The sequence below is a fragment of the Staphylococcus simulans genome, assembly GCF_002902285.1.
In the GTDB taxonomy this organism is placed as follows: Bacteria; Bacillota; Bacilli; order Staphylococcales; family Staphylococcaceae; genus Staphylococcus; species Staphylococcus simulans.
On record NZ_PPRU01000018.1, the window covers coordinates 1 to 57,671 of the forward strand.

The 57,671-nt window shown below is 36.2% G+C and carries 58 protein-coding genes and 1 pseudogene (1 of these 59 running past the window's edge); 38 read left to right on the forward strand and 21 right to left on the reverse strand.

Features of this window, described 5'->3' with window-relative positions:
- The first annotated feature begins 130 nt into the window (after positions 1-130).
- On the forward strand, positions 131-1,762 hold the full coding sequence (locus tag CD112_RS04690) for a DNA-binding protein (RefSeq protein WP_231291633.1): 1,632 nt from the start codon (positions 131-133) through the stop codon (positions 1,760-1,762).
- A 21-nt stretch (positions 1,763-1,783) separates the two neighbouring features.
- Entirely contained in the window at positions 1,784-3,331 is a 1,548-nt protein-coding gene (locus CD112_RS04695) for a bifunctional metallophosphatase/5'-nucleotidase (protein ID WP_096754497.1), read from the forward strand.
- A gap of 207 nt (positions 3,332-3,538) precedes the next feature.
- Here CD112_RS04695 and thiD read toward each other — a convergent pair whose 3' ends face one another.
- Positions 3,539-4,369 (reverse strand): bifunctional hydroxymethylpyrimidine kinase/phosphomethylpyrimidine kinase, encoded by an 831-nt coding sequence (gene thiD, locus CD112_RS04700; protein ID WP_103363943.1) that lies wholly within the window; start codon positions 4,367-4,369, stop codon positions 3,539-3,541.
- 107 nt (positions 4,370-4,476) lie between these two features.
- Here thiD and CD112_RS04705 point away from each other — a divergent pair, with 107 nt between their 5' ends.
- From CD112_RS04705 to CD112_RS04725, 5 genes are all read left to right on the forward strand, one after another.
- Entirely contained in the window at positions 4,477-5,142 is a 666-nt protein-coding gene (locus CD112_RS04705) for a uracil-DNA glycosylase (protein ID WP_061054902.1), read from the forward strand.
- Positions 5,135-5,512, forward strand: a complete 378-nt coding sequence (locus tag CD112_RS04710; RefSeq protein WP_061054901.1) for a DUF5327 family protein — start codon at positions 5,135-5,137, stop codon at positions 5,510-5,512. The genes CD112_RS04705 and CD112_RS04710 overlap by 8 nt, the downstream gene beginning before the upstream one ends.
- Before the next feature lie 20 nt (positions 5,513-5,532).
- Complete coding sequence (locus CD112_RS04715) at positions 5,533-5,916, forward strand: DUF423 domain-containing protein (protein ID WP_002481372.1); 384 nt, start codon at positions 5,533-5,535, stop codon at positions 5,914-5,916.
- 65 nt (positions 5,917-5,981) lie between these two features.
- Positions 5,982-7,484, forward strand: coding sequence for an APC family permease (locus CD112_RS04720; protein ID WP_002481373.1), 1,503 nt, complete (start codon positions 5,982-5,984; stop codon positions 7,482-7,484).
- 195 nt (positions 7,485-7,679) lie between these two features.
- Positions 7,680-8,306 (forward strand): DedA family protein, encoded by a 627-nt coding sequence (locus tag CD112_RS04725; protein WP_023015475.1) that lies wholly within the window; start codon positions 7,680-7,682, stop codon positions 8,304-8,306.
- 592 nt (positions 8,307-8,898) lie between these two features.
- Here the strand turns inward: CD112_RS04725 and CD112_RS04730 are convergent.
- The 4 genes from CD112_RS04730 to hemQ form a co-directional block, all read right to left on the reverse strand.
- The gene (locus CD112_RS04730; protein ID WP_103363944.1) at positions 8,899-9,687 is read right to left on the reverse strand and encodes a hypothetical protein; all 789 of its coding nucleotides are present in this window, start codon (positions 9,685-9,687) and stop codon (positions 8,899-8,901) included.
- A gap of 205 nt (positions 9,688-9,892) precedes the next feature.
- Positions 9,893-10,354: a threonine/serine exporter family protein gene (locus CD112_RS04735; RefSeq protein ID WP_002481378.1), complete on the reverse strand. Its 462-nt coding sequence runs from the start codon at positions 10,352-10,354 to the stop codon at positions 9,893-9,895.
- Positions 10,355-10,369: 15 nt separating this feature from the next.
- On the reverse strand, positions 10,370-11,152 hold the full coding sequence (locus tag CD112_RS04740; protein ID WP_002481379.1) for a threonine/serine exporter family protein: 783 nt from the start codon (positions 11,150-11,152) through the stop codon (positions 10,370-10,372).
- Positions 11,153-11,961: 809 nt separating this feature from the next.
- Complete coding sequence (hemQ, locus tag CD112_RS04745; RefSeq protein ID WP_023015472.1) at positions 11,962-12,711, reverse strand: hydrogen peroxide-dependent heme synthase; 750 nt, start codon at positions 12,709-12,711, stop codon at positions 11,962-11,964.
- A gap of 168 nt (positions 12,712-12,879) precedes the next feature.
- On the opposite strand from hemQ, the gene pta reads away from it, so the two are divergent.
- The 6 genes from pta (at position 12,880) to CD112_RS04775 (ending at position 18,670) form a co-directional block, all read left to right on the forward strand.
- Positions 12,880-13,869, forward strand: a complete 990-nt coding sequence (gene pta / locus CD112_RS04750) for a phosphate acetyltransferase (protein WP_057510141.1) — start codon at positions 12,880-12,882, stop codon at positions 13,867-13,869.
- A complete protein-coding gene (locus tag CD112_RS04755) occupies positions 13,869-14,708 on the forward strand; it encodes a lipoate--protein ligase family protein (protein WP_002481382.1) in 840 nt (279 codons plus the stop codon). The genes pta and CD112_RS04755 overlap by 1 nt, the downstream gene beginning before the upstream one ends.
- Positions 14,709-15,168: 460 nt before the next feature.
- Positions 15,169-16,092: a mevalonate kinase gene (gene mvk / locus CD112_RS04760; RefSeq protein WP_002481383.1), complete on the forward strand. Its 924-nt coding sequence runs from the start codon at positions 15,169-15,171 to the stop codon at positions 16,090-16,092.
- Positions 16,093-16,097: 5 nt separating this feature from the next.
- Complete coding sequence (mvaD, locus tag CD112_RS04765) at positions 16,098-17,093, forward strand: diphosphomevalonate decarboxylase (RefSeq protein ID WP_061054899.1); 996 nt, start codon at positions 16,098-16,100, stop codon at positions 17,091-17,093.
- Positions 17,090-18,166, forward strand: a complete 1,077-nt coding sequence (locus tag CD112_RS04770; protein ID WP_023015468.1) for a phosphomevalonate kinase — start codon at positions 17,090-17,092, stop codon at positions 18,164-18,166. The genes mvaD and CD112_RS04770 overlap by 4 nt, the downstream gene beginning before the upstream one ends.
- Positions 18,167-18,328: 162 nt before the next feature.
- Positions 18,329-18,670 (forward strand): YuzB family protein, encoded by a 342-nt coding sequence (locus tag CD112_RS04775; protein WP_002481386.1) that lies wholly within the window; start codon positions 18,329-18,331, stop codon positions 18,668-18,670.
- Between the two features lie 151 nt (positions 18,671-18,821).
- Here the strand turns inward: CD112_RS04775 and CD112_RS04780 are convergent, their stop codons facing one another.
- Positions 18,822-19,055, reverse strand: a complete 234-nt coding sequence (locus tag CD112_RS04780) for a hypothetical protein (RefSeq protein ID WP_002481387.1) — start codon at positions 19,053-19,055, stop codon at positions 18,822-18,824.
- 424 nt (positions 19,056-19,479) lie between these two features.
- Between CD112_RS04780 and CD112_RS04785 the strand changes: the two genes are divergently transcribed.
- From CD112_RS04785 to CD112_RS04840, 12 genes are all read left to right on the forward strand, one after another.
- Complete coding sequence (locus tag CD112_RS04785; protein WP_060803731.1) at positions 19,480-19,956, forward strand: GNAT family N-acetyltransferase; 477 nt, start codon at positions 19,480-19,482, stop codon at positions 19,954-19,956.
- Between the two features lie 33 nt (positions 19,957-19,989).
- Positions 19,990-21,288 carry an HD domain-containing protein gene (locus CD112_RS04790; protein ID WP_057510145.1) on the forward strand — a complete coding sequence of 433 codons (1,299 nt, stop codon included), beginning with the start codon at positions 19,990-19,992 and terminating at the stop codon, positions 21,286-21,288.
- A 64-nt stretch (positions 21,289-21,352) separates the two neighbouring features.
- Complete coding sequence (locus tag CD112_RS04795; protein ID WP_096754501.1) at positions 21,353-21,880, forward strand: YwhD family protein; 528 nt, start codon at positions 21,353-21,355, stop codon at positions 21,878-21,880.
- Positions 21,881-22,036: 156 nt separating this feature from the next.
- Positions 22,037-23,221, forward strand: a complete 1,185-nt coding sequence (locus CD112_RS04800; protein WP_103363945.1) for an amidohydrolase — start codon at positions 22,037-22,039, stop codon at positions 23,219-23,221.
- 130 nt (positions 23,222-23,351) lie between these two features.
- The gene (locus CD112_RS04805; protein ID WP_002481392.1) at positions 23,352-23,768 is read left to right on the forward strand and encodes a YwiB family protein; all 417 of its coding nucleotides are present in this window, start codon (positions 23,352-23,354) and stop codon (positions 23,766-23,768) included.
- Complete coding sequence (gene argS, locus CD112_RS04810; protein WP_057510148.1) at positions 23,769-25,433, forward strand: arginine--tRNA ligase; 1,665 nt, start codon at positions 23,769-23,771, stop codon at positions 25,431-25,433. It abuts the gene before it with no gap.
- 136 nt (positions 25,434-25,569) lie between these two features.
- Positions 25,570-26,475 carry an ABC transporter substrate-binding protein gene (locus CD112_RS04815; protein WP_002481394.1) on the forward strand — a complete coding sequence of 302 codons (906 nt, stop codon included), beginning with the start codon at positions 25,570-25,572 and terminating at the stop codon, positions 26,473-26,475.
- A 1-nt stretch (position 26,476) separates the two neighbouring features.
- Positions 26,477-27,424 (forward strand): FecCD family ABC transporter permease, encoded by a 948-nt coding sequence (locus tag CD112_RS04820; RefSeq protein WP_061055257.1) that lies wholly within the window; start codon positions 26,477-26,479, stop codon positions 27,422-27,424.
- Between the two features lie 58 nt (positions 27,425-27,482).
- Complete coding sequence (locus CD112_RS04825) at positions 27,483-28,226, forward strand: HAD family hydrolase (protein WP_057510150.1); 744 nt, start codon at positions 27,483-27,485, stop codon at positions 28,224-28,226.
- The gene (locus CD112_RS04830) at positions 28,201-29,025 is read left to right on the forward strand and encodes an alpha/beta fold hydrolase (protein WP_061054896.1); all 825 of its coding nucleotides are present in this window, start codon (positions 28,201-28,203) and stop codon (positions 29,023-29,025) included. The genes CD112_RS04825 and CD112_RS04830 overlap by 26 nt, the downstream gene beginning before the upstream one ends.
- A 166-nt stretch (positions 29,026-29,191) precedes the next feature.
- Entirely contained in the window at positions 29,192-29,698 is a 507-nt protein-coding gene (locus tag CD112_RS04835; protein WP_002481398.1) for an SA0570 family protein, read from the forward strand.
- 117 nt (positions 29,699-29,815) lie between these two features.
- Positions 29,816-30,529, forward strand: a complete 714-nt coding sequence (locus CD112_RS04840; RefSeq protein WP_061054895.1) for a hypothetical protein — start codon at positions 29,816-29,818, stop codon at positions 30,527-30,529.
- Positions 30,530-30,667: 138 nt separating this feature from the next.
- Here the strand turns inward: CD112_RS04840 and sarA are convergent, their stop codons facing one another.
- Complete coding sequence (gene sarA, locus CD112_RS04845; protein WP_002481400.1) at positions 30,668-31,042, reverse strand: global transcriptional regulator SarA; 375 nt, start codon at positions 31,040-31,042, stop codon at positions 30,668-30,670.
- 326 nt (positions 31,043-31,368) lie between these two features.
- Positions 31,369-32,292 carry an efflux RND transporter periplasmic adaptor subunit gene (locus tag CD112_RS04850; protein WP_023015459.1) on the reverse strand — a complete coding sequence of 308 codons (924 nt, stop codon included), beginning with the start codon at positions 32,290-32,292 and terminating at the stop codon, positions 31,369-31,371.
- A gap of 322 nt (positions 32,293-32,614) precedes the next feature.
- Between CD112_RS04850 and CD112_RS04855 the strand changes: the two genes are divergently transcribed.
- The gene (locus CD112_RS04855; RefSeq protein WP_002481402.1) at positions 32,615-32,839 is read left to right on the forward strand and encodes a hypothetical protein; all 225 of its coding nucleotides are present in this window, start codon (positions 32,615-32,617) and stop codon (positions 32,837-32,839) included.
- A 52-nt stretch (positions 32,840-32,891) separates the two neighbouring features.
- Here the strand turns inward: CD112_RS04855 and CD112_RS04860 are convergent, their stop codons facing one another.
- On the reverse strand, positions 32,892-33,104 hold the full coding sequence (locus tag CD112_RS04860; RefSeq protein ID WP_002481403.1) for a DUF2922 domain-containing protein: 213 nt from the start codon (positions 33,102-33,104) through the stop codon (positions 32,892-32,894).
- 15 nt (positions 33,105-33,119) lie between these two features.
- A complete protein-coding gene (locus CD112_RS04865) occupies positions 33,120-33,323 on the reverse strand; it encodes a DUF1659 domain-containing protein (protein WP_002481404.1) in 204 nt (67 codons plus the stop codon).
- 305 nt (positions 33,324-33,628) lie between these two features.
- On the opposite strand from CD112_RS04865, the gene CD112_RS04870 reads away from it, so the two are divergent.
- Complete coding sequence (locus tag CD112_RS04870) at positions 33,629-35,677, forward strand: cation:proton antiporter (RefSeq protein ID WP_061054894.1); 2,049 nt, start codon at positions 33,629-33,631, stop codon at positions 35,675-35,677.
- 107 nt (positions 35,678-35,784) lie between these two features.
- Here CD112_RS04870 and lif read toward each other — a convergent pair whose 3' ends face one another.
- From lif to CD112_RS04890, 5 genes and pseudogenes are all read right to left on the reverse strand, one after another.
- Positions 35,785-37,026, reverse strand: a complete 1,242-nt coding sequence (gene lif, locus CD112_RS04875) for a lysostaphin resistance FemAB family serine transferase Lif (RefSeq protein ID WP_103363946.1) — start codon at positions 37,024-37,026, stop codon at positions 35,785-35,787.
- Between the two features lie 121 nt (positions 37,027-37,147).
- Positions 37,148-37,242 (reverse strand): annotated as a pseudogene (locus CD112_RS13575).
- A gap of 383 nt (positions 37,243-37,625) precedes the next feature.
- Positions 37,626-38,558: a manganese ABC transporter substrate-binding lipoprotein MntC gene (gene mntC, locus CD112_RS04880; protein WP_103363947.1), complete on the reverse strand. Its 933-nt coding sequence runs from the start codon at positions 38,556-38,558 to the stop codon at positions 37,626-37,628.
- Positions 38,555-39,391 carry a metal ABC transporter permease gene (locus tag CD112_RS04885; protein ID WP_002481408.1) on the reverse strand — a complete coding sequence of 279 codons (837 nt, stop codon included), beginning with the start codon at positions 39,389-39,391 and terminating at the stop codon, positions 38,555-38,557. Before CD112_RS04885 ends, mntC begins: the two co-directional genes overlap by 4 nt.
- A gap of 24 nt (positions 39,392-39,415) precedes the next feature.
- The gene (locus CD112_RS04890) at positions 39,416-40,129 is read right to left on the reverse strand and encodes a metal ABC transporter ATP-binding protein (RefSeq protein ID WP_023015455.1); all 714 of its coding nucleotides are present in this window, start codon (positions 40,127-40,129) and stop codon (positions 39,416-39,418) included.
- A 125-nt stretch (positions 40,130-40,254) separates the two neighbouring features.
- Here CD112_RS04890 and CD112_RS04895 point away from each other — a divergent pair, with 125 nt between their 5' ends.
- Together CD112_RS04895 and CD112_RS04900 are read left to right on the forward strand one after the other, a co-directional pair.
- Entirely contained in the window at positions 40,255-40,911 is a 657-nt protein-coding gene (locus tag CD112_RS04895; RefSeq protein WP_002481410.1) for a metal-dependent transcriptional regulator, read from the forward strand.
- A 156-nt stretch (positions 40,912-41,067) separates the two neighbouring features.
- The gene (locus CD112_RS04900; protein ID WP_023015454.1) at positions 41,068-41,772 is read left to right on the forward strand and encodes a phosphatase PAP2 family protein; all 705 of its coding nucleotides are present in this window, start codon (positions 41,068-41,070) and stop codon (positions 41,770-41,772) included.
- Between the two features lie 58 nt (positions 41,773-41,830).
- On the opposite strand, the gene CD112_RS04905 is transcribed toward CD112_RS04900, so the two are convergent.
- The 3 genes from CD112_RS04905 to CD112_RS04915 all read right to left on the reverse strand — a co-directional run bounded on the left by CD112_RS04905 (position 41,831) and on the right by CD112_RS04915 (position 43,753).
- The gene (locus CD112_RS04905; protein WP_002481412.1) at positions 41,831-42,322 is read right to left on the reverse strand and encodes a GNAT family N-acetyltransferase; all 492 of its coding nucleotides are present in this window, start codon (positions 42,320-42,322) and stop codon (positions 41,831-41,833) included.
- 10 nt (positions 42,323-42,332) lie between these two features.
- Entirely contained in the window at positions 42,333-43,085 is a 753-nt protein-coding gene (locus tag CD112_RS04910) for a M50 family metallopeptidase (RefSeq protein WP_061054891.1), read from the reverse strand.
- Positions 43,086-43,195: 110 nt separating this feature from the next.
- Positions 43,196-43,753, reverse strand: coding sequence for a sugar O-acetyltransferase (locus CD112_RS04915; protein ID WP_061054890.1), 558 nt, complete (start codon positions 43,751-43,753; stop codon positions 43,196-43,198).
- Between the two features lie 137 nt (positions 43,754-43,890).
- On the opposite strand from CD112_RS04915, the gene tarA reads away from it, so the two are divergent.
- From tarA to thrS, 4 genes are all read left to right on the forward strand, one after another.
- Entirely contained in the window at positions 43,891-44,646 is a 756-nt protein-coding gene (gene tarA / locus CD112_RS04920) for an N-acetylglucosaminyldiphosphoundecaprenol N-acetyl-beta-D-mannosaminyltransferase TarA (protein ID WP_061054889.1), read from the forward strand.
- 235 nt (positions 44,647-44,881) lie between these two features.
- Positions 44,882-46,078 (forward strand): MFS transporter, encoded by a 1,197-nt coding sequence (locus tag CD112_RS04925; protein ID WP_061054888.1) that lies wholly within the window; start codon positions 44,882-44,884, stop codon positions 46,076-46,078.
- 32 nt (positions 46,079-46,110) lie between these two features.
- The gene (locus CD112_RS04930) at positions 46,111-46,461 is read left to right on the forward strand and encodes a DUF2200 domain-containing protein (protein ID WP_023015450.1); all 351 of its coding nucleotides are present in this window, start codon (positions 46,111-46,113) and stop codon (positions 46,459-46,461) included.
- Positions 46,462-46,888: 427 nt separating this feature from the next.
- Positions 46,889-48,796, forward strand: a complete 1,908-nt coding sequence (gene thrS, locus CD112_RS04935; RefSeq protein WP_061054887.1) for a threonine--tRNA ligase — start codon at positions 46,889-46,891, stop codon at positions 48,794-48,796.
- Between the two features lie 928 nt (positions 48,797-49,724).
- Here the strand turns inward: thrS and CD112_RS04940 are convergent.
- A complete protein-coding gene (locus tag CD112_RS04940; protein ID WP_103363948.1) occupies positions 49,725-50,123 on the reverse strand; it encodes a Na-translocating system protein MpsC family protein in 399 nt (132 codons plus the stop codon).
- Positions 50,124-50,454: 331 nt separating this feature from the next.
- Positions 50,455-51,252 carry a teichoic acids export ABC transporter ATP-binding subunit TagH gene (tagH, locus tag CD112_RS04945; RefSeq protein WP_002481421.1) on the reverse strand — a complete coding sequence of 266 codons (798 nt, stop codon included), beginning with the start codon at positions 51,250-51,252 and terminating at the stop codon, positions 50,455-50,457.
- 288 nt (positions 51,253-51,540) lie between these two features.
- Between tagH and CD112_RS04950 the strand changes: the two genes are divergently transcribed.
- The 4 genes from CD112_RS04950 (at position 51,541) to tagD (ending at position 55,048) form a co-directional block, all read left to right on the forward strand.
- A complete protein-coding gene (locus CD112_RS04950; protein WP_023015447.1) occupies positions 51,541-52,344 on the forward strand; it encodes an ABC transporter permease in 804 nt (267 codons plus the stop codon).
- 74 nt (positions 52,345-52,418) lie between these two features.
- Complete coding sequence (tarB, locus tag CD112_RS04955; protein ID WP_061054886.1) at positions 52,419-53,510, forward strand: teichoic acid glycerol-phosphate primase TarB; 1,092 nt, start codon at positions 52,419-52,421, stop codon at positions 53,508-53,510.
- A complete protein-coding gene (locus tag CD112_RS04960; protein ID WP_103363949.1) occupies positions 53,507-54,565 on the forward strand; it encodes a glycosyltransferase family 2 protein in 1,059 nt (352 codons plus the stop codon). The genes tarB and CD112_RS04960 overlap by 4 nt, the downstream gene beginning before the upstream one ends.
- An 84-nt stretch (positions 54,566-54,649) precedes the next feature.
- Entirely contained in the window at positions 54,650-55,048 is a 399-nt protein-coding gene (tagD, locus tag CD112_RS04965; protein ID WP_061054885.1) for a glycerol-3-phosphate cytidylyltransferase, read from the forward strand.
- Positions 55,049-55,123: 75 nt separating this feature from the next.
- On the opposite strand, the gene pbp4 is transcribed toward tagD, so the two are convergent.
- Complete coding sequence (gene pbp4 / locus CD112_RS04970; protein WP_061054884.1) at positions 55,124-56,413, reverse strand: penicillin-binding protein PBP4; 1,290 nt, start codon at positions 56,411-56,413, stop codon at positions 55,124-55,126.
- A gap of 233 nt (positions 56,414-56,646) precedes the next feature.
- Between pbp4 and CD112_RS04975 the strand changes: the two genes are divergently transcribed.
- Positions 56,647-57,671, forward strand: partial view of an ABC transporter ATP-binding protein gene (locus tag CD112_RS04975; RefSeq protein ID WP_103363950.1) — the 5' portion only. It continues 706 nt past the right edge of the window; only the first 1,025 of its 1,731 coding nucleotides appear in the window; it begins with the start codon at positions 56,647-56,649; its stop codon lies beyond the right edge, outside the window.

A 57,671-nucleotide genomic window follows, 5' to 3' on the forward strand; every position in this document is an offset into this window, starting at 1 on the left:
TTGTAAATATGATACAATATATTAATTGTTAAGTTTAGGTAAATATTTAATATAATCAATTCTTTAGTTTAATATTGTTAAATCTAAATTTAGTTATTGTAAATTTTCGTTCATCTTATGTCTCTAAACTATGACAGGTTCTATAATAAAGACAGAATTTACATTTGGAGGTATTTTAAAAGTGAGAAAATTAAACAAATTTTTTGCAGCTTTAGCTATTTCTACAATTTCCATCACTACTGTTCCAATTGATACATACTCAAATGCTGCACAAGCAGCACCGGCTATCGGTACGAACCAAAAAGGAGAAGTAGTATTTGATAATTCACACGGACAAACTGCAGGAGCAGCAGACTGGACGATTGATGGCGGCTTCTCAGATTATGCAAACAGTATTGTGAAACAAGGGTATAAGGTGACAGAACTGCGCGGGGAATCTAATATCACACCACAAGCCTTAAAAGGTAAAAAGATATTGGTTATTCCAGAAGCAAACATTCCTTTTAAAACCTCAGAACAAAAAGCAATGACTGATTTCACACAACAAGGAGGCAGTATTCTATTTATTTCTGATCACTATAACGCCGATCGCAACTTAAACCGAATTGATTCATCAGAAGCGATGAATGGTTATCGCAGAGGCGCATATTCAGATATGACAAAAGGTATGACGGACGGGGAACGTAAATCTAAAGCGATGCAAGATGTTCAAAGTACAGACTGGTTAGCACAAACATTTGGCGTACGCTTTAGATATAACGCTTTAAATAATTTAACAACCTCTCATATGTTACAAGGGAAAGAAGGTTTAGGAATCACAGACAATGTCAAAAGTGTCACAATGCATGCAGGTTCTACACTTGCGATTACAAATCCTGATAAAGCTAAAGGAATTGTTTTCACACCTGAGGGTCTGACTGCTAAGCAGAAATGGGGACATGCGGTAGACGAAGGTGTTTATAATGGCGGCGGTCAAGCAGAGGGACCTTATATTGCGGTTTCAAAAGTCGGAAAAGGTAAAGCAGCCTTTATTGGAGATTCTTCATTAGTAGAAGATAGTTCTCCTAAATATAAACGTGAAGATAACGGTCAAGCTAAGAAGACATATGATGGGTTTAAAGAAGCAGACAACGCACAATTGCTTAAAAATCTTACGACATGGTTAGGTAAATCAGAAAATGCAGATTCAATTACAGGATTAGGTGTTTCAAAAGATAAAGCCACTGCACTAAAAGATTTCGAGCAACCTGAAAATTCTACAGAACCGCAACAAGAGCCTTGGAATACACCACCAAGCCATTATAAGTGGTATGACCGTTCTACTTTTGCGGCAGGCAGCTTTGGTGCAAAAGAAAATAAGGATGATACTGTAAAACCAGAACAACCAGAAGACAATCAAGAGCCGGATGGCAACACATCTAATACGAAATTAAACAGCAGCGGGGTGTCTTTCGAATTACCAAGTAATTTAGAGGCGGGCAGTACATTTTCAGTTAAAGTAACATTAAAGCATCAACCGAAAAATCAAACACTCTCTAATATACGTCTAGGTATTTATGCAGAAGGCGGTCAACAATTAGGTATATTTGGAGAAAATACAACGCCAGGTTACAGTACACCGCAACAAGTGAAAACAGATAGTCAAGGCAATGCTGTATTAACATTCGAAGGTAAAACAGCTTCTGATTTTAAAGGTGACGCAAATGTAAGGTTAAAACAAGGCGATACAACGATTAAGACACAACCTATTCAAATCAATTAACGTATTTCAGGAGGAATCACAGTGACACAGATAGCTTTTTACATCGTCAGTGATGTGCATGGATATATTTTCCCGACGAATTATCAAGAAAGACAACAACAATTGCCGCTGGGTTTATTACATGCGGAACAACTCATCAATCAGGATAAAGTCAATTACCCGCTTCACGTTCTCATTGACAACGGTGACTTCTTACAAGGTTCTCCGCTGGGTCATTATCTAGCCAAAGAACTTGGTTCAGCAAAACAATTAGCGTATATTTATAACCATTTCAAATTCGATGCAGGTGTGATCGGCAACCATGAATTCAACTTCGGTATGTCGTATTTAAACCAGACACTAGAGGCACTCAATTATCCTGTATTGTCTGCTAATATTTTAAAAGATGGCGAACCGTTCACAGGCCACGGTGTACGCTATATTGAACGCGGCGGGTTGATTATCGGAATCATCGGATTAACGACACAATATATTCCTCATTGGGAACAAGCAGCACATATTGAAGGTCTTACCTTCGAAAGCGCAGCAACCGCTTTAGAACGTTGGCTGCCAGAAGTGAAAGCACATGCGGATATTATTGCGGTTTGTTATCACGGTGGTTTTGAATGTGATTTAACAACAGGCGAACCGACGGAAGACCTGACAGGAGAAAACGAAGGTTATGCGATGTTGAAGCAGTTCCATCAAGATATTGACTTACTCATCACAGGACATCAACATCGTGAAATTGCGGAAACTGTTTATGATATCCCAGTCATCCAGCCCGGTGCGAAAGGTGAGAAGGTAGGAAGAATCATCTTAGACGTTGAAAGAGGCAAAATACAAAATGCGGAAGTCAGTCTGCTTAGTAATGAAACATTAACACCTGCTTCTGATACAGAGCCTGAATTCGCACAAAAAATGGCCGCATTTGATGCGGAAGTGGATGCTTGGCTAGATGTGCCGATTGCGCGATTAGAGGAGACGATGATTGTAGATGATGCATTTGTCGCCCGCACAACACCGCATCCTTACATTAATTTCTTAAATTACATCTTAATGGATGTGAGCGGTGCTGATATTGCAGCATCTGCGTTGTTTGATTTGTCTAGTGGATTCGGAAACGAAGTGACTATGCGGGATGTCTTAAATAATTATCCATTTCCTAATACGTTCAATGTACTTGAACTGACAGGACAGGATATTAAAGATGCGATTGAATTAACCGCAGAATATTTTTCTGTCGATGATGGCCAAGTCACTGTGAACCCAGAATTCATTTATCCCAAGCCGCAACATTACAATTATGATATTTACTCAGGTATCAGTTATACCATTAAAGTCAGCAACCCTGTCGGTTCACGTGTCGTGCAATTAGATTATCAAGGGAATCCGATCCATATGAAAGAGACTTATAAGGTTGTCTTAAATAACTATCGTGCAGTAGGCGGGGGGAATTATCCGATGTTCAGTGCGGATAAAATTGTTGAAGATATTCAAACTGAAGGAGCACAACTGATTATTGATTATCTGCAAGCGCACCCAGAACTTAAGATTCCAAATGTTACTGATTTCAAAGTGGAAGTATAACTAGGTGTGTATTTATATGAATAGTACCAATTGGATTCATCCAAATAATAAAGCCGAAGAAAAGATCTAGATTTTCCTTGGCTTTGAAACACAAACGTGTATTAGAAGGTTTATTAAATAGTAAAAGGACGATTTTCATTTTGCGAAAATCGTCCTTTTGAATATTGGAACATTTATATTCTGACATTCATTTTATTGATTATTAGATTAAACTTCTTGAACGTCTACATCGATTTTTTCGATACGGTTATAAGCACCGTGGTCTACAGGACCTACGAAGTCGTTCATTTTCCAACCATTTTTAATTGCAGATGCGACGAATGCTTTTGCGTTAACAACTGCATCTTTAGGTGATTGACCGTTTGCTAGGTTGGCCGTTGTGGCTGCTGCGAACGTACAACCAGCACCATGGTTATAACTTTGTTGGAACATATCTGTTGTTAATTGATAGAATTTATCGCCGTCGTAGTATAAGTCATAAGATTTTTCTTGATCTAATGCTTTACCACCTTTGATGACTACATTTTGTGCACCTTGATCATAAATGATTTTAGCTGCCTTTTTCATATCATCGATAGATTTTAATGTGCCTAATCCAGATAACTGACCAGCTTCAAATAGGTTAGGTGTTGTAACTGTTGCTTTAGGTAATAGATATTTAATCATTGCATCTGTATTACCTGGGTTGAGTACTTCATCTTCACCTTTACAAACCATAACTGGGTCAACAACGAAGTATTTCGCACCTGACTTTTCAAATGCTTCTCCTGCACGTTTGATGACTTCTTCAGTACCTAACATACCTGTTTTGACAGCGTCTGGTCCAATAGAGATTGCTGTTTCTAATTGTTTGTTAAATACGTCGAAAGGAATTGGTGTTACATCGTGTGACCATGTTTCTTTGTCCATTGTCACGATTGCTGCTAAAGCAACCATTCCATAAGTGTCTAATTCTTGGAATGTTTTTAAATCTGCTTGCATGCCAGCTCCTGCACTTGTATCTGAGCCTGCAATTGTTAATACTTTTTTCAATGCCATATGTTCATACACTCCCTAACGTTTCTTTTACTCTATAATAACATGTTTACAAGGGTGGATTGAACTTTTTGATATATCGTGTGTTATCATAGTTTTGAGGTGATACCATGGAGTGGTCTGAAGTATTTCATGATATAACAAATCGTCATGATTTCAAAGCAATGCATGATTTTTTAGAAAAAGAATATACGACAAAAATAGTTTATCCTGATAGAGAAAATATATATCAAGCGTTTGATTTAACGCCTTTTGATAAAGTAAAGGTCGTTATCTTAGGTCAAGACCCATATCACGGCCCTAAACAAGCGCATGGACTAGCATTCTCTGTTCAGCCAGAAGGAAAGTTCCCACCTTCTTTACGCAATATGTATAAAGAACTAGAAGATGATATCGGCTGCAAGAGAACAGTATCTCACTTGCAAGATTGGGCGAAAGAAGGCGTGTTATTATTAAATACTGTCTTAACTGTGCGTAAAGGTGAAGCTCATTCACACCGTGGTATCGGTTGGGAAATCTTTACGGATGAGGTTATTAAAACCGTTTCTGAACAGCGTGACCATGTGGTCTTTATTTTGTGGGGTAAACCTGCACAACAAAAAGAGAAGTTAATAGATACGTCTAAACATGATGTGATTAAGTCAGTACATCCAAGTCCATTATCAGCGTATCGCGGTTTCTTTGGATCTAAGCCGTATTCTCAAGCGAATGCTTATTTAGAAGCACATCATCAAACACCAATAAATTGGTGTGGTGAGGAGGCTATGGATGAATAAAGAGAAGTTAATTGCGTTAATTGAACGTGAATTAGTACAAGCGGATGAAGCGGCGAGTGAAGCGGAATTTAGCAAGCATATGTATGCGATTCATACACTGACTTCACTGTATACAGATAGTGATTCAAGTGACGTGCCTGCACGTTCATCAAAACAAACAAGTATGCCGTATCAGCAAGCGCCTTCAGTGACGTCTCCAAGTTATACGACAAGTTCACATTCACAAGTATCAGCGGCAGAAATTAAAGCGATGGGTGGGAAAGTGTCATCGCAACAGAACTCATCGAATTTATCGACACCACCGGGGAACTCTAATAAAATGGTAACTGATGACGAATTAGGAAATGGCGATTCTATTTTTGACTTTTAATGACAAAGGAGAGACTTTATATGAACTTTAAAACGATGAAAACGTTCGTAGCAATTGGCGCTGGGTGTGCAGCACTTTCAGTTGCGACTGGTGCGTTTGGTGCACACGCATTAGCAGATAAATTATCACCGCATTATTTAGATGTATGGAACAAAGCAACAACATATGAAATGTATCACAGCTTAGGTTTAATCGGCATTGGTATCTTAAGCGGTACAACTAAATTGAACTTAAAAGCTGCAGGTTGGATGATGCTTGGCGGTATTGTTATCTTCAGTGGCTCATTATACACTTTATCATTAACACAAATTAAACCATTAGGTGCAATTACACCAATCGGCGGAGTGTTATTTATCGCTTCTTGGGTAACTTTACTCGTACAAACACTAAAATTAAAAAAATAAATAAATAAACGGTTCAAAAATTCACCTCACAGGGTATAATGTATCGAATGAGGTGAATTTTTATTATGGGAAAAATAGAGAAAAGACACCATAAAAAAGTAGACCGAGGAGATTTACAACAAAACCTATCTGAGAAATTTGTATGGGCCATTGCCTATGGTTCATGTATAGGTTGGGGGTCATTTATTTTACCAGGGGACTGGATCAGTCAATCTGGTTCTATCGCAGCAGCAATCGGGATTACAATTGGTGCATTACTAATGATTATTATTGGCGTGAGTTATGGCGCATTAGTGAAACACTTCCCAGTATCTGGGGGTGCATTTGCGTTCAGTTATTTAAGCTTCGGGAGGTATGTCAGCTTCTTCTCATCATGGTTCCTGACATTCGGTTATATTTGTGTGGTCGCATTGAATGCCACTGCGTTTAGCTTACTCTTGAAGTTTATGATGCCGGGCGTACTTGAACACGGTAAGCTATATACCATCGCTGGATGGGATGTTTACATTACCGAAATTATTATCGCAACAGCTTTACTTTTACTCTTTACATTTATTACCATTCGTGGTGCACAAGTTTCAGGTAGTCTGCAGTACTACTTCTGTATCGCAATGGTAGTCGTTGTTTTATTAATGTTTTTCGGATCATTTTTCGGTAGTGGTTTCTCATTGAGCAACTTACAACCTTTAGCTGAGGAGAAAAAAGGATGGTTTACATCAATTATTATGATTGTAGCTGTCGCACCTTGGGCGTATGTCGGATTTGATAATATTCCACAGACCGCGGAAGAATTCGACTTTGCGCCGAATAAAACATTTAAATTGATTGTTTATAGCTTGCTTGCGGCAGCTGGGACATACGTTTTAATGATTTTATATACGGGCTGGTTAAGCAGCCGTGGCGCAGAAAACAGCGACTTATGGGTAACAGGTGCTGTGACACAACAATCCTTTGGCTATATTGGTTTATTTGTCTTAGCTGTAGCAATTACTATGGGGATTTTCACAGGACTTAATGGTTTCTTAATGAGTTCAAGTCGTTTGTTATTCTCAATGGGACGTTCAGGTATTATGCCTGGTGTATTCAGTAAAATCCACCCAAGATTTAAGACGCCATATGTCGCAATCTTATTCTTAGGTGCTTTAACATTAATTGCACCTTGGTTAGGACGTACTGCATTGACATGGATTGTAGATATGTCTTCAACAGGTGTATCTGTCGCATATCTTGTGACATGTTTATCAGCAACGAAATTATTCAGTTATAATAAAGAAAGTAATACTTACGCACCGATTTATAAAACATTTGCGATTGTCGGTTCAATCTTTGCGTTTATTTTCTTAGGATTACTTTTAATCCCAGGATCACCAGCCGCTTTATCAACACCATCTTATATTGCGTTGATTGTATGGTTAGTTCTAGGCTTAGCATTCTTCGTTGTACGTTATCCAAAATTAAAAAATATGGATAAAGACGAACTGAGTCGACTAATCTTAGATACAAGTCAACAAAAAGTGGATGAAATCTTAGATGAACCAGACTCTGAACCTACTCAAACAAAAGCATAAATTATATATTAAGAGCGATGATCTAATTAGAGGTTCATCGCTCTTTTCTTATGAAATCATAAATTTTAAAAGATACAACTGTACTATAATCACGCATAATTACTTGCATTAACTAAAGGAATAATATAAGTTATTAAAAACAAATAAAATGGAGATTCCATGGTATTTGTTGAAAATCCACTTAGGAGGAACGATATGGAAAAGATGGTCGAGCAGTTTATCGATCAATTTGGTTACCTCGGTGTATTCTTATTAATCGCATTAGAAAACATTTTTCCACCCATTCCATCAGAATTGATTTTAACTTTCAGCGGTTTCTTGACGTTACATTCTGATATGAATATCGTAGGTGTCATTATTGCGGCAACATTGGGTTCTGTATTCGGAGCAATTGTACTTTACTTTGTTGGTCGTTTATTATCTACAGAACGTTTACAGAAATTAGCGAATGGTAAAACTGGAAAAATTCTGCGTTTTAAAGCGAGTGATATCGAAAAGGCAGATGACTGGTTCGATAATCACGGTAAAAAGATTGTTTTCTTTGCGCGATTTATTCCTGTCATTAGAAGTTTGATCTCTATACCAGCAGGAACGACCAATATGCCTTTAACATCGTTTATTATACTTACCACACTTGGTACATTAATATGGAATACAGTGCTCGTAATTTTAGGTCAGCAAGCTGGAGAAGCATGGCCGAAAATTTCAGCCGCATTTGATTCTTTCTCAAATATCGTACTTATTGTCTTAGTTATTTTACTTATTATTGCGATTATCTATTTTGTGAAGAATCGTTTTAAAAACTCAAAATCAGATGAATAATCAATCGCCGTTATTTCCTCAGTAGTAAAAAGGGATAACGGCGATTTTTATAGTATAATATGTATGAATATGTAGTTTGATGTCGTTATTTTAAGACTGAAAAGAAAGGCACTATTTTGTCTGAAGAAATAGTGAGGTGACACCATGAATATCACAAAATTAGTTGTAATCACTGTAATAATTGGAGTAATACTTGCGGTGAACTATAAGCTGGATATCTTTGAGCCTATCCCATTGATACTTGGAGCAGCTTGTGTAATGGTATTTAATATCGTTATGAAGCGATTTAAGTCGAAAGATAAGTAAAATAAATACGCATACCTTCTAAACGATGAAAGTATGCGTATTTATTTTATGGTTTTAGTTATGTTTATTTGCCTTTCTGATTTGAATCAAATATAAGACAATAAAAGTAATGACACCATACTCTAGTAAATCGATACAGTTATTTTTGTCTAGTAATGCAGGACTATGTGATAAGTAGTTGGTTATTATCAAATAGCCCCCGCATATTAGAATAATAATAAGCGTAATTAAAAATATTGAACGTGCTTCCAATTCATGATGTTACTTCCTTCATGATGTTAAGTGTCTAGAAATGCATATAGACAGGGAATAAGTCCCATTGTGAATATACAAAAATGTGATCTGGTTGAATATTTAAGGTGTGGCTTAAGGTGTTGATAAGCATTTCTTTTGGCTGTTTACTATATAAATTATAATAATACTTTCCATTTTTCTCAGTCACAAAACGCCAAGCTCCTAAATGTTGCAGGGGTTGAACATCAGGCTTTCCATCCATTGATTGTATAGATACTGAATAGCTGAGATAAATTTCATCTACTTGAGTCGGACAAGTTGTTTTAATACGATAGTTGATGATAAATGTGAGTATGAATAATCCTAATAAAATAAGCAACATAAACTTTAACGGTACAGCAGCTATAGAATTTTTATAGCTTTGTTGAATCAAATACATCCATAAACCAAGGCATATAAACATGATGGCCATGGTGATGCCTAAGAATATATTTTGAAGATGTTTTAAATAAAGATTCTCTGTCATTCGAGTATCCGTACTGTTATAAATCGGGTTGTCTTTATCTTTTAAATACGTATAGACAATGGCGTATCGAGATAAGTCGAGCTTTTTAGTAGTAATCGCAAAGAATGGAGAAGTGTCTTTAATGTTATGTTCATTTTTAAGATGCTTAGTTTCTATAAAGTGCGTTTGAAGCTGAGTGTCTTTAACTTTCGGATTGTGCTTAAATGTATAAACACCATTAATGACACCTGTTAAATAATAACCTTCTGCTTTTTTCTGTTCTAGAAATTTCTTCTCAGAAAGCGAACCTTTAAAAACAAGTTTGAACTTTTTCATGATGTTATCCTTCTTCCTGATGTTATGTATACCTTTATTTACATTTTAAATTTTCAGATAATTCAATGCAAGCGCTTTTATATTATTTTTATGTAGAACAAGTTTGTTTTGATACTTAAATTAATTATTTTGAAGTGGGAGAGACGTAGAAACAACCCCTTATAAAGCACATTTCACAATAGCTTTTATAAGGGGTTGTGATAGATTAGTGTTTTGTTTTAGGCGTTAGCTTGCTTTTGCTGGTAATGACTAAGCGTGCAATCTGATCAGCAAAGAGTAAACCCATTGCGATAGCTCCAGCGATTAAAGTAACCTCCAACATTGTAGGTACAGCCTTGCTGAATTGTAATATAATCAAGCTTTTGGTTGTATCAAAGGCTAATCCTCCAGGTACTAAAGGAATAATACCAGGAATCATAAAAATAATGACAGGTTCTTTCTTTAAACGTGCCATAATATGACTGATTAAGCCGAGTGTGAGACTTGAAAAGAAAGAGGCGTAAATAGTATGGATATGGAGTCCGGAATATAAAATAATATAGACCGTCCAACCACATGCACCTACAAAACCTGCATAAAAGTACATGCGTTTCGGCGCATCGAATATAATACAGAAGAACAGTGACGCAATATAACTAAAGAAAAAATGTGAAATCCAAAATAGCATCTTGTCATCACCCTCCTAAAATATTAATAGCATTGTGCCGACACCGGCGCCTATGCCGAATGAAGTCACTAATGCTTCTAAAGATTTGGTTGTAAACATCATCATATGACCGCCGAATAAATCTTGAATTGCATTCGTAATCAATACTCCAGGTACAATCGGCATGACGGCCGCGATGATAATCGCAGAAAGCGATCCGTCTGGTACTAAGTTATGACCGAGTATCGCAATGCCTCCAATGACAACAGAGCCTAAAAATTCTGGGATAAATAAAGTTTTTAAGTTCGCACGATATAACATTTCGACTAACAAATAACCCAAGCTTCCAGCAAAAATAGTAGCAACAATATCTACAAAATTACCAGTCTGTAAATATAAGAAGCTGATTGAAATAATTGCGGCTGCGATGCCTTTATAAATTAAATCATGGGTTTGTTTGGCATCATAAATCCTTTTTAAAGTCTCATAGGCTTCTTCTAGGTCAATTTTTCCTGCCGAAAGCTTACGAGAAACAGAGTTTGTCTGTGAAATTTTGATTAGATTGGTATCACGTGACTCAATACGATACATGCGTGGTGTCGTTTGATTATCTAATAAAAAATTGATAACTGTATTTGTGACGAAGCTGTTGCTTTCGTAAAAACCAAGTGTTTCGGCAATACGTGTCATTGTTCCCTCTACACGTGTGCCTTCAGCGCCGGACTCTAATAAAATACGTCCTGCTAACATGATAGTATCTTTCGCAAGGCGTTCTTTCGGGGTATCTTCTATATAACTTATTCTATTATCTAGTTCCATAACATCACTCATTTTCCTTTGTTGTATATGTAATATTAAACTTTTTAGAAAATTCAATTAGTATACCTATTATGTCGGAAAATACATAGAGAAACAACCTAAGATTTCGTTTCGATTATGTAAACTTTTTTCAAGAACAGTGACATAGGAGAGTGGAAAGAGGTTAAAATGATATATACAAACAATAAATGATAAATGTAAAATATTATGTGTATAATTTCTAATTAGGTATCATAATATGCTTGCATACTATATCTAATGTTTCAAATATTTCAAAACGGTTAAAGTTATAATGGTTAGCTGTTAAAGCATGTTAACTGAGTAGCGACAGTAGCTGCTTATCAGTTAACCAGCTAAACAAGTATTGGCAGAGTTCTCCAAGGACACTACACGAGGGATGAGCGGCACTGTATTTCAAGCCATACATGTGTACGCTTAGACGGCAGAAGCTACCGACATTAAGAGTGGATGATGCCGAGAAGAACGTGCCGCTAACGTACAGGCTGTGTCGACAGCGTACATGTGGTACATAGGTGTCGTTCAATTCTTAATGCTGGTCTAGTCTTCTGCTTTAATTAATGAATAACACCATTACTATAGATTACTTGAAGAGAACTTACAGCGAGAGGGGCGTTGTAGAGTTCTCTTCCATCTTAATAACGTACGTTATCTTGTAGCCCTTGGAGGAGTTTATACATAGAAGTGCACCTGTTCTTTGATTTTAGAGCAGGTGCTATTTATATATGAAAGAAAGGACTGATATCGATGTCAGTCCCTTAGTTTCGTTATATTATTTTGTGTAGCGTTATTTAAATACTGAAGAATTTTTCTAGACTGTCTTCAGGTAATCTATGGCCGATAAAGAAGCTACCGAATTCTCCATAACGTGCTGTTGTTTCATCGAAACGCATTTCATAAACGATTTTTTTGAATTGCAGTACATCATCAGAGAATAGTGTAACGCCCCATTCGTAATCATCAAAGCCGACTGATCCTGTGATGAATTGTTTGATTTTACCTGCATATTTACGTCCGATCATACCGTGGTCATACATCAATTTTTGACGTTCTTCCATTGAAAGCATGTACCAGTTATATGTTTCGTTACGACGTTTATTCATTGGGTAGAAGCAAATATATTCTTTTTCTGGTAATTCAGGGTAAAGACGTGCTTTTACATGAGGGTTCTCATATGGGTCTTCGTCTGATTTTCCAGCAAGATAGTTACTTAATTCAATGACAGAAACATATGAGTATGTCGGGATTAAGTAATCTGCGATACGTAATTTGTTCAATGCTAGTTCTATTGCATTCAATTCTTGCATTTCAGGACGTAATACCCAAAGTAAAATGTCAGCTTTTTGACCTGTTACGTTATAAAGTACATGGTCACCGTTATGATGCTCACGTACTGAACCTAATTTTTCTAAGAAATCTTGGAATTCTTTGACAATTTCTTGACGGTCTTCATTAGGTACAAGACGTAATGTCGGCCAATCGATTGCATATAATAAATGGAGGCTGTACCAACCATCTAATGTTTCTGCTGCTTGACTCATTAATATCGCTCCTTTTGTAATATCTTTTAATTCAATTCAAATTTTATCATAAAGACAGAGACAAAGCATACAAATCGATTAAAGGTCGGAACGTGGAAATTACTTCGCAAATGGCGTATAATTATGGATGAAAAAATATTAAAAAGCGAGATTTTCAAGGAGGATATTATGCCTAGTTTATTAGATGTATTGAAAGACAAACTTTCAGGAAAGAATGTACGTATTGTATTACCTGAAGGTGAAGACGAACGTGTATTGACTGCAGCAACAAAATTACAAGCTTCAGATTTCGTAACACCTGTTGTATTAGGTGACCAAGACAAAATTGAAGCATTAGCGAAAGACAAAGGTTTAGATATTTCAGGTATTGAAATCATCACACCTTCAACAAGCGACTTGAAACCAGAATTAGTAGACGCATTTGTAGAACGTCGTAAAGGTAAAGCGACAAAAGAACAAGCTGAAGATATGCTTAACAATGTAAACTACTTCGGTACAATGCTTGTTTATGCAGGTAAAGCTGAAGGACTAGTCAGCGGTGCTGCACACTCAACAGGCGATACAGTTCGTCCAGCACTACAAATCATCAAAACTAAACCAGGTGTTGCGAAAACATCAGGTGTGTTCTTCATGATTAAAGGCGAAGAACAATATGTTTTCGGTGATTGTGCAATCAACCCTACATTAGAAGCAACAGACTTAGCTGAAATTGCGGTAGAAAGTGCAAAAACAGCGAAAAGCTTCGGCATGGATCCTAAAGTAGCATTATTAAGCTTCTCAACAAAAGGTTCAGCAAAATCAGACGATGTTGAAAAAGTAGCGGAAGCAACAAAAGCTGCACAAGAAAAAGCTGAATCAGAAGGCTTAAAAGATGTTGTTATCGATGGTGAATTCCAATTCGACGCAGCAATCGTTCCAGAAGTGGCGGCTAAAAAAGCACCAGATGCACAAATTAAAGGTGACGCAAATGTATTCGTATTCCCAAGCTTAGAAGCAGGTAACATCGGTTACAAAATTGCGCAACGTTTAGGCGGATATGAAGCAATCGGACCTGTTTTACAAGGTTTAAATTCTCCAGTAAACGACTTAAGCCGTGGTTGCTCAACTGAAGATGTATACAACTTATCAATCATCACTGCAGCGCAAACATTACAATAATGGATTTAGCTGAACGTTATTTTGACGGTAAAGATTGGCGCTATGTAGACCATTCAACAGGGTTTGCGCCTATGCAATCTTTTGCGTTTGATGACACATTTTCAGAAAGTGTGGGCAAGGATTTATCTTGCAGTGTAGTCCGCACTTGGATTCATCAACATACCGTTATTTTAGGTACACATGATGCACGTCTGCCACATCTGAAAGAAGGCATTCGTTATTTAGTCGATGAACGCGGCTATAATGTGATTGTCCGTAATTCTGGTGGATTAGGTGTTGTATTAGATCAAGGTATTTTAAACTTTTCGTTGATTTTTAAAGGAAAGACAGAAATTTCCATTGATGAAGCATTTAATTTAATGTATTTAGTTGTAAATAAAATGTTCGAAGATGAACATGTAACGATTGAAACGAAAGAAATTGAACGCTCCTATTGCCCGGGAAAATTTGATTTAAGTATCAATGATAAGAAATTCGCGGGTATTTCACAACGCAGAGTCAGAGGCGGCATTGCCGTTCAAGTGTACTTATGTGTGGAAGGTTCAGGTGAAGAACGTGCTGAAATGATGAAGGCTTTCTATGACAAAGCTCTACAAGGCGAAGAAACAAAATTTAAATATCCAGATATCGATCCATCTTGTATGGCTTCGCTTGAAACGTTGTTCGGACATGAACTGACAGTTCAAGATGTGATGTTTAAACTACTCTATGCCATCAAAGATTTAGGTGGAACATTGAATATGGAGCCTATCAGTGAAGAAGAGTGGGAACGCTTTGAGAAATATTTCGAACGTATGATTGCACGTAATGCTAAAATCAACGCTAAAATGGACGATTAAGCACAAAGGGATGTAAATAGCTGAGAAGCTAGGTGCATCCCTTTTATATTGTGCGCCTTGAAAAATATTCTTGTAATTTACCCATGAAAGTGAAAATTATGACCGATATATGAACAAATCGTTTAAATCATCATCAATTTTCGGTAAAATGGGGAAGTAGTTTAATATCAGGTATTAATTTTACAACCTAGGTATGATAAAACAATGCAAAAAATAGGGTATAATAAAACGGTGTTTGAATAAATATATCAAAAGAGAACAAGCTAATTGATAAAAATTAGAATGTCGGAAATAAATTATGGATATATCAATGACAAAAAGACGCAGACAGCATCTTTTAATCCTGTCATTTTCTATCAACCCAGATAAAGAGAGTGACTGGATGTTTTAACATGCAGAGAAACAGGGTGGAATATAGATATACCATGACAAACTAGGAAAGTGCTAAAGGTGATGCGATATGACACGAACAGGCTACGGAGAATCTAATGGGAAAATAATATTAGTAGGGGAACATGCGGTAACATTTGGTCAACCTGCAATTGCGATGCCATTTTCTTCTGGAAAAGTGACAGTAACAATTGAAGAAATGCCAGAATTGGCAGTGTCAACGATGATCAGTGATGTATTCGAAGGTGAAATTGCAGATGCCCCTGAACATTTACATGCTTTAATCAGCAGATTCGAAGAAGAAAATCATATTGAATCACCTGTAATGATAAAAATTGATGCACAATTACCGCCTTCAAGAGGGTTAGGTTCTAGTGCTGCAGTAGCGGTTGCTTTTACGAGAGCAGCATTTGATTTTATGGATCAGCCACTATCTGATGAAACATTAATTGAACATGTAAACTGGGCGGAAATGATCGCACATGGTAAACCAAGCGGCATTGATGCACAAACGATTGTTTCTAATAAACCGACTTGGTTCCAAGAAGGTGTCTTTACGCCTTTAAAAACTTTGAATGTGGCAGGTTATATGGTCGTTTTAGATACAGGCATAAAAGGGAATACCAAAGAAGCTGTCAGTGACGTGCATGAATTAGTGAAAAACAATCAAGAAAACATGGCGTTTATAGAACGCATTGGACGTCTGGTGCATAAAGCAAATCAAGCGATTAATACACATAACTTTGAATCTTTAGCAGAGATTTTTAATGAGTGTCAAACATACTTATCTACATTGACTGTCAGTCATCCGAAGATTGACCGTTTACTGCAAGTGGCGAAACAAGCAGGTGCAGTAGCTGGAAAATTGACAGGAAGCGGACGTGGCGGCAGTGTGATTACTTTAGTGAAAGATTATGCGACAGCGAAAAAAGTCGCTCAAGCAGTTAAAGAAGCAGGCGCGCAACATACATGGATTGAGAATTTAGGAGGTTAATTCAATTGGTGAAGACGGGCAAAGCGAGAGCGCATACCAATATTGCGCTGATTAAGTATTGGGGGAAAGCTGACGAAGCATTGATTATTCCGATGAATAACAGCCTATCGTTAACTTTAGATAAATTTTATACAGAGACACGCGCAACATTTGATGCGCAATTAGATCGAGACTACTTCTACTTAAATGGTGAAGAAGTGGATGAAAAAGAAACTCAAAAGATTTCAGCATACTTAGATCTTGTCAGAGAACGTGCAGGAACAGCGTTGCACGCACGTATCGATAGTACAAACTTTGTACCGACAGCAGCTGGTTTAGCTTCTTCAGCGAGTGCTTTTGCGGCTTTAGCTGCTGCATGTAATGAAGCGTTAGAAATGAACCTTTCTGATAAAGACTTATCACGCTTGGCACGTCGTGGTTCAGGCTCAGCAAGCCGCAGTATCTTTGGCGGATTCGCGGAATGGGAAAAAGGACATGATGATGAATCCTCTTATGCACACGCGATTGATGCAGATCATTGGGAAGATGACTTAGCGATGATTTTTGTAGTCATTAATCAAAAATCTAAAAAGGTTAAAAGTCGTGCAGGGATGTCATTGACTAGAAATACATCACGTTTCTATCAGTATTGGTTAGATCATGTAGAAGCGGATATCGCTGAAGCAAAAGCTGCCATTGCCGATAAAGATTTTGATCGCTTAGGTCGTGTCTTTGAAGAAAATGGTTTACGTATGCATGCGACAAATTTAGGTGCACAACCGCCATTTACATATTTAGTACCTGAAAGTTATGACGCAATGGCTTTAGTGCATGAATGTCGTGAAGCAGGTCTGCCCGCATACTTTACTATGGATGCAGGACCTAATGTAAAAGTGTTAGTACAAAAACAACATCAACAATCTGTGATTGATAAATTAACAACGTATTTTGATTCAGACCAGATCATCGCAAGTGATATCGGTACAGGCGTTGAAATTATAAATGAGGAAGATGAGCTATGATCCAAGTCAAAGCCCCAGGTAAACTTTATATTGCAGGTGAATATGCGGTAACAGAACCCGGATATAAATCCGTGTTAATAGCAGTAAATCGTTTCGTTACTGCCAGCATTGAAGCTTCTGGAGACAATGGTGGTTCTATTCATTCTAAAACATTACACCATGAACCGATTACCTTCCAAAGAGAAGGTGATAAGATTTCTGTATCTGATGCAGATGCGGCAAAACAACTAGCTTACGTCATTACGGCAGTAGAAGTGTTTGAACAATACGCTAAAAGCTGTGGTAAAACCTTAAGACACTTTAATTTAGTAATTGATAGTAACTTAGACGATGCTTCAGGCCATAAATATGGCTTAGGCTCAAGTGCTGCAGTATTGGTTTCAGTGGTTAAAGCTTTAAATGAATTTTATGAGTTAGACTTAGCTAATCTGAATATTTATAAATTAGCGGTCATTGCGAATATGAAACTACAAAGTTTAAGTTCATGCGGTGATATTGCAGTCAGTGTTTTCACAGGTTGGCTTGCTTATAGTACGTTTGATCATGACTGGGTCATGCAGCAGATTGAAACGTCATCTGTCGCAGAAGTTGTGAAGAAAAACTGGCCAGGTCTTTATACAGAACCGCTTCAAGCCCCAGAAAACATGGAAGTCTTAATTGGCTGGACCGGCTCACCAGCCTCTTCTCCTTACTTAGTCAGTGAAGTGAAGCGTCTCAAATCAGATCCTGATTTCTACAGCCGCTTCCTGGAACAATCGCAATCTTGTGTAGAACGTCTCATCTACGCATTCAAAACCAACAACCTAAAAGGTGTGCAAGCGATGATCAGACGCAACCGTTCAATCATCCAAATGATGGATAAACAAGCGATTGTAGACATCGAAACACCACAATTAAAATTACTATGCGATATCGCAGAAACCTACGGCGCAGCTGCCAAAACATCAGGTGCAGGCGGCGGAGATTGCGGTATTGCGATTATCGGCGACTCAAAACATCGCCAGTCTATTTATGAAAGCTGGAAAGCCTCTCACATTAAGCCTTTACCTTTCCACGTTTATCAAGGACAATAAGACATCAGGCTGTCTCACCGGTCAACTTTACGGTGCGGCAGTTTTTTGATGTTTAAAGCGGTCACAAAATCGTTGCTTGAAAAATTACGGAAAAAGAGTAAAATAGATAAAGTTGAAATAGTTTAAAACAAATTATAGAGATAAAGTGAGGTGGACAGAGCAGTGAAAAACAAATTTTTGATTTGTGATGATTGCCAAGCCGTAAATTGCAAATCCTTGGAAAGAAAATTAAAGAAACTAGATCCAGATGCTGAAATAGAGGTGGGCTGCCAATCATACTGCGGTCCAGGTCGCAGAAAGACATTTGCTTTCGTGAATAACCGTCCATTAGCCGCATTGACGGAAGATGAATTGATGGAAAAAGTTGAGAAGCAACTTCAAAAACCTCGCGACCCTGAAGAGGAAGAACGTTTACGTAAACGTAATGAAGAACGTAAACGCAGAAAAGAAGAACAAGATCGAAAATTAAAAGAAAAATTAGCCAAACGTAAACAAGCAAAATAATGATACAAAGTATATAAAAAACAGGCCCGTATGACTGGTGTGCTACCAGACAACGGGCCTACTTTCTTATCGTTATAACTATCGCGAGATTCGTTTCTATATTGACTGTTTAATGAACATGATGTGACTGCACTCGTGATGTTTGATTCTTTTAGTAAACTTCCACATAAGATCTGCACGCATTTAAGACATCTTTAGTATAGAAGTGACGTAAATTATCTTTAGTATAAGACGGGATTAATTCTTTACGTTTCACCCATTTATCAATCAGTGAAGGTGGAATACCATCTACCACCATTTCTGATTCATCTGTAACTAAAGTGTCCCAATCTAACGTAACAGGTTGTGAGTCAATATAAATGTTACCAAAGCTCGTATCATCCATATTTTAATCACCTTTTATTGAATTTTTAGTCCCTTAAGCATAATTAGATAGGGTACCTTGAGTTTCTTCTTGCAAAATTCATATACCCCGCTTATATATGAGTTATTCATCTTTTTTACAAAAACTTTACTTTTTGTTCAATTTTAGTGTAAATAGGGCGGAATTAATACACGATATGGGTTAGAGCACCTTCATGAATTTTGCTTAATACGTAAATATCGAGCAAAGAGATTTTAAGTATAATAAAAATTAGAGTATGAAAAAAGGCTTTTAAATGTAAAAGTTAAAGACAATGAAAAAACAGGGTAAAGATGATAAGTACAAGGTAAAATGAGAGTGCGTTTTACCACAATTTGAGAAACTATATGATATAATTAATTTATTCATTTTGAAAGTTGAACTATGTAAGGAGACGTGATTAACGATGCGTACAGTGAGAGAAGCAACACCAGCAGATGTTGTCGGCATCAGAGATGTGGCAACAAAAGCATGGTATGACACGTATTTAAATATTTATGCTGCGACAACAGTGAATGAATTGCTTACAGCAGCTTATAACGAGCAGCATTTACTTAAACGATTAAAAGAACAATTATTTTTAGTGGCAGAAGAAGAAGGCGAAATTGTCGGGTTTGCGAATTTTATTAACGGCAGCGAACTTTTCTTATCTGCACATTATATTCACCCTAAAGCACAACGTAAAGGTTATGGTACAGCGTTGCTTAAGAAAGGGTTAGAACACTTTAAAGGACAATATGATGCAGTGTATCTTGAAGTGGATAACCAAAACGAAGAGGGTGTTGAATACTACCGTCAACAAGGATTTGAAATGGTGCGTGCGTATAACCGTGAAGTATACGGTGAAGTAATGGACCTTGCCTTGATGAAGAAAGCATTTTAATGAAAATAATGCTAACACGATGGAGGGATACTCATGGCTGAGACAGATTACGGTACTCAAAAATTATATGAAGAGAAAGTATTCAAAGATCCGATTCATCGCTATATTCATGTCAAAGACCAAGTGATTTGGGATTTGGTGAAAACAAAAGAGTTCCAACGCTTGCGTCGTATCAAACAACTCGGTACGTTGTATTTATCTTTCCATACAGCAGAACATAGCCGCTTCGGCCATTCATTAGGCGTCTATGAAATTGTACGTCGCATCATCGATGAATCATTTGCGGGACGTGAAGCATGGAATAATGATGATCGTCTGTTGGCATTATGTGCAGCACTCCTTCATGATTTAGGCCATGGGCCGTTCTCTCATAGTTTTGAGAAAATCTTCAATACCGATCACGAGGCATTTACACAAGCGATTATTACAGGGGATACAGAAGTTAATGCGGTATTAAGTAAAGTATCACCGGATTTCCCGAAAGCTGTTGCTGATGTCATCAATAAAACACATCCGAATAAGCTGGTGATTTCTATGATTTCATCACAAATTGACGCAGACCGTATGGATTATTTACAACGCGATGCTTATTTTACAGGAGTCTCTTATGGGATGTTTGATATGGAACGTATTTTAAGATTAATGCGTCCAACTAAAGATGAAGTGTTGATTAAAGAAAGCGGGATGCATGCGGTAGAGAACTTTATTATGAGCCGTTATCAAATGTATTGGCAGATTTATTTCCATCCGGTAAGTCGTGCTGGAGAAGTGATTTTAAACAATTGTTTAAAACGTGCGAAGGAATTATATCAATCAGGTTATCAATTTAAATTGTTCCCTAAAGACTTTATTCCGTTCTTTGAAGGAACGATGACGATTGAACAGTATGTAGAGTTGGATGAAGCGGTCGTACTTTATTATTTGAAAGCTTGGGTTAAAGAAGATGATACCATTTTAAGCGACTTAGCACGCCGTTTTATTAACCGCGATTTATTTAAACATCTGCCGTTTGACGGCTCGATTATTACGATGAATGAATTAAGAGAGCTGTTTGAAGCGGGCGGTATTAATCCAGATTATTACTTCGTCAGTGAATCTTTCTCTGATTTGCCTTATGATTATGACCGCCCGGGGTCTAATCGCCAACCGATTCATCTACTGCAACGTAATGGCAATATTAGAGAAATCAGCAGTCAATCTATGATTATTCAAAGTATTACAGGCATTAATCGCCAAGATTATAAATTATATTATCCTAAAGAACTGGTGCATCACATTGAAGATGACAAAGTTCGTGAACGTATTCTCAGTATTTTGAACGAATTGAATTGATAGTCAAACGATTGTGTTCGAAAAGTATCAGATGATACGGTAAAATAGATAAAGGTAATTAAAAATGGAGGTGTGGCTTGTGGCAGAGAATAAGGGTTTTCAATTCAATATTATTAAAAATGACCCGTTAGATGGCCATAAAGGAACGAATATCGGGGCAATCAGTTTGGATAACGTTGCACCTGTATTTATAGATTTACAAGAGAAAGAAGCATTTATTGATATTGGTGCGATGCATGCACGTGCAGATGTTGAAAAGGGTGTTAAATGGATTACAGATAAAGAAACTGTTGAAGGCCCTGAAGCAAAAGCTTATTGGTTATGCTGGGTGACAACTGAACGTGGTGAACAAGGTGCTTACTATGCTGGATTGACAGCTTGTTATTTATTAGTGAACAAGAAAATCCGTAGAGGTTATAAGAGTATGCCTGAACATGTCAACATGATGGATAAATCTATGAAACATAAAATTGTCATTGATCATATCGGTGATGAAAATATTGAGATTATCCGTGATTTCTTAAAAAATCATGATAAAGACATGTGGGATAACTCAAGTGATGAATTGAAAGAAGCACTACACGATAAATAAAAACAATTATTAAAGGCAGAAATCACGTCATGTGGTTTCTGTTTTTCTTTCTTAATACTAAGTTATTTTTATACTTAAAAAGGATAAGTATGTTAGAGTGTAAGTATTATATTTTGAATAATCACAATAGTTAAATAATAAAAGGGGAGAGGGAATATGAGTTCAGAATTAATCAAACGTTTACAAGAGAAAGAAGAACGTATGGTCGAAATCAGACGGTATTTACATGCACATCCGGAGTTGTCATTTAAAGAAGTAGAAACGCCAAAGTATATTGCGGATTTCTATAAAGATAAGGATTGTTTAGTAGAAACAAACGTCGGTGATAATGGGGTGAAAGTCACTATAGATAGCGGTAAACCAGGGAAAACGATTGCGATTCGTGCTGACTTTGATGCTTTACCGATTGAAGAGGCAACAGGACTGCCATTTGCGTCAGAGAATCCAGGCGTGATGCATGCGTGCGGGCATGATGCACATACGGCGTATATGTTGATTTTGGCTGAAACGTTGATTGAAATGAAAGAACAATTTTCTGGAAAAGTGGTCGTGATTCATCAACCAGCTGAAGAAATGCCGCCAGGTGGTGCCATCGGTATGATTAAAGATGGTGTGCTAGAGGGTGTAGACCATGTCTTAGGTGTACACGTTATGAGTAATGGTGAACGTGGTACGATTTATTATCGTGAAGGCAACGTACAAACTGCACGTGGTTACTTTAAATTAGTCATTCACGGTAAAGGCGGACACGGTTCTTCTCCACATGACGCAAATGATGCGATTGTAGCGGGTGCGAACTTTGTGACAACGGTACAAAGTGTAGTCTCAAGACGTATCAGCCCATTTGAAACGGGTGTCGTTTCAATCGGTTCTTTCGATGCGAAAGGTCAGTTTAATATTATTAAAGATAAAGTGGAAATCGAAGGTGACGTGCGTGGCCTGCATGATGAAACGAAAGATAAAATCGCACAAGAGTTACAACGTGTCGTCGATGGTTTAGAAACAACATTTGGTGTGACTTGCGACTATGAGTATCTAGATGATTATCCAGCAGTATACAATGACCCAGACTTTACAGAGTACGTAGCTGAAACCTTAAATAACGCAGAACGTTCTGCGATTCAAAAAGTAGAACGTTGTGATCCATGGCCGCCATCAGAAGACTTTGCATACTATGCGAAAGAAGTACCAAGTGTATTCATTTATGCAGGAGCAGCACCTGAAGAAGGTGAAGTTTATCCGCATCATCATCCTAAATTTAATATCAGTGAATCTTCAATGATGACAGCGGCTGAAGCTGTCGGTACGGTTGTATTAGATTATTTGAAGGATGAATCTTAATAAGCAGAAAAATTTAATTGATTTTATGATGTACAGCGCATACAGTGTGAATTTAGTCACTGTGTGTGCTGTATCTTTATGTTATAATTTGGTATATTAATGAATAATTCAGAATAGGGTGAGCGCGTCTTTGAATCAAAACATTCGTATCCAAACATTACAGACGATTGAACGCGATGATGAGTTTGATGAATTTGAATTTGAAACAGATGGCACTTGGCAAGAGAAGCGGAATGCTGAATTTATCCGCTATGATGAACAAGTTGAAGACTTGACGGTGCATATTACATTGAAAATTCAAGAAGATGAAGTTAGATTAATGCGCAGCGGGAATATTAAACAGAACCTGCATTTTGTTGAAGGAAAAGACACCGTATCTTTATACGAGATACCGACAGGCAAAATTCCTTTAACTATTCGTACTTTAAGCATTCATCATTACGTACAACCAGACCAATCAAAACTTAAAATTCGTTATGAACTCTTCCAAAACGAAGAGAAGATGGGCACATACCTTTACCAAATTACCTATAAGGAGCTGAAGTAAGTGAATATTATTGATCAAGTCAAACAAACATTAATTGAAGAAATAACAGCAAGTGTTAAAGCCGCTGGACTTGCAGAAGAAGTTCCTGAAGTCAAAGTGGAAATTCCGAAAGACCCAAAAAATGGGGATTACTCTACAAACATTGCGATGGTGCTAACAAAAATCGCAAAACGTAATCCACGTGAAATTGCGCAAGCTATCGTGGACAATTTAGATAAATCTAAAGCGAATGTTGAGAACATCGAAATTGCAGGACCTGGTTTTATCAACTTCTATTTAAATAACCAATACTTAACTGCGATTATCCCTGAAGCTTTAGAAAAAGATACAGATTTTGGTCGCTCTGAAAAGAAAAAGAACCAAAAAATCTTAGTGGAGTATGTTTCTGCGAACCCAACAGGTGATTTGCATATCGGACATGCGCGTAATGCGGCAGTCGGTGATACGTTATGTAATATCTTAGATGCGGCTGGTTATGATGTTACACGTGAATATTACATCAACGATGCCGGTAACCAAATTACGAATTTAGCACGTTCTATCGAAGCACGTTACTATCAAGCTTTAGGTAAAGAAGCAGAATTACCTGAAGATGGCTACCATGGTAAAGATATCGTGAATATCGGTAAAGATTTAGCGGAAAAACGCCCTGATCTACAAGAACTCCCTGATGATGAGCGCTTAAAAGTGTTCAGACAATTAGGCGTCGATTATGAAATGGAAAAACTTAAAAAAGACTTAGCTGATTTCAATACACACTTTGATGATTGGTTCAGTGAAACAACGTTATATGATTCAGGCGAAATCAAACGTGTCTTAGAGTTAATGAAAGAAAATGGTCATACGTATGAAGCGGATGGTGCGACTTGGTTACGTACAACGGACTTTAATGATGATAAAGACCGCGTATTAATCAAAAAAGACGGCACATACACTTACTTCTTACCAGATGTGGCATATCACTATGACAAATTCCACCGTGACGGCGGCCAAGATATCTTGATCAACTTATTCGGCGCAGACCATCATGGTTATATTAACCGTCTGAAAGCATCTGTTGAAACATACGGTATTGATGCAGAACGTCTTGAAATTCAAATCATGCAGATGGTGCGTTTAATGCAAGATGGCGAAGAAGTTAAAATGAGTAAACGTACGGGTAACGCGATTACATTACGTGAAATCATGGATGAAGTCGGTATTGACGCGGCACGTTACTTCTTAACAATGCGTAGTCCAGATACGCACTTTGATTTTGATATGGAACTTGCGAAAGAAAACTCAGCTGAAAACCCTGTTTATTATGCACAATATGCACATGCGCGTATTTCATCTATCTTAAAACAAGCGGGTGAACGTGGCGTAGTGCCATCTGAAAATGCAGATTTCAGTGTTATTAAAAATGATAAAGCGATTGATTTATTGAAGAAAGTTGCAGAATTTGAACCGATGATTGAAAGTGCTGCAGAACAACGCGCACCACATCGTGTAACCAACTATATTCAAGAATTAGCAGCAGCTTTCCATAAATTCTATAACGCTGATAAAGTCTTAACAGACGATGAAGCTAAAACACAAGCTTACGTTTCTATGATTGCGGCAGTACAAATTACATTACGCAATGCCTTGGCATTAGTAGGTGTAACTGCTCCTCATACGATGTAAGATTATATAAAGAAGCATTCTTGACGGGTGCTTCTTTTTTTATTTTTAAACTTGTAAAATTTTTGTAAGATTCATCTTCTCAGCCCGCGTAAATATGCTAAAATGAGATTTACAATACAAGTATGAGGAGAAATTGATGAAACAGAAATTATGGGTGTTTTTAATCTTAATTATCTTAGTTGCGGCTGGGTGTTCTGCACCGAGTAATAAAGAGAAAGCAGACAACAAAAACCAATCAGAAGAAAAGACAAAGCAAACGCAAAAATATCATCGTATTATCTCGTTGATGCCAAGTAACACTGAAATACTCTATCAACTCGGTTTGGGTAAAGAAGTTATAGGAGTGTCTACAGTGGATGACTATCCTAAGAGTGTTAAACATAAACAGAAGTTTGATGCGATGAAACTCAATAAAGAGCAGTTATTAAAAGCAAAGCCAGATTTGATTTTGGCGCATGAATCACAAAAAGGTATGGGTGATAAAGTATTAGGCGATTTAGAGAAAAAAGGCATTAAAGTCGTCTACATACCTGAAGCACATAACTTTGACGAAATTTATGGTACGTTCAAACAAATCGGTAAAATCACAGGTCGTGAATCACAAGCTGACACATTAGTTTATGATACAAAACATCGTGTTGACGCTGTGTTGAAAGATGTGCCGAAGCATGAAAAAGCACCGACTGTCTTTTTAGAAGTCTCACATGAACCAGAGATTTATACAGCCGGAAAAAATACATTCTTCAACTATATGATTGAAGAACTGCATGCGAAAAATAGTTTCGCAGATCTGGAAGGCTGGAAGAAAGTCAGCAAGGAAAGTATTATTAAACAAGACCCAAATGTTTTAATTACGACAGAAGGTATCACACGTTCGGATTACTTGAAAATTATTCGTAAACGTGGCGGCTTTGAGAATTTAGAAGCTGTGAAGAAAGGCCGAATTGAAGCGGTAGATGGTGATACGATTTCAAGACCAGGTCCTCGTATCGACCAAGGCCTTAAAGCATTAAGAGATGCGATTTACCGCGATGAAAAATAATATGAAACAAACCACTATTATTATAGGATGGTGTCTCGCGTTAATCGCGAGTATCGCAATCAGCTTGTTTTGGAATTTAGGCAGCTGGTCGGACCCCTTAAATCATAGTATTTTGTTTGAAGTGCGCTTACCGAGAGTGTTCGAGGCATTGTTGGCTGGTATCGGTTTATCGATAGCCGGCCAGATGTTTCAAACCGTTTTGAATAATCCGCTTGCAGATAGCCTGACTTTAGGCTTAGCGAGCGGTTCTGTTTTAGGTAGCGGTTTAGCTGTATTTATCGGTTTAAGCAGTTTATGGATTCCGTTCGCTTCAATTGTTGCAAGTATGTTAACTTTAGCTATTGTTTTAGGGGTGACTGCCGCAATTTCACAAGGTTATATGATGCGCGCGTTGATATTATCAGGTATCATGATAGGTGCATTATTCAATGCGTTTTTATATCTATTGATTCTACTTGATGAACGCAGAATGAAAAGTATTGTGATGTATATGTTCGGCGGTTTTTCTAATGCAGAATTGCATGAAGTATACGTTATTACACCCATTATGATGTTATGTATCGTGCTACTAGGCTTACTGCTGCCGAAGGTAAAATTACTGCAAGTCGGAACGTTGAAAGCACGTTCTTTAAGTTTGAATGTCAGACAAATGATGTTTATGGTGTTAACTTTATCATCTATCATGACAGCTATTATTGTCTCGTATACCGGCATTATTGGTTTCATCGGTATGATTGTGCCACAGCTGATTAGAAGAACGACGCAGACTACATTAGGTGTACAAATGTTGCTGAACGGCGTTGTCGGCGGTACAGTGATGGTCTTTGCGGACACGTTAGGTGCACAATTATGGAATCCGATTGAAATTCCAGCAAGTATCATTCTTGCTTTATTAGGAATACCTGTACTCGGGTATTTAATCGCAACCCAGAAACATTCGTATGAATAATCTGATGAATAAAGAAATAATCACAGATGCCAAATAGGCATTTATAGGAGAGAAGCTTATGAATTTAGAGGGGATTAAGGCAGTCGTATTCGATTTAGAAGGCACGCTGTTGGATCGTAATAAATCAAGAGAGAAGTTTATTGAAGAACAATATGAACGATTTCATGATTATTTAGTTCATGTTCAAGCGCGTGATTTTAAAAAACAGTTTATTGAATTAGATGATGACGAAGATCATGATAAGCCTGAACTGTATAAAGCGATTATCAAACGATTTCATGTCGATCGTTTAACATGGAAAGATTTGTTCCGCGATTTTGAAACACATTTTTATCGTTACGTGTTCCCTTACCATGATACACAATATACACTAGAGCGTTTAATCCAAAGAGGTTATTTGACAGGTGTGATTGCGAATGGTAAATCTAAAATTAAACAATACCGTTTAGAAAACTTAGGTATCTTATCCTATATTCATTTTTTATCTACTTCTGAAATGGTAGGGTTTAGAAAGCCGCATCCTAAAATCTTTGAAGATATCATGGATCAATTAGATGTTGCGCCTGAAGAAGTGATGTACGTCGGTGATGATGCCTTAAATGATGTTGCACCGGCCCGTGCAATGGGTATGGTCAGTGTATGGTTCAATCATGAAGATGATGAAGTAGAATTAGCACCAGAACCTGAAGAGATGGACTTTGAAATTGCAACTTTGGAAGAATTGCTAGAGATATTACCAAAAATCGCCCCACATTCTAAGGAGAGTGAAAAAGCAGATGGAACTATTTACGACGAAGGATAATACGACGTTAAATTATATAACAAAGGGAAGCGGACAACCTGTTGTGTTGATTCATTCCGCTTTTGAGAACTATTCGATTTTCGATGATATTGCGACGCAATTATCATATGATTACCAAGTCGTCAGCGTAGATTTACGTGGACATGGTTATTCAGATAAACCTTTAAATATTGATTTTGCAGATTATGTAGAAGATATTAAAGACTTGTTAGATTACTTATATATCAAACATGCATTCTTTATCGGTCAAGAACTGGGTGCGACGATTGCGGCAGATTTTGCGTCTAAATACGCTGAGTATAGTGATGGTATTATTTTAATCAATCCAGCAACATTACAAGCAGAATTGCCAGAAGCGCGTTTATACAGAAAGTACGCAGATCAAATCAGAACGTTAGAAGAAAACAAACAACAAAAATTCTTAGATAAACATACGTATGGTTCACCGAAAAAAGCAGGGAAAATGTTGAAACATTTTTCTGATACACTGACATTAATGACAAGACTTGAAAAAGAAGCGGTAACAAAATCATTTGAACAAACTGAAATTGATTTAGACTTACATCAAATTAAAGCACCGGCATTAATTATCGTCGGAAAATATGATGAACGTTTAACACCACAAGAGTTAGATACTTATACAAAAGGAATCGCTCAAGCACAAGTTGAAACGTTTGAACATTCAGGATTGTATCCGATGGGTGAAGCAAAGAAAGCTTTCTTAGAAACTGTAACAGCATTTATCAATGTGAATGAAGTATTAGAAGATGAGCAGAAACGCGTAACTACGCAACAGTAAAGTTTTTAATCATTAATATTAGCAATTAAACTCCAATATATTATACAATATTACAAAAGATTACATCTAGAGACTGATTACATCAAGGGTAATTAGGGGTATAGTGTAATAAGCGCAGAAAAAGTTACAAGAAATTTACAAAAAGAGAGCAAAGGAGTTATTGCTTATGAAAAAATTACTTTCAGCGGCTATTGTTTCTGCAACAGTGGTAACTGGACTAGGCATCTCTCAAGCAGATGCAGCGTCTGGAAATACGATTCAAACCGTTCAACAAATCCACCACGGAGATACTTCTCTAGAAGGCGTTAAGCTAGGTCAAAACATCCAAGATGTTTTGAAATCACAAAAACTCACAGGGTACTCTTATAAACCTGATAAAACAAAACATTATTATGAGTTTAACTCTGACAAAGGCTTATTGATTGTGACTGCTGATGGTCAAAAAGACCACGGCAAGGTAACACACGTTACAATGAAATACAACAAAGCAGATGGCCCAAGCTTTAATACTGTACGTAAACAGTTAGGCAATACGGTCACTTGGAGATATAACTATAATGAAGTTACAGGAAACTTCGGTTACATTAAAGATAAAGATACTTCTTATCAATTTACAAGCCAATCACCAAAAGATAAAAACTTAAAACTTTATCGCATTGATATTGGTAAATAAGTATACATGAAATAAAGGCAGGGGTGTTGTACACTCCTGTCTTCTTTAATATTGATTGAACTAAGCAATTGTGCCATGATAAATTAGTAAGGATAGTAAATTTAAAGGAGTCACATCATGCGACCGAATGATAAAATTTTATTAGAAAATATCAGTGATTACTTCAACTATAAAGGGATTGCGCCAAACATGATTGACGATATTAAAGAGAAAATTCGTCAAGATTTACCGAAATCTGAAGCGCATGACGTCGATTATATCGAATATCGTAAAAAGGCACCGGCAGAGATTATTTTAACCATTCAAAGGAACTTATTTGGTTTACAGCTGAATCCGATTCTCTTTTTCATTATCAATTTCTTATTAATCTCTTACCTGTACGATAAACAGTTCGTGCCATTTCAGGCTGCGACAGGATTATCACTCATCTATTGTTTAATCATTTTTCCAATTACTGTTTTTGTATATTTCAGGATTGTGCGAAAGAATTATTTATATAGCAATAAAGCTGAAGTGATGATAGGGATAGGCATTGTGATTGTGGCGGCTATTTTAGTGGCACTGCATGGTTTGAATATTGATCTTGGTGTTATAGTCGTAACGAAATATGCGCATATTTTTGTGTTCTTTTTCGGCTTAATTATGGCTGGTTTAGGCCTGTATTATAAGCGTTTTGAATTTACAGGTGTAGGTTTATTGTTAGCACAAAAAACGATTGACGCAGTTATTTTAGACCCTAATATAGCGCAAATCGGTACGATTATCATTTGGGTATTAATCTTGGCGGTTATTATCTATTATTCAATCAAGTTATCTACACGAGGGAAATAATAAGAGTTGTCCAAATAAAATACAAAATGACAATAAAATACGTATTTTCGTTGTAAACAAAAAGCGTGGTGCTTTGAATGTATGTCATTCTAAGCATCACGCTTTTTGTATTATCCTTTATAATCTATCGTCAGCTGATCAGATTTTGATTTCTTTGTTTGCAGTTAAGATACGCTCGTTAATACGATTTAATAATTCATTGATTTTTTCACGTTGTTTAGAATTTACTAAGATTAAAACAGTTCTTTCATCTTGTTCGTTACGTTTTTTATCGAAGTAATCTTCTTGTGATAAATTTTTAACAGCTTTAACAACTTGTGGTTGTTTGTAGTTTAAGTGATTAATAATATCTTTTAAGAAATATTCCTCGTCATCTGATTGACTAAGGAAAGTTAACACTGCAAACTCTTCGAAGCTGATTGTAAACTCTTTTTTAATAATGCTTTTCATCTTGTCAGCATATGTCACCATTGCTAAAAGATCAGATGAATTTTTAATTTTTGATACTGCCATTTGTATTTCCTCCCTTGACATTCCCATTATCGTAGTATTATTGGCAAATAGACTAATATTAACATTAATTTCATAATTGGGACTAGATGCTATTGCATCAAAATATTCCTGCCCCTATTATTTATTTAATTATAACTAAATAAAAATGAAATGTAAACAAAAAAACATTATAAAACAATGGCTATTTCAAACAAATGATACTTTCAAAAAATTACCCAATGAACCCAGAAAATTTATTGAACATCATTTGAATTACACATTATAAATTAAGATAATGTCTATTTTTTCTATTTAGCCTTTTGATATGGGTTAATTATATAAGAACTCTAGTTTAATGTGAAGTTTTTGGGTTGAGCAATAACTTTTTCTCCCGGTAATAAACCTTCACTAATAATAACCATACCCGATTTTTCATGGTATTTAATAATTCTTTTAACCATTTGTTCATTTCTTTTAATTAATATTGCGTTTTTATCATATAGTACGTCCTTTGGAAGGGCAATTAAGTGCGTAGGAATCGTAATTTGAAAGTGAGTTCCTACCGGTATAACACCATTAGTAGAAATTTGAACTTCGTAATAAGATTTATTTGTTTCACTTTTTGTAACATCAGGATAATGACTAATACTCAAAATTTTGCCTTTAAACTGTTCCGTTGTTTTTGTTTTAATTTCAACAGATTGGTTAAGTTTCAATTGTTTGAGTTCAGTCTCAGAAATATAAGCTTTAATTATACGCTTTGAACTGTGAATTTGCGCAAATAATTGATTTTTCTTACTTGGATGCTTATCAATAATATGGACAATGCCTTCTGACATACTGAAGACTTGTGTTCTGAGTCCAAGCTGAATACGATCATATTCTTGTTCCAAATAGGTATGCATATTTAGGAAGTTTTGACGATGCTGATGACTATCTAAAGTATTCAAATGCTTACGTACGGCAGTTAATTGTTGTTCAAGTGTTTTATTGTAGTATTCGAACAAGGGCTGATCTTTTTTTATCATTTTACCTTCAGCACTATACCAGTCATGGATGCTTCCCATACGAGCATCATAGTAAAAGGATTGTGTTGTTTCAGCAGATTGAATACCAGAAAATTGAATCGGTCGGTTATAGGTTGCGGTGTACGTTTTAACGTTTTGAGTTGCCTGAAGTGTGTAATGTCGGAATGCGGCATATAATCCGACGGCAGTTGCGCTTAAAAGGAGAAGGAGTATTAAGGCAATCAACCAGGGGTGTTTAAACAAAATTATGCTCACCTCATCTTATTTAATTTCTTGGTTATTATACAATGTAAATAATGTTTGGTGCAACGCCTAAATTAATTATCTTGTCGCATATTTTTAATAAATATAAAAAAAGTAGAAAAATAACACAAATGCACTGAAAAACGACGAATATCAACTTAATCTCGTTATGCTCTGTGTTAAGTAATAGGTAAATTGTGTCACTTTTTATTTGTAAATTGTAAAAGTTGTAGATTTTTTTGAAATATCAATATATAATTTGTTGAAACGAGATGTTTTACATAAAGCGATTTATGAAAAGTGGGAAAAGGGGGGGCGCATCATGACAAAAATGACTATCATTCGGGTGTTAGACGAGGAAACATTTTTTATAGATGCAGGACATAGTGCTTGTATTAAACAGCACCAATTTATAGAAGTATTGAACGCTAAGCATTCATATAAAAATTTAGCGCAAGTCGTGGATGTTTATGATGATTATGCTTTATGTAGAAAGTTAGGTAGTAAACGCGTGTTTTTCGGAGATGTAATTCAACCGAGGCAATAATCAAAAAATAGCCGAGTTTACTCAAATGTTGAGCAAACTCGGCTATATTTAATTAGAAGATAACATGTGTTTCTTTTTCTACGATTTGTGCTCCTTTAATCGCAATGATTTTACCTGATGGAGGATTTAATACATTGCTTTCTAACAAAGTGCTCATCGCATTACGGATGGATTCTTCAGATACTTGTTGTTTAATATCTGGAACTTGGAATTTGACTGGTTTGTGTGCTTCATTGATATAAATCAATTCTAGTGATTTTGTCATAATCTGATTCTCCTCTTATAAAGTTTCTACTGTTGTGACTTCGATGTTGTCGTATGTTTCACCTGTTAATTTTTCAATAGCTGATTTGAAGCTGTTTAATTGTGCTTCAGTGCTTTGTGGGTTTAAACGGGCAAATCTACGACGTTTGATAACTGGTTTTGCTTCTTTTTTGTCTTCGACACGAATAAGTGTCACTGCAAGATCTTTGATTGTTTTCATTTCTGTTCACCTCCTTGCTCACTCTATATATCGAAATTTCTAGAAAAAAAGCACACCCTTTTGTAAAATTAATTTCAAAAACTTTTGAAGGAGTGTGTGACGGGGTAATTAAACAGGTATATAAAGCTTCTTCTCTAAGGTAGATGAATCATCGCAATATCTATAAGATGATGAAGTTTTTAGAATAGATTTCACACAATTGATTATAGTATTATTAAACATAGACACTTGATATATGGTCGGAATCTTCAATGATATTGAAGAAAGATATATGAAGTATATACAACAAAGAAAGAGGTGACGCTGTGGAAATTATTGAAGGTCTTTTGGTCTTTATAGCAGCAATTATTTTAAGTTCATTAATCCATTCATTATTTCTCCCTAAAGTACCACTAGCGTTTATCCAAATCATTTTAGGAGCGCTGATCTTTTTAACACCAATTCCGGTAAACTTTAGATTTGATACAGAAGTTTTTATGGTTGCGTTGATTGCACCTTTACTATTCATTGAAGGTGTTAATGTATCGCGTGTGAGTTTGAAGCGCTACATAAAACCAGTAATGATGATGGCGTTAGGTTTAGTGTTTACAACAGTCATAGGGGTAGGGTTCTTTATTCATTGGGTATGGCCAAGCTTACCCATGCCAGCCGGCTTTGCGTTAGCTGCTGTTTTATGTCCGACAGATGCGGTAGCTGTGTCGGCGATTACGAAAGGGAAAATTCTACCAAAAGGTTCTATGACAATCTTAGAAGGAGAGTCATTGTTAAATGATGCGGCAGGTATCATTTCATTCAAAATTGCTGTCGCAGCACTGATTACAGGCGCATTTTCTATTACGGATGCGATTGGTCAGTTCTTAATTACTTCAATCGGCGGTTTAGTTATTGGTCTGCTTGTCGGTATTATCTTAGTTCGTTTACGTATTGTATTGGCACGTAAAGGTGTAGAAAGCAATAATATGTTTGTATTCATTCAGTTATTGACACCATTTGTGTCATATCTTGCGGCAGAAGTCTTCCATGCTTCAGGTATTATCGCGGCAGTGATTTCAGGACTAGTTCATGGTTTTGAGCGTGATCGGATTAATCAAATCAGTAACCAGTTGAAATTGAGTTATACACAAACATGGAACTTATTGAGTTATGTATTAAATGGCTTTGTATTCGTAATTTTAGGCTATATCGTACCTGAAACTGTTAAAAACATTATTAAAACAGAGCCGCAGAACCTAGTCTTCTTACTTGGAATTACAGGTTTGATTGCCTTAGCGGTATATGTATTTCGTTTCTTATGGGTGTATGTTTTATATCCGTATTTCTACTTACCGGTCAGTCCATTCCAACGTGCAATGAATGATGGTGAGAATAAAGAACAAGGAGAAACGAAACCTAAACGTAGTAAATACGCGATGATTATGACTTTATGCGGGGTACATGGAACGATTTCATTAGCCATTGCTTTGACGTTTCCTTATATGCTTGGAGAACATACATCATTTGTTTATCGTAATGACCTACTCTTTATTTCTGCAGGTATGGTGGTATTAAGTTTGGTAATTGCTCAAGTTTTATTACCGTTAATTACACCAGTCATGAAGAAGGTCGAAGTGGAAGGAATGAGTTTCAGAGAAGCCCGTATCTATATTCTTGAACAGACAATTGACTACTTAAGAAGACATGCGACGCCTGAAACTTCATTCAATTACGGTAATGTCATCAAAATCTATCATGATCGTATTGCTTTTATGAAAGTGATTGACGATGATGATGAAAACTCTAGAGAACTTGAACGCTTACAAGGGATTGCGATTGATACAGAGACAGAAACATTAAACGAGCTCGTGAAAGAAGGCAGAATTACACAAAGTGATTTTGATAACTATATGCGCTATGCCGAACGTACACAAGTGTATCGTCAAGCTTCATTGATTCGCAGAATTATTATGCGCATCAAAGTAGCCATTTTAAGACGTCGTGTGCGTGTACAAACAAACGCATCTTCCTCATTAGATGTGCAGCAGAACTTAAAAGAAATTTCGAATATTATGCGTATCGTTCACTACAATGTAGTCAAACGATTAACAAAAGAAGCTAATACTGATAACAAATTAGAAATCGGCACAATTTGTGATAGTTATTTAATGCGTTCAGATAATCTGACAGCGGCTAATATCTTCTCAAATAAAACGGGTCATCGTAATAATGTAGCTAGAATCAAGCTCAATGCTTTACGTGAACAACGACATATTTTGAATGAATTGGTCGAAGATGAAGAAATCAGTGAAAAAACAGCTTTAAAATTACGTGAAGCGATTAACTATGATGAAATGGTCTTAGTGGACCGTTTAACATAATTATAAATAGAGCACAGCCTGCATAACAAACAGGCTGTGCTTTTTCATATAGTAAAATAAAAGAAAGAACTATTATAAATTGTTAGATAGTTGAGAATTGTTAACTTTTATCTATTTAACAATTGATAAATCTTGTAAAAGAAAGGGTTAATCGGTTTAATAAAGTCGCCGACATATTCTTCAACATGGGCATTAAAGCCTTCTTTGAATTTTTGAACACCGAAATCTTCAGCATCTTCACTGAAATCTCCTGTAATACCGTAAAAATTATAGCAATCAATACCTTTATTTTTCGCAAATTGAATCATTTCCCATTGGAGTCTGTACGCACCCATATAGGCATTGTATTTAGGGTTTGAACCGCTGGATAGGTAGTAAACTTCATGAGGGTTATAGATATAGTAAGCTGCAGCTAAGTCTAATACAGGTCCATCTGTTTCTATCAATTTTTTCGTTTCAGTAATTTTTCGTTCTTGTGCTGCTAATTGCTTTTGGTATTGCACATATTTATTTTTATTTTTCTTAGAATTAGGGTTTTCTTTTAATGCCGCTTGAACATTTTCAATATCTGTATTTAACTCAGCGACTTTCGCATTTTGTGCCTCTAATAATTCTTCTAAATCGATGTAAACCAGCTTTAACATACTGTTATCAGCGTATGTTTTCTGCATTCTTTCAAAATAGCTTTGATCTCTAAATTTGAAGCCGTGTTTTTCTTCAGCCATTTTAAATAATTTAAAAAATCGATCTGTTTCATCAATTGATAAATCACGGACTTTCACCTGCATTTCATAGGTTTTCTTAATATTACGGCGTGTTTGATAATCCATTTCTTTTAACAATTGTTTTTCATCTTTGTTTTCTAGGTTTAAGACAGACAACCATCTGATCTGACTTGTTTGAGAATAACCTGTAGTAAACCCTTGATGACGGTAACCTAATAAATTCATCACATTCATAAAAGTTTCGTTATCATAAGATTCAAGGATTTCTCCGTCACAACTTCGAATATTTTCTAACAGGTAAGGATCAGTTAAAACATATAAGCAGTTATGCTTTTTTAGATATGTCGTTAAGTTTTCATAAAAAAATCTGACTAACTCATGGTCTTTAAAGTTCATGACTGGACCGCGATGTGTATAGAAATATTTAAAGAACTTTAAACAACGTGCCTCAGTCAGTAAACAAGCAGCTAATACATCACCTGTTTCATTTTTTACGCCGACTAAATGTACATTATTTTGATGCTCATTTTGATAATTGAAATGTGAGGATGATTGGGTATAATGTGATGCATTTTCATTAACAAAATTTTCAAATTCTTGAATGTTTAACTTAGAAAAATTCAAAAAAAGACCTACTTTCATATAGAGTTTTTTAAAATTGATTAGATATACACAAAAAAATCGATTGATTAAGTAACCGAAATTGTTAACTTATCAACCGATATCAATATTGTTTAAAACTAAGCGGAGGGAGAAGGATTCGAACCAACGCAAGCACTGACGTGCTCCTAATTAATAAATAAATATTAACCCCCTTAAACCAGACTTGGGTATCCCTCCATGAATAACTAAATTAATCATAACTTTAGTTTTTCTAAAAGTAAAGGAAATTTATAAATATTTTGTAGATAAACAATTGAAGATATTTAAAGAAATATAATAAATGACTAAATTTTTTGTTGTTTATATTTAAAAGGGTAAAGATGTGATCTTGTGATGAAATATTGAGTGAATTAAACACAAAAAAAGCGACAGTTCCCCTCAAGAGCTGTCGCTTCGAAAATCGATGTCATCGCAAGCACCGATTTTCTTAAAGTGGTGTGTGGTCCAGTGGGAGGAAAGACCACAGCTTATTTATGTTTAGGATAGATTATTTATGGATTAGCGGAAATGGAATGGACATACTAGGAGGTCTTTTTCCGCTAATTGAAAGGATAAATTGTTTACTTCATGCTTTGATGAACGGTTTCAATGTTAGATTCCATCATTTTGTAGTAGGAATCTCCTTTACTGCCTTTTTTGCCAATAGAGTCTGTGTAGACTTCTCCTGAAATTGGAACGCCTGTTTCTTCACTCAAGCTCTTCATGCTTTTATGATCGACACTTGTTTCGACTAATAGATTTTTCAAGTTGTGATCTTTAACGAATTTAATTGCTTGTTTCATTTGTTCAGGTGTTCCTTGTTTTTCAGTGTTAATTTCCCAAATATAGCCGGGAGTGATGCTATATTGTTTTGAGAAATATTTAAATGCGCCTTCACTTGTGATCATAGCGCGTTGATCTTTAGGAATGTCATCGAACTTGTTGTGACTGTCTTTATTTAACTTTTCAAGCTTGTTGATATAAGCATCACCTCGTTTTTCGTAGTCTGCTTTGTGTGCTTTATCATGATTGATTGCAGCTTGCTGAATTGTTTTTACATATTTGATGCCGTTCTCTAGACTTAACCAAGCGTGAGGATCTTGTTTTGTCTCATCGCCTTCAGCACCGTTCAGGTAAATTGGTTTTACATCTTTAGAAACGCGTACGACACTATCATCTTTAGTTGTTTTGCCAGCTTGGTCTAAAGCATTTTTAAACCAACCATTACCTGTCTCCAGATTCAATCCGTTATAAAGGATGATATCTGCGTCTGTTAAGGCTTTGATGTCTTTAGGTTTGACCTCATATTCATGAGGATCTTGGCCGATAGGAACTATGCTATGTATATCCGCATGGTCCCCGACTACGTTGTCGGCCATGTCATATAGTATTGAATTGGTTGTGACGATTTTAAGTTTATGATTATCAGAGGCTGTTGAGTTTGAATCTTTGCCTCCGCCGCATGCTGCTAACAGTAATAACATGATAGCTAATAATGGTACTAATTTTTTCATGATGTAACTCCTTTTTTGATTTTGAGAGTCAATTTAGAATAGATAAATGTACCGACATAAATAGCAAACGCACACAAGACAATTGTTGCACCACTAGGGATGTTATAAATGTAGCTGAAATACATACCGATTATTGAACTGATTACACTGATCAGACTGGCTACAATCATCATAGACCATAATTTCTTGGTGATGAGAAAAGCTGCTGAAGCGGGTGTAATCAACAGTGCAACAACGAGTATAATACCCACAGTTTGAATGCTTGCAACTGTCACAAGTGACAAGAGCAGCATCACAAAGTAGTGGATGGCTGTTGTGTTTAAACCGCTCATTCTACTAAAGGTTGGATCGAAAGTAGAAATCATTAATGGGCGGTAAAAAATGATGATAAGCAAGAGTACTATTATGCTGACCACAATCGTCGACCAGTATGCACTATTGGTAATCGCTAGCAAATTACCGAATAGAATATGATACAAGTTCGTCGTACTATTGATCAAGCTGATAATAATAACTCCGGTAGCTAAGAATGCTGTGAAGCTGATGCCGATGGCTGCGTCTTGTTTAGTTTTACTTCGTTCAGAAATAAAACCGATGAATAGACTGGCTAGCATTCCAGTAACTAAAGCTCCGACAAACATCGGAATTTTGAAGAGGAATGATAGTGCAACCCCTGGCAATACAGCATGGCTCATCGCATCACCCATGAGTGACAACCCTCTTAAAACAATCAGGCTGCCGACTGTTCCGCACACAATGCCGACACAAATGGAAATAATCAGAGCGCGGTTTAAAAATTGATATTGTGTGAGTTGTTGTATAAATTCGTACATAAATTTGACTCTCTTTCTAATTCTTTAATGGCGCTGTGGTTGATTCATGAATGTCTCGTTTAATCGTTCTGTGGTCATTGCTTCTTCGCTTGGTCCGAAATAACGTAAAGTTTGATTGAGCAGAATGACACGATCGAAATAAGTAGTTGCTTTTGATAGATCATGATGCACGATTAAAATTAATTTGCCTTCGGCCTTTAAGCCTTCTATTTTACGCATAATTAATTGTTCACTCGTAAAATCAATTCCTACAAAAGGTTCGTCTAATAAGTAAAGTTCGCTCGTCGACATCAAGGCGCGTGCAACTAATACACGTTGCAGCTGTCCACCGCTTAATTGAGAAATTTGGCGTTTACGTAAATGTGTTAATTCCATTTCTTCTAATAATTGAGTTAAGCGTTGTTTAATTTGTGCAGAAGGGCGTTTAAACCACCCAATCTCTTTATAAGCGCCTGATAGTACGACGTTTTCAACATCAATTGGAAAATCTAAATCTAAGTAGGCTTTTTGCGGTATGTATGTGATGTTCTTAAGTTGTGATTCGACTGGTTGATTGTTCAACAATTGGACACCTTGTGATTTAAACTCTCCGATTAACGCTTTGATTAATGAGGATTTTCCTGCACCGTTCGGACCCATAATACCGATGATTTCACCGTGAACAGGAATAGACAAGTTGATGTTTCGCAAGACATGCTTATTGCCTAAATACAAATCCAAATTCTCAATTTCTAACAATATCACACCTCCTAAAAGAATTTTTAGGGTAACCTAATTTATTTCATCATAAGACATGAATTTTCGCGTGTCAAGTCTTTTCGTGATACAATAAAGTGAATCTGGATGGAAGGAACGGTGACAAGATGTTAACGGAAGAAAAAGAAGATTACCTCAAAGCGATTTTGAATAATGGCGGCGCAACTTCATTCGTTACAAATAAAAAACTTTCTCAATACTTAAATATTAAACCCCCATCCGTGAGTGAGATGGTCAATCGTTTAGAAAAAGCGGGCTATGTAACTACCAAACCTTATAAGGGTGTCAAATTATCCGAAGAAGGTTTCAACCATACATTAGAAATTATTAAGCGTCATCGCTTATTAGAACTTTTCTTAATCGAGATATTGAAATACAACTGGGAAGAAGTGCACCAAGAAGCAGAAGTGCTTGAACATAGAGTGTCTGATTTGTTTGTCGAACGTTTAGACTCATTGTTGAATTATCCGACAACATGCCCACATGGCGGTATCATCCCAAGAGATGGTAAATTTGAAGAAATTTACAATGAATCCTTAAAAACATTCCAAGCAGGAGATCAAATCGTGATTCGTCGTGTACGAGACCGTACGAAATTATTAATTTATCTTTCTAGTAAATTTATTTCAATCGGGGATGCGGTGACGGTGATATCTCGTGATGATACTAACGAAGTTATTGCTATTCAAAAAGGGGATGACCCATTAATTATTTTAAGTTATGAAAACGCGGCACATATTTTTGGGGAATTAGCGGACGTATAAATAGAATAGGAATCAGAGTGGTTCATCATTGGCGTAATCTATTTAGGTTACGTCTTTTTTGTCGTTCTAATTAATGAGATGTATATCATTCTTTGTACCTATGGATAATTCAAAAAATCGTCATATAATAATAAAAAAGATAAAAGAGGTATAAGGATGAAGGAGAATACAGCACATCAATCAGAAAAAATAGTGTTAGTTGTCAGCTTACTGATCTTTTTGTTTATAATGATTGGGAATTATTTAAAGTTAGATTTTTTACGATATATGGATCAAACGACATTACGATGGTTTATTCAAACGTTTGGTGAACCGAAAATGCAGTTTGGTCATGGCTTTCTTAATGATTATATGAATGCACTGGCTACATATGGAGATGTTTTAACCTTTGTAGTGATGTCTATTGTCATTGCGATTATTTTATTATTCAAGCGTTACTATGTATTAAGTTTATGGTTGTTAAGCACAGTGGCTTCAGGAGGTATCTTAGGTATTATTTTTAAGGATGTCATTCATCGTCATCGTCCGTATGACCATTTGTTAGCAGATACAGGTTTTTCTTTTCCAAGCGGGCATTCATTATCTAGTACGCTGATTGTGATCATTATATTTGCGGTGTTTTTACCGAAAGTGAAACATCGTGCAATTCAAGTGACAATTGCTGGTTTGCTTTCAGTGTTATGGGCAAGTATTTTATTTTCAAGAATGTACTTTCACGCACACTTTTTAACTGATGTGATAGGCGGTGTCTCTTTAGGTATCGTTTGGGTAATGGGTGCTATATTGATATATCGCTTGTTATTAACGAAGTTGCCTCAAATCAATTTACTGCGAAAAGGTAAGATGTTTTATATAAAATAGTAAAATAAAGAAGCTTTGCGGTGTCGCAAAGCTTCTTTTGTTCATCTATTCATCTCTATTAAATTTGTTTGCCCCAAATATTTAAGTCTAAGCGTTGATTATCGATGTGTGCGATTTGCGGCATTTCTCCCCAAAGAACGTAGCCTTGTTTTTCAAATAATTTATTACATGGTATGTTTTGTGCGAAAACATAGCCAGTTAAGAAGCGAATCCCTAACGCTTTGGCTTCTTGTTCTAGACGTTGCATCACTTTAGTACCAATACCTTTCCCACTAATCTGTTGATCCAAATAGATACTAACTTCTGCAGTTTCATCATAAGCAGGTCTGCCGTAAAAGTAATTCAGACTTGCAAAACCAATTGGGCGCATTTCTTCATCGTATACTGTAAACAAAGGACGCATGGCATCGTGTTTATCAAAGACGTGTGCCATTTCTTGTTCTGTCATTTCATCAATATCTGCTGTGATGTTACGTGCAGCGATGGCTTGATTATAAACTTTTGTAAATAAAGATAAATCGACTTGTGTTGCTGGACGAAGCTTTACCATTTTTATCACCTTAATTCTGTAAAAGTAGAATAGTGATAATAGCGTACACGATATAAACGTTAAAGGCAATCCATAACAAACTGAAAATTACGACAGGGATGCCGGTTAATTGACGTAAAGCTAAACCATCCCAGTCGATGACATGTTTCGTAAAAGTCAAAGTAATAATCGTCCAAGTCGATTGTAGCAACTCTCCGAACAGCACACCTAAAATAAAGTGGTAAATCAATGATAAGATAATGACAATGAATTCAGGTTGACCGTTTTGTACTAAACCATAAATCATGACGCCTAATAAGAGCGTGAGTAAAATAGGGATACCTTTTCTTGAAGTAATCAGCACAAAATAAATAAAGATAGCTAGATAGCTGAATACGAAGAGTGAAGGATAATGATAATAACCCGCAAAGAGCCCGACTGCCAACATCAACGGAGGCATCATATAACCACCAAGTGTCGTAATTATCATCGTCATTCTACTTCTAGCTCTGGTGACCGCAAAGCCTTGTCGCGAGGTCTGTATACGTTCTCTAGGAGAAGTAACAATCACTAAATCCTCGGTATGACCGCCACTGATTTTGTTAAATAGAATATGACCGAATTCATGTGTGAGTACCGGAATGTAATTTAATATAATGTCTAGAATCGCAAAACTTGGTTTATGACGATTGCGATGCACGAATAGATAAGCAATGGCGATTAATACCACCCAATATAAATGGAGTGTCATAGAAGTGCTTAGAATATCTTTAATCAACTGCATAATTTAACCTCTTCTTGAATTAGAAAAAGTTGAGATACATGACCTCAACTTATGATTTATCTTCATTGTATGAATTTTTAGCATTTACGTCTTGCGTCTTCGGACGTATTTTAATCATTCGGCACATCTTTGATGTAACGTGCTGGATTACCTGCGACAACTTGATTTGTGGATACATCTTTAGTGACGACGCTGCCTGCGCCGACAACAACATTATCGCCAATGGTAATACCTGGCAAAATAATCGCACCTGCGCCGATCCAAACATGATTACCGATTGTTATAGGGTAGCCTAACTCTAATCCAGCGGCACGTGTTTTAGGATTTAAAGGGTGAGTTGCGGTAATCAACTGAACGTTCGGACCTAAGAGTACGTGATTGCCAATCGTAATTTTTGCGACATCTAACATCGTCGCATTAAAGTTCGCATAGAAATGGTCTCCAATTGTAATGTTATAACCATAGTCAAAGTGGATATCTGGCTCAATGAAGACTTCTTCACCGCAAGCCCCTACACTTTGGCGGAATAAATGCATACGTTCTTTAATAGAAAAGGCATTGTTGATTGCTTTTGTTGCGTGGCGTGCTTTATGACGTTCCTTTACTAACTCAGGATCTCTTGAGTCATAGAGCTGACCGCTCAACATTTTGTCTTTTTCACTTGTCATAGTATCTAACCTCTTTGATTCTCATAATAAATTCAGATTACCACTTATAGTGAGGAATGCAATCAATTCAACTGGCGTGTATAATAAGATGAAATGAACTTTTATTAATCAGAGGTGCAAGTTAGGAGTTTGAAGCGATGAGTATTCAACATAAGCATAAACAGAATAAAGTAGATATTTTGTCTGTTCAATTTGATAACGTCACAATGGACGAGATGAAAGAAGCGGTCATGCATTTTAGAGAAACAGATACAACTGATAACATGTTTGTTGTGACTGCAAATCCTGAAATTGTAGATTACGCATTAGATAATCGAAGTTATTATGATTTAATCAGTGAAGCAGATTATATCATTCCAGATGGATCAGGGATTATTCAAGCAGGCAGAATATTAGGTACCCCGTTAAAAGAACGTGTGCCAGGTATCGAATTTATGGCAAAGTGTTTAGAAATTGCTGAGCGTTATCATCAGCGTGTCTTCTTATTAGGTGCATCTGAAGCTGTAGTCGCAAAAGCCAAACAAGAGCTACAACATCGATATCCTCATGTGACTTTCGATGCACATCACGGTTATATTGATTTAAAAGATGAACAAGTGGTTCGTAAAGTAAGTAAATTTAATCCAGATTATGTTTTTGTCGGTATGGGTTATCCTAAACAAGAACAATGGATTAAACAACACCGTCATCGCCTTCAACATACATTACTGATGGGTGTCGGCGGATCCATTGAGATTTATAGCGGTACAAAAAAGCGTGCACCTCTATTCTTCCGTAAAACGAATCTTGAATGGTTTTACCGCTTAATTACAGACTGGAAACGTATGGCAAGAATGCGCAGATTACCTAGATTTGTATCCAAAGTTTTCCGTAAACGTTTGAAGCGTAAATAATATTTAAATGAGCCTTCTCTAACAATACAGGAAAGTTAGAGCAGGCTTTTTTATGAACAAAATATGATATCTACATAATGTGTATTGAATATTTAGAAAAATAAAGTAATATTGTATCATTCACATATGAAGTGTCTTGATAAGCATGATTGAGACATGATTTGTGACAATCATTTCTTTAAGAGCATAAACAACAAATATCAAGAGGTGACAACATGAAAAAGGGATTCTATTATTGATTTTCGATTTAGTTTCGACCTTTGGTTCGGAAATCTTTTTCTTTGCTTGTTCGTTTTATATTTTAAGAGAAACAAGCAATGGTGCATTATACGGTTTTGTTATAGGTATGATGGCTGTAGTTCAAATTGTGTTAGGTCCAATTATGGGGAACCTAGCCGATTATAAAAGTAATCGAAAGATAATCTTCATTGCGCAATTATTAAGCGTGCTATCCATCACTGTGTTTTTAGTGGGGTATCAAAATCATTTATGGGCACTGGTTATTTTAATGATGATGCTTACTGCGACTGATGTGCCAGTAGGTTTAATCATTGAATCTAATTTAGCGAAGATAACAGGGGAGCAATTAGAGCGCTTTGTGTCTTTAAGGAATATTGTAATTATGGCCACATCATTCTTAGCGCCAGTAATCGGCGGTATTGTGGTAGGATTCCTTTCTATTGAACAAATGGGATATGTGATTTTAGTGACTGAATCACTCGCCATGTTGACGATAGCATTTATACCTTTAAACAGACATGTGGAAAAAGAGAACCAAGCTTTCATCAATAATTTCAAAAAAGGTTTTCACTACATATGGGCTAAAAAGGATTTAGCGACGATGGTGGTTTATTTGGCAGTGATTAATATTATTTTGTATGCGATACCGATTGGCATTTCAATATTAGCCATTCAAAAGATGCATGTATCTTCAAGTGCATTTGGATGGATAGAGGCTTCTTTAACAATCAGCATGGCGTTAGGCAGTATCATTCTTGCGATTTTCCCGCCTAAACAAAATTTACGTTTATATTTAATTGGATCGAGCTACACGATTGCGATGATTTTCTTTGCGTTGGCATTGATTACGATGATGGCAATGGGAAATTTAGCTGGGGTGTTAGCGTTAATTGGCGTTTATATTGTATTAGGTTTCAGCGCACAATACAGTAATATTCCACTTCAAATCTACTTCCAAAAACGTATCGAGGAAAGTTATAAAGCAAGGGTCTTCTCTGTCAGCTTTGCGCTCAGTCAATTCACCAAACCTTTAAGTATTATGTTCTTCAGCTTTATTCTTGGTTTCAATTACACGCTTGTATTTCTGATTACAGGATTAGTTTTCGTCATGATAGTAGTTGCATTTACTAAAATTGTGCCAAAAGATGTGTTTGATAACGGCATCAACATGCCATCAAAAGAAGGGGTATAATAGAAATAAATACAAGCAGAGGAGTGACATGCGTGGCAAGACATAAAATTTATGATATGGCATTCGCAAGTGTTTATCCGCATTATGTGACAAAGGTTGAGAAAAAAGGGCGTACAAAAGATGAATTGCATGAAGTAATCACTTGGTTAACAGGATATGATGAAGCAGGTTTACAACAAGTATTAGATGAGCGAGTACCGTTTGAAGATTTCTTTGCGCAAGCACCTGACTTAAATCCGAACCGCAAGTTAATTACGGGTGTCATTTGCGGCATTCGTGTTGAAAACATTGAAGCACCTTTAATGCAGGAAATTCGCTATTTAGATAAGATCGTAGATGAGCTCGCAAAAGGTAAGCCATTAAATAAAATAATGAGGAAATGATTTAAAGAATAAAACGTTTTCAAGTTTTACAAAATGATGAACTTATAAAAAATATATTGCAGAATCGTAATCGTTACGATACAATGTACTTAATTTAAAAACGGATTCGATGAAAAAGATATGAAATACAAGATTTAAGTCAGAGATAGAAAGTCAGCGGCTGGAAGCTTTCTAATTACTTAAACTGTGTTTTACTCCTTTTGAGATGTATGTGAAAGCATACCGACTAATGGCATGTTACGCCATTCTAATGAGGAAGCAAGTTGAGACTTCTAGGAGAGCAACTCCAATTGAAGTCTTGTTTAATGACTTGTTTCGAATGTGGGTGGTACCACGAGCATAAACTGCACTCGTCCCTGTTATCAGAGGATAAGTGCAGTTTTTTATTGAATAAAACTAACAATTAGAATTTAAGGAGGCAATAGTTATGGCAGAACAAGTTATCGTTACTTTACCAGATCAACGCAAATTGGAGGTGGCACAAGGCACAACACTTTACCAAGTTGCGCAACAAATCGGCAGCTCATTTGCGAAAAAAGTTGCGGTTGCGAATGTGGACGGCACATTATATGGTTTGAACGAATACATCGGAGAAGATTGCCAAGTTGAATTCTTGACATATGAAGATGAAAAAGGATTAGAAGCCATTCGTTATACTTTAGGTTATTTAGCAGGAGAAGTGCTTGAAAAACATGGCGCAAAAGTCGCTGGATTCGGTGTAAATAAAGAACAATTCTTTGTGGACTTCAAACCTGAAGTAAACTTAAAAGCAGCGGATTTAGAAAAAGTTTCTAAAGATATCCAAAAAGCAGTAAGCGCAAATCATCCTATTGAAATCCGTGAATTATCTAAATTAAATGCATTAGATCAATTTAATGAAAATGCTTTTATGCAACATCATATTGAACAAGCCTCAGAACCTGTGAAAGTTGCGGTTCATGGAGACTATGCAGCAGTCATCGACCAACCTTTAGTGCATAATTTATCTAAAGTGAAAAACTTCAGTTTGCAAGCCGTATCTGCGACTAACTGGTTAAGAGATGTGAACAACGAAGCATTACAACGTGTTTCTGGTTTCGCGTTCGCAGATGCGAAAGCCTTAGAAGACCATCAAGCGTTTATTGATAAATATGAACAAGTGAACCATCGTCGTTTAGGTAAAGAATTAGATATCTTCTCATTCTCAGAATTTGCACCAGGTATGCCATTCTATGCGCATAACGGCCAAGTGATTCGTTTGGAATTACAAAATATGTTGAGACAATTACAGTTTGAAGCGGATTATGAAGAAGTCTATACTCCATTTATCATGGATGAAACTTTATGGAAAAACAGTGGTCACTGGGATCACTACCAAGACAATATGTACTTCACTGAAGTAGATGAACAAACTTATGCATTAAAACCAATGAACTGTCCTGGACATATGTTGATTTACAAAAATCATTTACATTCATATCGTGACTTGCCAATTCGTATGGCTGAATTCGGTCAAGTCCACCGTCATGAATTAAGCGGTTCTTTAAATGGTTTATTCCGTGTAAGAACATTCAACCAAGATGATGCACATATCTTTGTACGTCGTGACCAAATCGAATCAGAAATCTTAGATGTCTTAGGTTTGATTCATAAAGTTTATAGTGTCTTCGGCTTCGATTACAGTATTGAACTTTCTACTCGTCCAGATGACTTTATGGGTGAAATCGAACTTTGGGATTTCGCTGAACAATCATTAGAAAATGTATTGAATCAACATGGTTTTGAATATACAGTCAATGAAAAAGACGGCGCGTTCTATGGTCCTAAAATTGATATCCATATCAAAGATGCATTAGGACGTAGTCACCAATGCGGTACTGTACAACTAGATTTCCAAATGCCTGAAAAATTCGATTTAACTTTCGTTAATAAAGACGGAGAAAAAGAACGTCCAGTGGTTATCCACCGTGCAATTTACGGTTCAAGCGATCGTTTCATCGGTATCTTACTTGAACACTTTGGCGGAAACTTACCATTATGGTTAGCACCTGTACAATTAGAAGTGATTCCTGTTAATGCAGACTTGCATTTAGATGCGGTAAAAGACTTGAAACGTCAATTGAAAGCTGAAGGCTTCAGAGTAGATCTAGATCTTTCAGACGAAAAAATGGGTTATAAAATCCGTCAAGCACACTTAAGAAAAGTACCATATACACTTGTTGTGGGAGATAACGAAGTAGAAAATGGTACAGTTGCGGTAAGAAAACGCGGTGCTTCTGAAGAAACTAGCGTAGATGTGAAAGACTTCATCGAACAATTGAAAGTAGAAAGAGATGTTTTAAACTCAGTAGAGTAAGTTTAAAACGATAATTGAATATAAAAAATACGCATTGCAGTAGAAAGGGTAGCTGCAATGCGTTTTATTTTTAAGGGTTATTATTTTATAGTTTCATGTGTTTCAATTAAGTAGTTGAGGGAGCTTAATTGAACACAGGTTTTTTGACATTTTTATTAATGAGGGTAGGATTCAGAATGCAGGGCTAATCACGTTCTGAATCGTCGTGTGATTTTCAAGATTGAGTTTAAACATTTTGTTTGGGCTCATTTCCATATAACAGGTGTGCGTTTGATCGATGATTATCATTCAGAGCGACTTAAACTCTGTTTTATTTGAGTAAGGGTTGTGTTGTAAGTTTGAAATAGTAACGTGAAGCATAAGAAAGTTGAGGGCACTGCTGGTGGTGATGAATTGTGGGAATTCAATCAGCAGAATATATGCATTGTTACCTTATTTCAATACTTAGCGCGTTTTAAATTTTAACGCAGATTTATTTTAACCATCAATTGCTGTTATAGGCATACTGATTACTATTTGGCACTTAATTTGAACTTACCGGTTGTTGTTAGGGTTATTGTGTAGCTATGACAGCATCTTGCAATGTTTATGATTAGCTTTTTCAATCAAACATTATAAAACAGGAGGTTGCAAGAGAATTGCTGTTGTATCAGCTTTGTGCGTATAGAATGGGCTGTTTTCTTATACGTAAAGCACATTGTTATAATTGGGCTGGTTTCAATAGACTACTATAGTGGTGAGTGTAGCGTATTGAAAATTTTTATAGAAATGAATGGTTGTTTAATAAGGTAAGTTCAATTTAATGTTATAGGGAAATAAAAAAACTCGCTCCTGTTTACATGCATCACCTCCTTGAAAAGTCTTTACGAGTTTCAAAGTAGGTTAGTAAACAGCACCGAGTACCTTACACCAATCCTAATATATTCTATTACGATTCAATATTGCGATCGAACACGAATATTGAAATGACTTCATCATCTTCTAAATTAACATCTGTAAATAGTTTTACAAATTTCGCACCTACCAATTCTTCCATTTCTGTAGGTGGATGTTGGTTGTAAAGTTGTTTAATTTCTTCTGTACGTCCAAATTTAAGCATTCTTTCGAATTCCTTACTTTGAGTATTACGCAAATAGAAGTTTTCAACTTTACTTAGGCTTCCTATCATATGGGCAACCGCCCAGTTATCTTTGAAAAACACTTTGATTTGTTCGGGACCTTTACCGATGTGTTCTTTACGATACGCACGGACAAGGTTCGCAAATGCTTGTGTCTTATTTTGTTTAGCTATATCAATCACCTGCTTACTTGAGAAATGATATGACATATTGAAGTTCAGGCTGATTAGATTTCAATATTTTGATACACCTTCACTTTAAAGAAAATGAAGTGTGCAGCAAGACTATTGAAATGATTACTTGTATCAAAATGTCATTGTATGAGAGCATCCGACATTAATCAAGTGTGCAATATTATTTTGCCTGTTGTTAATACACTTGTACTTAATGATAATACTTTTTTTCTTTGATTTAAAGAGGTTTGCTTAAAGTTTTTTAAGTAAAAAGATTCAGAAATATCAACATCGCTTTAAAAGAGTGAAGTAGAAGAGGAAAAGAAAAAGCAGTTTATACTGCGATTTCTTTTACAGCTTCAATTGTTTATTTCATTACAAATCTTTCTTCGTCTAAGTTTTTACGGAAAGCTTTTTGGTCTGCTTTAGATTTCTTTTTAAAGTCTTTAAGGAATTGTTCGTACTTAGGCAATACTTCCTCAACTTCGCCGAATTGTTTCAAGCGTCCGCCTTCAATCCAAGCGATTTTTGTACAGAATTGACGCACTTGGCCGATGTTATGGCTGACGAAGAAAATCGTTTTGCCTGCTTCTTTAAATTCGTGGATTTTGTCTAATGATTTTTGCGTGAATGTTTGGTCTCCGACAGACAACGCTTCGTCAATCACTAAAATATCTGGATCAATCGTGACGTTGATAGAGAAACCAAGTTTAGCACGCATACCACTTGAATACTTTTTAACGGGTTGGTAAATAAACTCTCCCAGTTCACTGAATTCAACGATTTTAGGTGTGAGCTTTTTAATTTCTTTACGTGTAAAGCCCATGCACAACATTTTAAATTCAATATTTTCTAATCCTGTCAATTGTGCGTTAAGCCCTGCATTGATCGCAATAACACTGACTTCACCATTTTTCTCAATTGAACCTGCAGTGTTGGATAAAGATCCGCCGATAATATTGCTGAGGGTTGATTTGCCTGAACCGTTGATGCCGACTAAACCGATAATATCACCTTTATACGCTGTCATTGAGACATCTTTTAACGCGTAAAATGTTTTGTTCTTATGATTAGGAATGAGCGCATCTTTGATTCGTTCTTTGTTATTACGATAGATACGATATTCTTTTGTAATATTATCCATCTTTACAGATACATCTTTCATTGTATAACCTCTTCCTTAACCTCTATTTACTCTATTATAGTACATATTGCGATGCCGAGCGGTCAAAACGCATATGAATTCTTCAACGCTATAAATTTTACCATTTCTTGAAGAATTGGTCATTATTTTCGTCGTTAAAGTCATTTCTTTGCCATTAGTAATGAAAATTATTCCATTCTATATTATAATTACGTATAATGTTAAGATGGATATATTTCAAGCATAGAGAAAAAATTACATAAGCATATGTAATGAAATGCGCAAATCGTTTGAAAGCGTGGTTTGAACATGGGAGCATTAATAACTGTTCTGAAAGAACATATTAAAGGATTTTATTTGATCCACAGGTTAGCACAATTTGAGTTGAAAATTGCTAACCATAATAACTACTTAGGTATGGCGTGGGAGTTAATTAACCCGCTTATCCAAATTTTAGTCTACTGGTTCGTGTTCGGATTCGGGATTCGTACAAACGCACCGGTTGATGGGATACCCTTCATCTTCTGGATGCTTGTCGGTATCAGTATGTGGTTCTTTATCAACCAAGGAATATTAGATGGGACACGCTCGATTGTATCGAAATATAATCAAGTGGCGAAAATGAATTTCCCGTTATCGATTATTCCGACGTATACCGTAACTGCAAAATTATATGGACATTTAGCATTACTCGGGATTATTATTATTTTCTGTATCGCTTCAGGTATTTATCCGACGATACATATTATTCAGTTATTCTTATACGTACCATTTGCGTACATTGCTACAAGTGCTGTCGCAATCTTAACTTCGACTCTAGGTGTATTAATTCGTGATACACAAATGATGATGCAAGCGTTAATGCGTGTATTATTCTATGCATCACCAATTTTATGGGTCGCTAAGCCAGGTTCGATTGTACAAAAGATTCTGATGTTGAATCCGATTTATTTCATCGCAGAATCATACCGTGCAGCAGTACTGTATCATAACTGGTATTTTATTGATCATTGGCAATTAGCACTTTACAACGTATTTATTGTCGTATTTATATTCTTTGTAGGTTCGATTCTGCACATGCGCTACAGAGATCAATTTGCAGACTTTATGTAAGATTATTTAAGAGTAAACTCCAAGCATGTTTTAGCGTGTTTGGAGTTTTTTTAAAATAAGCAGAGGTGAAAAACATGAGACAAGTCATCAAGAAGCTGTATTTAACCATTATCAATGTATTTAATACATTATGGTTCAATAAAAAAATCGATACGCATCATATTGTGTTGTTTATGAGCTTTAAAGAAGATATATGGCCTTTAGTTCAAAGGTTTCATTATGAAGGTTACCGTTTAACTATCATCGGTAAAGAAAAAGATAAACAACAAGTTGCACAATTATCAGGAATTGATTATGTCATCAACAGTAATAAAAACGTTATTGCGCAATTAAAAGCATTAGCCACTGCTAAAGTTATTTTTGTCGATAATTACTATTTGTTAATGGGAGGTTATCGCAAGAAAAAAGGGCAGACTGTCATTCAAACATGGCATGCGGCAGGCGCTTTAAAGTACTTCGGCCTAAAAGATCATGCGGTCGATTTGTCTAACAAGAAAATGGTAGATCAGTATTTGAAAGTATATCATGCGACAGATTACTATCTCATAGGCGGCGACCCAATGGAAATTTGTTTTAGAAATGCTTTTAGTGCAACACCTGAACAAATGTTACGCTTTGGTTTGCCTAGAATGCAACAGTACTTTACAGTTAACTTAGAACAACAAAAAGAAAAGTTGAAACAACAGTATGGGATTAAAGATAAGCTTGCAGTATATGTACCGACATACAGAGAACATCAAGCAGCGAACAGAACGATTGATGCACAACATTTTGAACAGGAGTTGCCAGGCTATACAATTATCAATAAATTACATCCAGCTGTAAGACAAGGGTCTACATCTGATATTGAGACACAACACTTGTTCTTGATGGCAGATGTCATCATTACAGATTATAGTTCACTTGCGATTGAAGCGAGTTTATTAAATAAACCTGCCTTATTTTATGTTTACGATCAAGCGGAGTATGAAGCGGATCGTGGTTTGAATCATTACTATTGGCAAATTCCTGAAAACTATAAAGCATATAATGAAGCAGAGTTGCTGCATAAATTAAAAGAAGGTTTAGAACATTATCCGCCGCTCTTTAATGAATGGCATGATTACAATACGGATGAAACTTTAAATCAGATATCAAATTATATAAAAGAATTGGTGAAACGATGAAAATTTCTATTATTATTCCAGTTTATAACTCAGAAGAAGTCATTAAGAAAGCAGTCAGTTCCATTGATACGAAATACGATCATGAAATTATTTGTATTAATGATGGTTCTACAGATGGCACACTTGAAGCACTTGAAACAATTCAAAAAGAAAATAAGCACGTCAAAATTATCAGTCAATCTAACAAAGGCGCAGCGGCTAGCCGTAATGTCGGCTTATCTCATATTACAGGCGATGTCTTCATGTTTTTAGATGCTGATGATGAATTTTTACCGAGCCGTATCGATGTGATGGCACGTCGTTATGAACAAAATGACGATGTTGAAATCGTGATTGGACAAACAGGACGTGATTATCATGGTGAATGGCGTACTTTCCCGACACATGAAGAAATTAAAAAAGATGAAGTTGTGAATTTAGCGCAATGCCCAGCGGTGCTGCAATCTATCGGACCAAGAGATAAGATGTTCAGCGCACGTTTCAAAGATTTACGTTTTGATGAGGACATTGTTTTTTGTGAAGAACATACATTTATGGCACATGCATTTAATCAAGCACATGATATTCAATTGTTACCAGATATTATTGCGGGCTATAATGTACGTGAGAATTCGATTACAGCACGCAGTGTTGAGCGTTTCTTTGATTATATGCACGATGCTTATATTGTACGTGGCCGCGTGATGGATTACTTGAGACTTCGTAATGTACAACAATATTACAGCTATCGTATGGATGAATTGATTGTCAGCTATATGCTTCAAGCTTATGTGACAGAAAAACCAAAAGTGACACAAGAATTATTAGATACAGTTATCCAATACATTGAAGGTATGCAAAAGACGCATTATGATGGCGATGCATTATTTAGAATTGTCAAAGTGATGGAAGGCGGCTGTAAAGGTTGGACGTTGCATTATTATCGTCAATGGCGTGAAGCGTTGAACAAAGTAGGCATCGGACGTCCGAACTATTTAGCGTTCAAAGCACAATTAGTGCCTAAACAATCAGCTTTTAGAGGGCGTGCTGCTTTAAAAAGCGCGTTAAAAAAATAAGCGAACTTACAATTTTAATATGAATTGAAGAGTGAAATGTGTTATTTTTTTACAGTAACTAAAATTGTGAAGGAGGGTTTAAATTTGAAGAGAGTTATTACGTACGGTACATATGACTTATTGCATTATGGTCATATTGAATTACTGAGAAGAGCGAGAGAAATGGGAGATTACCTGATTGTGGCACTCTCTACAGATGAATTTAACCGCATTAAAAATAAAAAATCTTACTACAATTATGAACAACGAAAAATGATGTTGGAATCTATTCGTTATGTAGACTTAGTCATTCCTGAGGATGATTGGGGTCAAAAAGAACGTGATGTGGAACGTTATGATGTAGATACTTTTGTCATGGGTCATGATTGGGAAGGCGAATTCGACATCTTAAAAGACAAATGCGAAGTGATTTACTTAAAACGTACAGAAGGTATTTCTACGACACAAATCAAAAAAGAATTATATGGTAAAGATGCCAGATAAAATAAAAACAGAGGTATAATCGCCAAGGCTTGGCAGTTATACCTCTGTTTTTGATTTGTATTTAAAATTTCAACATTATTTCTTACGTCCGAATGATGAAATAATCATATAAACGACGATGGCTAGTGCTGCGACAATAAATGCAACGCCAAGGCTCGTTAGAATCGGATGTGTACTCCAAGAAGATTCTGCGAATGTTGTTGCTTTTCGCATCAATGGACGTTGAACATCTACTGATGGCGGGCCATAATCTTTTGAGATAAATTGTCGGTCATAGTCTAGATGAAGCATGCCATCTTCTACGATGAATTTATAATCTTCTTTTTTAAGATTGCTTGGAACAACATCGTATAAATCTTTTTTCACGTAATAGGTTTTATTATTGATTTTGTGTTGTCCTTTAGACATAACTTTAACGTATTTATATTGTTCAAATGAACGATTGATTAAACTGTTGCCCATTTTATTACGTTCTTTATCTCCGCCTAGATGTTCGAAGTCACCTGCACCCATCATAGCTTGATCAATACGGAAGCCATCACGCTTAGTACTTAATGTGTGGTTGTAATCAGCGATGTCGCTTGATCCGGTTTTTAAACCATCTGTACCAGGTAAGCTCAATTCAGAACCTTCAAGCGACCAGTTGAACGTATAATATGTTACACCGTGTTGAGTTGGTGAGATTGCTTTAGTAAATTTAAGCACTTTAGGTGTATCTTGCACGACACGTTGTGATAAAATCGCGAAATCTCTTGCGGTTGATATACTAGACATTTCATCTTTATAACGTTTTGGCGCAAAACTTTTTAATAAGTTATTTTCAGCGCCTGTCGGATTTACAAAGTGTGTATGGTTCATCCCGATTTCTTTAGCTTTTTCGTTCATCTTGTCGGTAAAATCAGAAGTGGAATCAGAAACTTCATTTGCTAAAATCAATGCAGCCGCATTACTAGAGGCTGAAACCGTAATTTGAAGCAATTCACTGATGGTATAAGTTTCACCAGGATATAATTTGGTATTACTTAACTCTGGAAGGGTAGACATCGCATAATGTTTATCAGTGATTTTCACTTTGTCATCTAACGATAATTTACCTTCTTTAACAGCTTCTAACGTCAGGTACATTGTCATCAATTTCGTCATTGAAGCGGGGTACCATTTCTTATCCATATGATAGCTGTAGAGTACTTGCCCGGTTTGACTAATGTTCACAGCACTTTCTGGTTCAAAACCTTCTCCGATATTTTGACCGCGTTCATTAGCGATTTGGACAGGTGATTTGGTTTCAGTGTCCGCATCAGAAAATGGTGTTATAATGGTACTTACGAAGAATATTAACAGTGTCAGTATTACTATCTTTTTCATTATGTATGTTTCAGTCCTTCAACAATAATAGTTTCACAGTAAAACTATTTTATCATAAAAGTAGTTTGATACAAGGGAACAATAAATATATGAAAATTATGCCTATTTTAGACGTCAGTCTGACGGTTGTCTGACCGAAGGGTGCCCGGACGTCTAAAATCATGTGAAAAGTCGGGACTATGCATCATAATTTAAGAAGAAACATAAAACTATAATTGAGGTAAGCGTGAAAAATGAAACAGACTAACAAAACATCTAATCCACTCTTATTCTTATTGAAGAAACTGACATGGCCAGTCGGCTTGATTGCGATTGCAGTATCTATTTCTTCCTTAGGGAGCATCAGTGGTTTAATTGTCCCTTTATTTACTGGAAGAATGGTTGATAAATTTACTGGCGAATCCTTCAATATGCAGTTTATTTTAATCTTTATTGCTGTGTTTGCGTTGAATGCAGTCTTAAGCGGTATCGGCTTATACTTATTAAGTAAAATCGGTGAAAAAATTATTTATGCGATTCGTACTGTTGTATGGGAACACATCATTCGTTTAAGAATGCGTTTCTTTGATGTGAATGAAAGTGGACAGTTAATGAGTCGTTTAACAGATGACACTAAAGTGATTAACGAATTTGTTTCTCAAAAATTACCGAATGTGCTGCCTTCTATTATCACATTAATCGGTTCATTGATTATGTTGTTTATTATGGATTGGCAGATGACACTATTAACTTTTATTACGATTCCTTTATTTGTGATTATTATGATCCCTTTAGGACGTGTCATGCAGAAAATTTCTACGCGTACACAAGCAGAAATTGCGAACTTCAGTGGTTTGCTTGGACGTGTATTAACGGAAATGCGTTTAGTTAAAGTTGCCAATACGGAACAAGTTGAACTAGATAAAGCACATATAAATTTAAAAGAAATTTATAAGCTGAGTCTGAAACAAGCGAAAATTGCGGCAGTCATCCAACCGATTTCCGGTTTGATCATGTTGTTAACAATCGGGATTATTCTTGGTTTCGGAGGTATCCGTATTTCATCAGGCGCGATTACTGCAGGAACACTTGTTGCGATGATTTTTTATGTTATTCAAATGTCGATGCCGCTTGTGAACTTGTCGACATTGATGACAGATTATAAGAAAGCAGTCGGAGCAAGCAGCCGTATTCATGAAATCATGCAAGAACCGTTAGAAGAAGTCTATATGCCTACGGGTCAATCTTTAGGTAATGGTGACATCGCATTTAAAGAAGT

Excerpts from the sequence above, each read along its gene's own strand:
- CD112_RS04785 (WP_060803731.1), top strand. The coding sequence starts at position 19,480 with ATGCGTACAGTGAGAGAAGCAACACCAGCAGATGTTGTCGGCATCAGA.
- tagH (WP_002481421.1), bottom strand. The coding sequence starts at position 51,252 with ATGAAAGATGTATCTGTAAAGATGGATAATATTACAAAAGAATATCGT.
- CD112_RS04795 (WP_096754501.1), top strand. The coding sequence starts at position 21,353 with ATGGAGGTGTGGCTTGTGGCAGAGAATAAGGGTTTTCAATTCAATATT.
- CD112_RS04915 (WP_061054890.1), bottom strand. The coding sequence starts at position 43,753 with ATGACAAGTGAAAAAGACAAAATGTTGAGCGGTCAGCTCTATGACTCA.
- CD112_RS04730 (WP_103363944.1), bottom strand. The coding sequence starts at position 9,687 with ATGAAAAAGTTCAAACTTGTTTTTAAAGGTTCGCTTTCTGAGAAGAAA.
- CD112_RS04835 (WP_002481398.1), top strand. The coding sequence starts at position 29,192 with ATGAAAAAATTACTTTCAGCGGCTATTGTTTCTGCAACAGTGGTAACT.
- CD112_RS04820 (WP_061055257.1), top strand. The coding sequence starts at position 26,477 with ATGAAACAAACCACTATTATTATAGGATGGTGTCTCGCGTTAATCGCG.
- CD112_RS04960 (WP_103363949.1), top strand. The coding sequence starts at position 53,507 with ATGAAAATTTCTATTATTATTCCAGTTTATAACTCAGAAGAAGTCATT.
- CD112_RS04830 (WP_061054896.1), top strand. The coding sequence starts at position 28,201 with ATGGAACTATTTACGACGAAGGATAATACGACGTTAAATTATATAACA.
- mntC (WP_103363947.1), bottom strand. The coding sequence starts at position 38,558 with ATGAAAAAATTAGTACCATTATTAGCTATCATGTTATTACTGTTAGCA.
- CD112_RS04705 (WP_061054902.1), top strand. The coding sequence starts at position 4,477 with ATGGAGTGGTCTGAAGTATTTCATGATATAACAAATCGTCATGATTTC.
- CD112_RS04790 (WP_057510145.1), top strand. The coding sequence starts at position 19,990 with ATGGCTGAGACAGATTACGGTACTCAAAAATTATATGAAGAGAAAGTA.
- CD112_RS04725 (WP_023015475.1), top strand. The coding sequence starts at position 7,680 with ATGGAAAAGATGGTCGAGCAGTTTATCGATCAATTTGGTTACCTCGGT.
- CD112_RS04815 (WP_002481394.1), top strand. The coding sequence starts at position 25,570 with ATGAAACAGAAATTATGGGTGTTTTTAATCTTAATTATCTTAGTTGCG.
- CD112_RS04905 (WP_002481412.1), bottom strand. The coding sequence starts at position 42,322 with ATGGTAAAGCTTCGTCCAGCAACACAAGTCGATTTATCTTTATTTACA.
- CD112_RS04895 (WP_002481410.1), top strand. The coding sequence starts at position 40,255 with ATGTTAACGGAAGAAAAAGAAGATTACCTCAAAGCGATTTTGAATAAT.
- thiD (WP_103363943.1), bottom strand. The coding sequence starts at position 4,369 with ATGGCATTGAAAAAAGTATTAACAATTGCAGGCTCAGATACAAGTGCA.
- CD112_RS04950 (WP_023015447.1), top strand. The coding sequence starts at position 51,541 with ATGGGAGCATTAATAACTGTTCTGAAAGAACATATTAAAGGATTTTAT.
- pta (WP_057510141.1), top strand. The coding sequence starts at position 12,880 with ATGCCTAGTTTATTAGATGTATTGAAAGACAAACTTTCAGGAAAGAAT.
- pbp4 (WP_061054884.1), bottom strand. The coding sequence starts at position 56,413 with ATGAAAAAGATAGTAATACTGACACTGTTAATATTCTTCGTAAGTACC.
- CD112_RS04735 (WP_002481378.1), bottom strand. The coding sequence starts at position 10,354 with ATGCTATTTTGGATTTCACATTTTTTCTTTAGTTATATTGCGTCACTG.
- CD112_RS04940 (WP_103363948.1), bottom strand. The coding sequence starts at position 50,123 with ATGTCATATCATTTCTCAAGTAAGCAGGTGATTGATATAGCTAAACAA.
- tarB (WP_061054886.1), top strand. The coding sequence starts at position 52,419 with ATGAGACAAGTCATCAAGAAGCTGTATTTAACCATTATCAATGTATTT.
- CD112_RS04800 (WP_103363945.1), top strand. The coding sequence starts at position 22,037 with ATGAGTTCAGAATTAATCAAACGTTTACAAGAGAAAGAAGAACGTATG.
- CD112_RS04715 (WP_002481372.1), top strand. The coding sequence starts at position 5,533 with ATGAACTTTAAAACGATGAAAACGTTCGTAGCAATTGGCGCTGGGTGT.
- tarA (WP_061054889.1), top strand. The coding sequence starts at position 43,891 with ATGAGTATTCAACATAAGCATAAACAGAATAAAGTAGATATTTTGTCT.
- CD112_RS04740 (WP_002481379.1), bottom strand. The coding sequence starts at position 11,152 with ATGGAACTAGATAATAGAATAAGTTATATAGAAGATACCCCGAAAGAA.
- CD112_RS04770 (WP_023015468.1), top strand. The coding sequence starts at position 17,090 with ATGATCCAAGTCAAAGCCCCAGGTAAACTTTATATTGCAGGTGAATAT.
- CD112_RS04865 (WP_002481404.1), bottom strand. The coding sequence starts at position 33,323 with ATGAAAACAATCAAAGATCTTGCAGTGACACTTATTCGTGTCGAAGAC.
- CD112_RS04910 (WP_061054891.1), bottom strand. The coding sequence starts at position 43,085 with ATGCAGTTGATTAAAGATATTCTAAGCACTTCTATGACACTCCATTTA.
- CD112_RS04860 (WP_002481403.1), bottom strand. The coding sequence starts at position 33,104 with ATGACAAAATCACTAGAATTGATTTATATCAATGAAGCACACAAACCA.
- mvk (WP_002481383.1), top strand. The coding sequence starts at position 15,169 with ATGACACGAACAGGCTACGGAGAATCTAATGGGAAAATAATATTAGTA.
- thrS (WP_061054887.1), top strand. The coding sequence starts at position 46,889 with ATGGCAGAACAAGTTATCGTTACTTTACCAGATCAACGCAAATTGGAG.
- sarA (WP_002481400.1), bottom strand. The coding sequence starts at position 31,042 with ATGGCAGTATCAAAAATTAAAAATTCATCTGATCTTTTAGCAATGGTG.
- CD112_RS04720 (WP_002481373.1), top strand. The coding sequence starts at position 5,982 with ATGGGAAAAATAGAGAAAAGACACCATAAAAAAGTAGACCGAGGAGAT.
- CD112_RS04780 (WP_002481387.1), bottom strand. The coding sequence starts at position 19,055 with ATGGATGATACGAGCTTTGGTAACATTTATATTGACTCACAACCTGTT.
- CD112_RS04825 (WP_057510150.1), top strand. The coding sequence starts at position 27,483 with ATGAATTTAGAGGGGATTAAGGCAGTCGTATTCGATTTAGAAGGCACG.
- CD112_RS04690 (WP_231291633.1), top strand. The coding sequence starts at position 131 with ATGACAGGTTCTATAATAAAGACAGAATTTACATTTGGAGGTATTTTA.
- CD112_RS04755 (WP_002481382.1), top strand. The coding sequence starts at position 13,869 with ATGGATTTAGCTGAACGTTATTTTGACGGTAAAGATTGGCGCTATGTA.
- hemQ (WP_023015472.1), bottom strand. The coding sequence starts at position 12,711 with ATGAGTCAAGCAGCAGAAACATTAGATGGTTGGTACAGCCTCCATTTA.
- CD112_RS04840 (WP_061054895.1), top strand. The coding sequence starts at position 29,816 with ATGCGACCGAATGATAAAATTTTATTAGAAAATATCAGTGATTACTTC.
- CD112_RS04900 (WP_023015454.1), top strand. The coding sequence starts at position 41,068 with ATGAAGGAGAATACAGCACATCAATCAGAAAAAATAGTGTTAGTTGTC.
- CD112_RS04710 (WP_061054901.1), top strand. The coding sequence starts at position 5,135 with ATGAATAAAGAGAAGTTAATTGCGTTAATTGAACGTGAATTAGTACAA.
- CD112_RS04855 (WP_002481402.1), top strand. The coding sequence starts at position 32,615 with ATGACAAAAATGACTATCATTCGGGTGTTAGACGAGGAAACATTTTTT.
- CD112_RS04885 (WP_002481408.1), bottom strand. The coding sequence starts at position 39,391 with ATGTACGAATTTATACAACAACTCACACAATATCAATTTTTAAACCGC.